Source organism: uncultured Amnibacterium sp., from assembly GCF_964244015.1.
In the GTDB taxonomy this organism is placed as follows: domain Bacteria; phylum Actinomycetota; class Actinomycetes; order Actinomycetales; family Microbacteriaceae; genus Amnibacterium.
Window position 1 is genome coordinate 1 of the sequence record NZ_CAXTHO010000010.1, and the last position, 40,837, is coordinate 40,837.

The window sequence follows — 40,837 nt, forward strand, 5'->3', positions numbered from 1 at the left end:
GCAGAACTCCAGCTTCCCAAGCTGGTAGTGCGGGTTCGATTCCCGTCGCCCGCTCGGTACCTATGGCCCCGCCTTCGGCGGGCGCTGTGCCGTACCGGCGCGCTGAACGCGCGCTCGGCTGACGGCGTGGGTCGCCATTTGTATATTGCCGCGTCGCCGCCGCTGCGGCGCGGCTGTGCCGTAGCGGGCCGCTGAACGCGGCCGTCGCCTCACGGCGCGTGGGATTCACGCGGTCGCCCCCACTCCGCTGATCGAGGTGCGAGCGCAGCGAGCCTCGAGCGATGTCCTGAGGCTCTCGAAGGGATCACTGCTCAGGGGTGAGGGAGCCATGCCTCCGGCGGCTCGGAGCGGCCGGTCTCCTCCAGCCACTGGTCCGCCTGCTGCTGCAGCGCCACGATGATCTGGAACACCTGCTCGGCGGGGATCCGGACCCGGGCGGCGACCCGAGCGGGCAGCACGGGCTCGCCGCCGGGGGCCACCTGCTGCTGGATCGCCGGCGAGGTGAGCGACAAGAAGTCGAGCACGAACGTGTTCGGGGTGTGCCAGATCCCGGCGAAATCGGCGAAGACGCCGACCTCGTGCTTCTCGGGCACCGTCACGGCGATCGCGGGCGCTCCGGCTTCGTCCGTCATGCCTCCACGCTAGAGCGCCGTACCCGATCGCCGCTGCGCACGTTTCTCGGCGGAGCGGTGGCGCGCCAGGGAATACTGGTCGGGTTCCACGGACGGAACCGGCAACGAGGAGGCGCACCAGCGTGCAGATCAATCAGATCAACCCCGGAACGGCCTTCCACCGCTCCCCGAACCGCATCATCGCGACCCTGTTCGGTGCCGCCTACGTCCTCGTCGGCCTGCTCGGCTTCTTCTGGGTCAACGACGTCCCCTTCGCGGGCCCGGGAGACGGCAGCAACGCGATCTTCGGCATCTTCGAGGTCAACCCGCTGCACAACATCGCGCATCTGCTGATCGGCGCGGCGCTGCTGATCGCCGGTGCGGGAACCGCCGCCTCGGCGAAGGCGGCGAACAGCACCGTCGGCGCCCTGTACCTGCTGCTCGGCGTCGTGGGGTTCTTCCTCACCGCGCCCGACGGCGGCCGGTCGCCCATCAACGTCCTGTCGCTGAACGTCCCCGACCACATCCTGCACGTGGCCTCTGCGCTGCTCCTGCTCGCTACCGGCCTCGGCGCCGACCCCGGAGCGACGCGCGCCCGCGAGCAGCCGGAGCCGGCGGCCGAGCACGTCTGACCCGGGCGCCCCGTGCGCACCTGGCCGGGACTCGCCGCGATCGGCGCCGGCCTGATCCACCTCGGCAGCGCTGCCGGCACCACGCTGCCCTTGCTGGTCCCGCTTGCCCTCATCGGCGTCGCCGAACTCGTCTGGGGCGTCCTGGCGCTGTCCCGGCCCGTGCCGCCGGCAGCGAAGGGCGCCGCGGTCGCGGTCGGCGGGGTCGTCCTGCTCACCGTCGTCGCCCTGCTGCTGCCGCCGTCGGCCGCGCGCCACGGGACGGAGGTCGCGCTGGGGGTGCCGGCCGCGGCATTCGGAGGGGCGGGCGCGCTGGACATCGTGGTCGCCGCCCTGCTCACCGTGCACCTCGGCGGATTCGGCCGGCCGACGGGGGAGTCCCGCCCGACGCGCTTCCTGATCGCAGCGGCCGGCGCGGCTGCCGTGGTCGCCGTCGTGACCACGCAGAGCCTCGCCGCGACGTCCGTCGGCGGCACGATGCAGATGCACTGACGAGCCGGCCCGATCAGACCCCGGCCGCGGCCTTCCTCCGGTCGTCGACCCAGCGCCGCACGTCGGGGTCGACGATCACGTCGCCGGGGATCAGCGGCCGCGCGAGGTACAGCCCCTCCAGAGTCGTGAGGCGGCTCAGCGCGACGTAGGTCTGCCCGGGGGAGAACGCCTTCCTGCCGAGGTCGATGGACGCGGCCTCGAGCGTCGCGCCCTGCGCCTTGTGGATCGTCACCGCCCACCCGAGCCGCACGGGCAGCTGCCGGAACTGCGCCACCACCACCCGCTGCAGCTCGTTCGAGTCGGCGGAGACCGTGTACCGGTGCCGCTCCCACGTCGCCGGCTCCACCTCGTGCCGCACGCCGTCGATCTCGACCGTCAGGTCCCCTCGGTGCAGCTTCGCGACCGTGCCCATCGATCCGTTGACCCAGCGGCCGTCCGCGTCGTTGCGCAGCATCATCACGTGCGCCCCGACCTTCAACCTGAGGTCCTCGTCGGCCGGGAAGGACCGGCCGCCGAAGTCGCCCTCCACCTCCGCCACCGCGGTCGCCTCCTCCCCGGGCAGCTGCGCGAGCGCACGGCGGTTGATCGTGGCGACCGCGGCGTTCGTGCTCGCGAGGGTCAGCGGCGGGTCGGCCGGCAGCGGACGGGCGCCGACCTCGTTCAGCCGCCGGGCCATCTCGCGGGTCACCGCACCGTGCCTGACCGCGGTCAGGAGGCGGCGGAACTCCTCGTCCTGCTGCCGGTGGATCAGGTCGAGGTGGAGGGTGCGCAGCGGGATCCCGTCCCAGACGTGCGCGTCGAAGAACCAGAGCGACCGGTACATCTCCGCATACCAGGTGCGCTCCTCGGCCCCACCGGGGACGGGCGCGAGCTGGAACGGGTCACCGAACAGCACCAGGCGGACGCCGCCGAACGGGTCCGGCCGGCCCCGCGCCTCCCGCAGCGCTCGATCGATGCCGTCCATCACATCGGCGCTGACCATCGAGATCTCGTCGATCACCAGCACGTCGAGCGCCATCAGCAGCCGGCGCAGGTCCCGGTCCTGGTACAGCCGGGAGTTGCCGATCAGGCCGACCGGCAGCCGCAGGAACGAGTGGATCGTCTGACCGCCCACGTTCAGCGCCGCGACCCCCGTCGGTGCGACCACGGCGATCTTGCGCCGTTCCACGGCCACGAGCCGGTGCAGCACCGTCGACTTGCCCGTTCCCGCCCGGCCGGTGACGAGGAGGGGGGCGGTGTCGTCGCCTGCGACCGCATCGATGACCGCCTGCTGCGCCGGGGTGAGCGCGACGTCGAGTGCGGCGTTCACGCGGGGACCTCCTCCTGGATCGGGGCGACGGGACGCGGGCGAGCCGCACCGCGGGGCGCCTTCCGGGCCGCGGCGAGCAGCAGCACCCCGGTCGAGACGAGCAGGATCACCCCGGCCGCCGACGCACCCGCCCGCTGGTCCGCGAGCGCGTCGGTACCCCAGCCCATCGCCCCGTACCAGGATGCGAGCAGCAACCCGGAGCCCAGAGCGAGCACCGCGGCGCCGGCCGCCTCCACGACCAGCAGGACGACCGCGACGGTGACCGCGACCCTCCGGCTCGCGTCGCCGGACACGCATGAGGCGACCACCAGTGCCCCTGCGACGAGGCACAGCGCGACGACCGCCTCCGCGCCCACCGGATCCGTCAGCGACCAGCGGAGCAGCCCCGTGCCGTCGACGGCCCCGACCACGACGACCGCGATCACCGCGGCCGGGACCGGCCGGGTAACCACGGCGACGAGCGGCGCCCGCGCGACTGCGAGGAGCCCGGCTCGGATCGACCCGACGCCGTCGCTGCCCGGCCCCACGCGACGCAGCAGCTGCAGGGGAGCGCCGCCTGCGAGCAGGAGGGGCACGGGCAGCAGCAGCGCGGCATGCTGGACGAGGCGGGTGCTCAGCAGCACCTCCTGGTAGACGGCGATCCCCCCGCTGGTCAGCCAGCCGAGCAGGACGAGACCGACGATCCAGGAGGCGACGCGACCGGTCGGCCAGGTCCCGCCTCGACGCCGCAGCACCACCACGCCGGCCACGTACGCGCCGAGCAGCGCGGCTCCGACGACGAGCCACACGGCGTCCGGCCGGAGGTCGAGCGCGAGCCGCCCGGGTGACATCGGCGCCGGCAGGGCCGACCCCGTGAGGATCTCGGCCGGGGTCGACCGCGCGGCCGGTTGGAGGGGAGCGCGTCGCCCGACCGCGGTTCCGGACGTGAATCCCGAGACCCCCGCCAGCAGGAGCAGTGCGACGCGCAGCAGGCCTCGCGAGGGGGTGCGGGACCCGGCGACGGCGACGCCGAGCGCGCAGACGAGTGCGATGACGGGCAGGAGCAGCGCCGCGGTGGGGACGCCGTCACCGGATTCGAGCGGGGCCCGCAGCACGGTGGCACCGACCACCGCGATGCCGATGACGACGGACAGCGCGCAGACCCGACGGCGCACGGCCGGGGGGGCGTCCAGTGCGACGGCGAGCACGGTCAGCCCGATCCACGCGCCCGTGCCGGTGAGCTGCACCAGATCCGCGCCGGCGATCGATCGTGCCGTCGCGAGCGGATCACCGGTCGACGGGCCCTGCAGCGCCTCCGGGATGACGGCGAGCACCGCTGCCGCCGCCAGCACCGCGATACCTGCGGGCGACCGCACGGCGAGCAGCGCCGCGGTCAGCACCGCGGCGCCCACGGCGGAGAGCAGCCAGGTGCGCCCGATCGCGACGTCGGCGACGAACGTGACGATGCCGGAGCCGAACGCCGGGTCGGAGACCGCCGGCGCAGCACCCAGGTAGAGCAGGAACATCGTGGTCGCAGCGGCGGCCGTCCAGATCGCGGCCGCCCCCGCCGCGACGTCCAGCAGCCGCTCCCGCCGTGCATCGTCCAGCGGGAGCACGAGCAGCACGGCGGCCAGGATGCCGAGGACCGCACCGGTCGCCAGATCGAGCACGATCAGGGCGGCGACCCGTGCGACCAGGAGCCCGTCGGCGCCGCCGGCGAGCGCCGTGGTGACGACGAGGGCCGAGACGATCGCCACGAGGAACGTCAGGGCCGGCCAGGCGACCCGCGCGGCGCGGTGCATCGACTTCAGGGTAGGGGCGGGAGGTGGGGTCGACGACCCACAGGCTCGTCGACCGCCGGGTCGCCCGCGTGGCGGTGCAGCTGTGACGGCCGCGGGCGTCCGGAAACGAGAACGGCGCCCGTCCCCCTGTGGAGGAGCGGGCGCCGTTCGCGCTGGTCGCGGTCGTTACTTGACTGCGGCCTTCAGCTTGCTGCCGGCGCTGATCTTGACCGACTTGCTCGCAGCGATCTCGATCGGCTCACCCGTCTGCGGGTTGCGACCCGTCCGGGCGGCGCGCGAGGTCTGCTCGACGGCGAGCCATCCCGGGATCGTCACCTTCGTGCCGCCCGCGACGGACTTCGCCACCGTCGAGAACAGCGCGTCGAGCACACCGTTGATGGTGGCCTGCGACTGGTTGGTCTCGCTGGCCACAGCGGCCACCAGCTCTGTGCGGTTCAGGGTCTCTGCCATAGGGGTTCGTCCTCCTCGAGTCGGACGGTCGGCCGCGCGTCGGCGGCGGGTCGGTAGGGAGCGCCGAGAATGCTCGCTTGCCCGAATGCGCTCCGGCGTGTCGGCCGGAACCACGCGGAAACCTACCAGCTTGACTTCGTGATGCCGGGGAGTTCGCCTCGATGCGCCATCTCGCGGAAGCGCACACGCGAGATGCCGAACTTCGAGAGGTTGCCGCGGGGCCGTCCGTCGACCGCGTCGCGGTTGCGGAGGCGGACCGGGGAGGCGTTGCGGGGCAGCTTCTGCAGGCCCACGCGCGCCTCCTCGCGGGACTCGTCGGTACCGGCCGGGTCCACGAGCTGCTTCTTCAGCTCGGCACGCTTGATGCGGTAGCGCTCGACCACCACGGCGCGCTGGTCGTTGCGCGCGATCTTGCTCTTCTTCGCCATTGCTGTTCCTTAACGCTCTTCGCGGAAGTCGACGTGCTTGCGGATCACGGGGTCGTACTTCTTCAGCACGATCCGGTCGGGGTTGTTGCGACGGTTCTTGCGGGTCACGTAGGTGTACCCGGTACCGGCGGTCGACTTCAGCTTGATGATCGGCCGGACGTCCTGCTGGCGGGCCATCAGATCTTCTCCCCGCGGGCGAGGATCGTCGCGACGACGCTCTCGATGCCTCGCGCGTCGATCGTCTTCATGCCCTTGGTCGAGACGGTGAGGGTGACGGTGCGCTTCAGCGAGGGCACGTAGTACTTCTTCTTCTGGATGTTGATGTCGAACCGCCGCTTATTGCGCCGGTGCGAGTGCGAGATGGTGTTCCCGAAGCCGGGTCCGGCTTGGGTCACCTGGCACACTGCTGCCACGATTCCTCCTCCTACCGTGCACGTGACGGATCACGCGCACCCAAGATCACTTGTCTGCGAGCACCCCGGGTGCGGGACGCCCACTGCCGCGACGCGGCCGGTCGAGAACACTACCAGAGCCGCTGGATCGGCCCTCTCCAGAGCCTCGTCCAGCCACGTGCAACGGTTTCGCACGTGAATCGCGACATTCGAACACGTGATTCGGAATCAGGGGGTGAACCGGCCTCCGGAGGCTCCGCGGGACCCGCGAGGTCCGAACACAGCGACGACGTGCGTCAGTCGAGGAGGAGGGCCGGCTCCTCCATCACGGCGGCGACGTCGGCGAGGAAGCGGCTCGCGACGTCGCCGTCGACGACTCGGTGGTCGAAGCTCGCGCCGATGGTGGTGACGTGGCGGGCGACGACCTCGCCGTCGACGACCCACGGCTTCTGCTTGATCGTGCCGAGCGCGACGATCGCGACCTCGCCGGAGTTGAGGATCGGCGTGCCCGTGTCCATCCCGAAGCTGCCGATGTTCGTGATCGTGATCGTGCCCGATGCCATGTCGGCGGGTGTCGTCCTGCCGTCCCTGGCCGTGATGACCAGGTGCTCGAGCCCTCCGGCGAGATCCCGCATCGACAGGGACTGGGCGTCCTTCACGTTCGGCACGATGAGGCCGCGCGGGGTCGCAGCCGCGATGCCGAGGTGCACGTAGTGGTGGACGACGATCTCGGTGTCGGTCCAGGTCGAGTTGACGGTCGGGTTGCGGCGCACCGCCCAGATGACCGCCTTCGCCATCACGAGCAGGGGGGAGATCTTGACGGTCGAGAAGTCGGGGGAGGCCTTCAGCCGCTTGATGTACTCCATCGTCCTGGTCGCGTCGACGTCGACGAACAGGCTCACGTGCGGGGCGGTGAACGCGCTGGTCACCATCGCGCTCGCGATCGCCTTGCGCACGCCCTTCACGGGGATGCGCTCCTCCCGGCTGTCGGGCCACGCTGGCGTCTCGACGTTGCGGAACACGCTCTCCTGCTGCTTCATCCGCAGCACGTCGTCCCGGGTCACCTCCCCGGAGGTGCCGGAGGGCGTGACCCGGGTGAGGTCGACCCCGAGGTCCTTCGCCAGCTTCCGGATCGGCGGCTTCACCGGCGCGGCGACCGGCGTCCGGGGCGGCGTCGGGCTCGCGACCGGGCCACGGCGCTGCCCCCGACGGCTCTTGACGTTGGAGTCGACCCCGTACCCGACCAGCACCGCACCGGAGGACTCCTCCTGCTGCGCCTCCGGCTCGCGCACCTGCAGCTCGACGGGGGAGGCGGCCTGGGCCGGTGTCTGCAGCGGCCCCGTGAGCTGATCGCCGGGTCCCGACGCGACCGCGACGATCGGTGTGCCGACGGCGACGGTGTCCCCCTCCGCGACCAGCAGCTCGGAGATCGTGCCGGCGTAGGGGGACGGCAGCTCGACGAGGGACTTCGCCGTCTCGATCTCCACGAGCACCTGGTTCACGGCGACCTCGTCGCCGGGCGCGACCTTCCACGAGACGATCTCCGCCTCCGTGAGCCCCTCGCCGACGTCGGGCAGGGCGAAGTGGGACGTGGTCACATCTCTCCTAGAACGCGGCTCTGCTAGTAGGCGAACAGGCGGTCGACGGCTTCGAGGACACGATCCGCGTCGGGCAGGTGGAGCTTCTCGAGTCTCGCAGGCGGGAACGGGATGTCGAAGCCCGTCACGCGCAGCACGGGCGCCTCCAGCGAGTAGAACGCCCGCTCGGTGACCTGCGCGGCGATCTCGGCCCCGAGGCCGAGGAATCCGGAGGCCTCGTGCGCCACGACGGCACGCCCGGTCTTCTCGACGCTCGCCACGATCGGCTCCCAGTCGACGGGCGAGAGCGAGCGCACGTCGACGACCTCGAGGCTCCTGCCCTCCTCCGCGGCGACCTCCGCGGCGGTGAGCAGCACGCTCACCATCGGGCCGTAGCCGATCAGCGTCGCATCGGTCCCCGTGCGCACGACCCGCGAGTCGTGCAGCTCGACCGCCGGGTGGTCCAGGTCGACCTCGCCTTTCGGCCAGTACCGGCCCTTCGGCTCGAAGAACATCACGGGATCGTTCGAGCGGATCGCCTGCTGGATCATCCAGTACGCGTCGTTCGGGGTGGAGGGGCTCACGACCCGGAGGCCCGCCGTGTGGGCGAACAGCGCCTCCGGGCTCTCCTGGTGGTGCTCGACCGCCCCGATGTGGCCCCCGAACGGGACGCGGATCACGATCGGCATCGACAGCGCGCCCTCGTACCGGTTCGTCATCTTCGAGAGCTGGGAGGTGATCTGGTCGAAGCCCGGGTAGATGAACCCGTCGAACTGGATCTCGCACACCGGTCGGTAGCCGCGCATCGCGAGGCCGATCGCGGTGCCGACGATGCCGGACTCGGCGAGGGGGGTGTCGAACACCCGGCGCTCCCCGAAGTCGGCCTGCAGGCCCTCGGTCACGCGGAAGACACCGCCGAGCGTGCCGATGTCCTCCCCCATCAGCAGCACCCGATCGTCGTCCTCGAGCGCTCTGCGCAGGCCGGCGTTCAGCGCCTTCACCATCGGCATCGCGGTCACGAGTCGCTCCCGAACGACGCCTCGTACTGCGTCAGCCAGCGGTGCTGCGCGTCGGTGACCGGGTGGGGCTCGCTGTACACGTGCTCGAACATCGTCGACGTCGGCGGCTCGGTCAGCTCGAGGGTCCGCCTGCGGACGTCCGCGGCGAGATCCGCGCCCTCCGCGTCGATCGCGTCGAAGACCTCGATGCCGACCCCCTCGGACTCGAGGTGGTGCCGGAGGCGCACGATCGGATCCCGTTCCTGCCAGCGCTCCAACTCGTCCTCCGACCGGTACTTGGTCGGATCGTCCGACGACGTATGGGCGCCGATCCGGTAGGTGAGCGCTTCGATCAGGGCCGGTCCCCTGCCCGCCCTCGCATCGTCCAGGAGCATGCCGGTGACGGCATACGTCGCCAGCACATCGTTGCCGTCGACCCGCACACCCGGCATGCCGAACCCGGAGGCGCGCTGCGCGAGCGGCACCCGGGACTGGCGCTCGACGGGCACCGAGATCGCCCAGTGGTTGTTCTGGATGAAGAACACCTGCGGTGTCGCGTAGCTCGCGGCGAAGACGAGCGCCTCGTTCGTGTCGCCCTGCGCGGTCGCGCCGTCGCCGAAGTAGACCATCACGGCCTCGTCGTGATCCGGGTCGCCGGTCGCGGTCGCGCCGTCGAGCTGGATCCCCATCGCATAGCCGGTCGCGTGCAGCGTCTGCGACCCGATGACGAGCGTGTACAGGCGGAAGTTGCCGTTCACGGCCGGATCCCACCCACCGTGCGTGATCCCTCGCAGCAGGCGGACGATCGCCATCGGGTCGAGCCCCCTGACCATGGCGACCGCGTGCTCGCGATAGGCGGGGAAGATCGTGTCCTGGCTGCGCGCCGCCCGGGCGGACCCGACCTGCGCGGCCTCCTGGCCGTAGCTCGGCACCCAGAGGGCGAGGTGGCCCTGCCGCTGCAGGTTCGCGGCGGCGACGTCGAACGCGCGCGTCGTCACCATGTCGCGGAGGAAGCCGACGCGCTGCTGCAGCGGGACCGCGAGCGCGCGGTCCGCGTAGGGCTCGGCGGCCGGTGTCGGACGGATGATGCCGTGCTGGTCCAGCACGCTGACCGTCTCGGAGCCTGACGCCACGTGGGCTCCTCACCGTCGCCGGTGCACGCAGCCCGTGCACGCAGGGCCGCTCGACCCCCGGATCACTGTATCCGTGGACGGTACCGACCCCGCGGTCCTGTGCTGCTGGAGAATTCCCACAACGCTTCGACCGATTTCCTGCCTGGTATCGACGAGTGCCGGGTCGCTCGGGCGGAGTCACTGGGGCGCGGTCCCGCACGTCGCTGCCATAGTGGTCCGATGCGCAGGTTCGTCGTACGGGCCGTCGTGAACGCCATCGCCCTCTGGCTCAGCACCGTCCTCTTCGGCGCCTTCGGACGCGGGGACGGCGTCCGCGTGGTCGCCTACCGCGCCGACGACACGGTCGCCACGGTGCTGACCTTCCTGCTGCTCGGGCTGATCTTCGGGATCGTCAACGGCGTGCTCGGTACCGCGATCCGGATCGTCGCGTTCCCCCTCTACCTGCTCACGCTCGGTCTGATCTCACTGGTCGTGAACGGGCTGCTGTTCCTCCTGGTGGCCTGGATCAGCGGCGTCATCGGTTTCGGTCTCGTCGTCGACGGCTTCTGGTGGGGCGTGCTCGGCGCGCTGGTCACCGGCGTCATCGGATGGGTCGTGGGCCTGGTCCTGCGCCCGCTGTCGGGGAGGGCACAGGACTGACGCGCCGGGCCTGCCACCTGGTCGACGTGCCCTGACGGCCGTCGAGGAACGGCGCGATGCTGCTCCTGAACGCCAGCACGCGATCGTCACCCGACGCCTCCGCCGCTGCGATCGTCCGGCGATACGCGCCCTGGTCGTGCGCGGGGAAGTCGGCCGTCGCAGGGGAGGTCGCGACGCCGAACCCGCCGTCGGGCAGGGACCGCCGCACGACGACGCGGCGCAGCCCGGCCGCACCGGACGCCGCGGTGCCGCCGAGCACCGGCACCAGGTCCTCGTTGTGCTCGACCGAGAGGACGGGCACGTCGTCGGGCAGGGCGATCTGACCGGTCGGCCCGCCGAACTGCACGACGCCGCCCACCCGGTAGCCGCCGTCCTGCGCGACCCGCACCGCGTTCAGCGCCCCTTGGGAATGCCCGACCAGCAGAACGGGCTCGTCGGGGCCGATGCCCGCCGACCGCATCGCCTCGAGCACGGCGCGCTCCGAGTCGCTGGAGCGGTGCGCGACGCCGAGCACGTCGGACGCGAGGTCGAACGGCTCGGCCCCGCTGTCCCGGTCGAAGGTGACGGTGCCCGCGATGTAGACGATCGACCTCGGTCCGTCCGCTCCCTCGTACCGCTCGATGCGGACCTGCCCCGCCGCCTCCTTGCCGTCGGGCAGCCGGTCGACGAGCGACGCGAGGCTCCGCGGCGACGTCACCTCCCGCCGGGCGGTGCGGGCGACGCTCAGGGGAGCGCCTGCGGGGTGCAGGAAGAGGGCGGCGAGCAGCGTCGCGGTGCTCTCCACGCCGTACGGCGCGGCGGGATCGTCGGTCAGCAGGTCCTCCGGCCGCTCCGTGAGCAGGGCCCCCCTGACACCGTCGTCGAGCGACGAGAGCACCAGCTGGAGCGCCCGGAGCAGCACCGGGTCGGCCTGGGGCGCGAACCGTCCCGTCTCGATCGCGCGCTGCAGGATCCTGATCGCCACGAGCGCCGCCGAGATGTCCAGCGCAGTGACCGCCACGAGCAGCATGCCGCCGAAGCCGATCTGCGAGACGAGCGCCCGCATCGTGCCTCCGGTCAGCGCGGCCAGGCCGGCGGCGATGCCGCGCTGACCGTCGAGGATCGTGTGCTCGACGCTGCCGTAGCGGGCCGAGGCGATCCGCAGGCCGTCCGCCGCCGCCGCCGCCTGCCCGTCCGCTCGACGGAGCAGTACGAGGGCCGCCTCGGCACGGCTCCGCCGCTCGGACGCGGCCATCCCCCCGACGCAGAGCGCCGTTCTGCTCGTCACGCCGGCGATCGCCTCCTGCGCCAGGGTGAGCCGGTGCGCCGCCCGGAGCATCTCGGCCGTCTCGACCGCGATGGTCCCGCCGCCGCTGACGCTCGGCCCGCTCATGCTGCCGACCTCGCCGCCGCGAGCGCCGACGCGACGGTGCCGAGCAGGGCGGCGAGTTCGTGCACGGCGCCCGCGTACTCCGTCGCGGTCAGCGACTGCCATCCGGGCAGGTCCGGCGAGGGCATCGGGACCTCGCGGACCAGTCGCTCGAGCGTCGCCAGCTCGAGCGCGTCGGCGTCGGTGGAGGTGGAGATCTGCGCGATGTCGGGGAGCACGCGGAGATCCTGCGGCGACGGCACCCGCGGCGGGCACGGATCGGTGGCTCCGCACGGCGAACCGGCCTGTGGAGGAGGCGTTCGAGGGCCGCGGCGGAGCGGGACCCCGCGCGCCCGGGGAGAATGGGGCTCTGAAGGAGGCCCGATGACCGACCTGGCCGACCAGCCGCTCTCCCCCCTCGACGGGCGGTACCGCATCGCGACGGCGCCGCTGGCCGTGCACCTCTCCGAGGCCGGTCTCAACCGCGCCAGGGTCCGCGTCGAGGTGGAATGGCTGCTGGCCCTCACCGACGCAGGCGTCGCCGGCACCTCGCCGCTCGACGACTCGCAGCGCGACGCGCTCCGGAGGATCGTCGACGGGTTCGGCGCCGCGGACGTCGCCGAGCTCGCCGGGCACGAGGCCGTGACCCGGCACGACGTCAAGGCGGTCGAGTACTACCTCCGCGACCGGCTCGCCGCGCTGGGGCTCGGCGACCTCGCCGAGCTGGTGCACTTCGCCTGCACGAGCGAGGACATCAACAACCTGGCGGTCGCGACGACCGTGCAGACGGCGGTTCGCGAGGTCTGGGTCCCTGCGCTCGACGGGGTGGTCGAGCGGCTGCGCGGCCTGGCGCTGCGGTGGGCCGAGGCCCCGATGCTCGCCCGCACGCACGGCCAGCCCGCGACGCCGACCACGATGGGCAAGGAGCTCGCGGTCTTCGTGCACCGCCTCGCGCGGCTCCGTGAACGCGTGCTCGCCGTCGAGATCACGGGCAAGGCGAACGGGGCGAGCGGTGACTTCGCCGCGCACGTCGTCGCCGCGCCCGAGATCGACTGGCAGGCGCTGACGAAGCGGTTCGTGGAGGGGCTCGGCCTCGCCTGGAACCCGCTGACGACACAGATCGAGTCGCACGACTGGCAGGTGGAGCTCTACGGCCGCCTCGAGCATGTCGGCGGCGTGCTGCACAACCTCTGCACGGACGTGTGGATGTACATCGCCGAGGGCTACCTGGTCCAGGTGCCGCAGGCGGGCGCGACGGGCAGCTCGACGATGCCGCACAAGGTCAACCCGATCCGGTTCGAGAACGCGGAGGCGAACCTCGAGCTCGCGGAGGGGGTCCTCGGCACGCTGCGCCGCACCCTGGTCACCTCCCGGTGGCAGCGCGACCTGACGGATTCGACGACGCAGCGCAACATCGGGGTCGGACTCGGGCACGGTCTCGTCGCACTCGACAACCTGACCCGCGGCCTCGGCGAGATCGAGCTCGATCGCGATCGGCTGCTCGCCGATCTCGACGCGAACCAGGAGGTGCTCGGTGAAGCGATCCAGACGGTCGTCAGGGCCGAGATCGTCGCGGGCCGCAGCGACACGGCGAACCCCTACGAGCTCGTCAAGGCGCTCACCCGCGGCCGGCGGGTCACGGCGGACCGGATGGCGGAGTTCGTCGCGGGACTCGGGCTCGAGGCCGAGGTCGCCGCACGGCTGGCTGCGCTGACCCCGGCCGGCTACACGGGCCTCGCGGCGGAACTGGTCGATCACATCCGGTGAGACCGGTCGATCCCGGTGAGTCGCTCACTTCCTGCGGCGTGGCGGCTTCTCGCGCTCGAGAACCGGTCGATCGTCGGTGCCGTCCCCCGGATCGCCGGCGGCCAGCGCGAGCATCGCCAGCACCAGCAGCGCCGCGATGAACGCGATGCCCGCGAGGATCACGGCGATCTCGATCGACCTGGTGCCGATGACGGCGATGACCCCGGCGAACACGCCGAGCACCGCGGCCATGCCGACCAGTTCGAGCGGCTTGAGCCGCTCGCGCCACGAGGGCCCCGTCATCCGCGCGCGCTCCGACGCCTGATGTTGGCGGCGGAGATGCCGAGGTACACGGCCACGATCGCGCCCCAGGCGGATAGCACCCCCGTGGCGAACAGCGGGTCGGGGTTCAGCACGATCAGCACGATCCCGACCAGCACCTGCAGCCCGCCGACCACCACGGCGTCGCCGCTCAGATCGGCTCGCTCGCCTCTCCGCAGTCCGCCCACGATCTCGAGGGCGCCGAGCAGCAGGAACACGAGCGCCTCGAGCGGGCGGAGGAGGGAGATGCCGGAATCGATGCCGGTCAGCGCCACCACGCCGCCGGCGAGCGACACGGCGGCGCGGAGGAGCACCAGACCGCGTCCTGCGCGAGTCCACGCGAGACCGGAGCTGCAGAGCACCAGCACGACCGCTTGCAGCAGCAGGTAGCCGCCGAGCACGATCAACCCGAACCGGGCGGGAGCACTGTGGTCGAGCGCGAAGGTGACCACGGCCGCCAGGGCTGCGGCGGCGACCGCTCTGACGGCGACGGCGAGAGCGGTGCCGACCGCGAGGGGGCTCGTCCTGCTCGTCGTACTCACGTGTCCCCCTCCGGCGCGCGCTCGACGACCGGGAGCCGAGTTTAGACGCCGCGACGCGGAGGACCGGCCCGGTCGCCGATCCGGGCCTGGTGGGCCCTGGCGTTCGCCCACAGCTCCTTCTCGATCCTGGCTGCGAGCACGTGCAGCTCGGAGAACCCGGACGGGTCCGCCTGCCTCGGCTGCCCGTCGGTGACGCAGAGGGCCCCGATCCGGTAGCCGTCCACCGAACGGATCGGCTCGCCGACGTAGAACGCGCTCGAATCACCCGCTACCACCGGGACCTCGCCGCCGAACCGGGGGTCGAGGTGGGAGTCGTTCACGAGGTGCAGCTCGTCGCTGCGGACGGTGTCGTCGCAGAAGGCCAGCTCGCGCGGCACCTCCACCAGGAGCGATCGGGACGAAGCCCGCTGCCAGACCCGGTCGCCGTCGACCACGCTGACGAAGGCGACGGAGCCCTTCACGGCCGTCCTCGCCTGTCGGGCGAGGCCGTCGAGCAGTCCGTTCCGCGCGAGGCCGCTCAGCCCCATCCCGTCCACGGCCCGCTGCCGCTCCGCCTCCTCCTGCTCCGCGAGGCGCACGGCCGCTGCGGACCCCGGCCCCGTCCGCTGCGCGCTGTCCTGCAGCACGGGCAGCAGGGTTCTGACGATCTGCGCCGACCACTCGCGGTAGGTCGCCGTCGAGAACTGGCGGCCCCAGCCGAGCGGGTTCGCGGGCGGGTTCAGCTCGGTGAACCCGGCGCCGCCCGGTCCGCAGAGGCCACGGGCGACCTCCGCGAGCCGACCGGCGTCCGCGACCCCGCGGAGGCGCTGGAAGCCGGTCCGGGAGACGGCGACCATCGATCTGCCGCAGTCCACGAGGAGCAGCGCCGAAGCGGGCGCCCGCTCGGTGTCGACCGCCGCGAGCAGCGCGCCGACCTCGTCCGCCCACGCGCCGCGTCGCAGGTGCTCGAGGCTCTGGCGCTCCCCGAGCAGCACGACGATCGCGTCGTAGCGCGCGATCCGCAACCGCTGCAGCGTCTGGCGACCGGCGGGCAGGGTCGGGTCCAGGTCGACGACGACATCGAGGTCGATCCCGCGCGCCGTCGCCTGCGCGAGGTGGTCGGCCAGCAGCCCCGGCAGCCCCCGCTCATGGTCGAGCAGCCCCCAGCCGGCGAGCACCCCGCCGCCGAACAGCAGAACGCGGGAGGGGGAACGACCCGCCCTCCGGATCGGCACGGCGTCGGCCGGGCGGACCTCCGCCGGCGCCGACGCGACCGAGCCGGCGCCGCCGGGGCGCGCGTGCGGGACCAGCACCGCAGTCATCCGCGCCCCTTCCGATCGGTGACACGAGCCTGCGGCCGGGCTGCGTCGACGGCGCGCCCCAGTCCGGGTGGCGATCATCCACAACCCGTCATCGGGGGGGCGCGGACCGCCACCCGCTTCCGGCATCCTCACCCGTATGAAGGCGATGCGGCGACGTGGCGGTCCGGTGCGACGCGCCGCCGTGCTGCGGTACGCGTTGATGCACTACGGACGTCGATCGCTGGTCCGCCCCCTCGACACGCCGTTCGTCCGCACCGGCGAGGGCGACGGCATCCGGGTCCTGCTGATCGGCAGCGGCCTGGTGCACGGCTGGGGGGTCGCGAGCCACCAGCTGGCACCCACCGGCGAGATCGCGCGGGGCGTGCGGACGATCACGGGTACCGACTGCGAGGTCGACTACGTCGGCGACGCGACGATGAGCGCGGAGACGGCGCTCGAGTGGGTCGCCGACCGTGCCGACCGCACGTTCCACGCCGCAGTCATCGCCATCGGATCGAACGACGCCCTGCGCCTGACGTCGGTCGCGGCGTGGACCAGCCAGCTCACCGAGCTCGTCGACGCCGTGCGGGACGGCCTTCCCGACGGCGCGTCCGTGATGCTGGCAGGCGTGCCCGAGGTCTTCATTCCCGGCAGGATCCGCCGCCTCGGTCCGGTCGCCCGGCGGCGTGCGCGGCTGTTCGACCGCGCCACCGCGCGCCTGGCCGAGGTGCGCGAGGACGTCCGGTTCGTTCCGGCGCCGCCGCTCGCCGATCTCGCGGGGGAGCACGACGTCACCGAGCTCTACGCGCGCTTCGCCGTACCGATCGCCGTCGCCGTGGCGGACGCGGTGCTCCGGAGCGAGGTCTCGGTCGTCACCGCCCAGGACGAGCACTTCGAGCGATCCGAGACGGCCGCGATCGTCGGCGCGGCGCGCTGGAACGAGCTCCCCGAGCTGCAGAAGATCGTCGAGCGGGCGAAGGCCGAGTTCGGCGTCTCCGAGTCCGCCGTCACCCTGCTCGACGGGGACCGCAACTGGCACGTCGCGCAGACCGGATCGGCACCGACTGCCGTGCCCCGCTCCCTCACGTACTGCGAGGCCGTCGTGTCCGGGGACGAGCCGCTGGTGGTGCCCGACGCGACCCGCCATCCGCTGTTCGCGGACAACCCGTTCCTCGGACTCATCCAGGCCAGGTTCTACGCGGGGGTGCCGATCCACGCCGCCGACGGGACCACGCTCGGAGCCTTCTGCATCCTGAACGGTGCCCCGAAGCAGGCGGGATCGGTGGATCTCGACCGCCTGCAGCAGTTCGCGGGAGAAGCCGAGGCGCTCATCCACCGCGCCACGACCGACTTCCTCGCCGAACGAGAGGACGTCCCCGCGCGCTGACGCTGGGCGCGGCTCAGCCCGCAGCCATGTCCGCGAACCGCGAGTAGCGGCCGTGGAACGCGACGGTGATCGTGTCGGTCGGGCCGGCACGGTGCTTCGCGACGATCAGATCGGCGTCGGGGTTCGGCTGCTCGCGGTCGTAGGCGCTCTCCCGGTGCAGCAGGATCACGATGTCCGCGTCCTGCTCGATGGAGCCCGACTCGCGCAGGTCCGACAGCGCGGGCCGCTTATCCGCCCGCTGCTCCGGTCCGCGGTTCAGCTGGGACAGCGCGATCACCGGCACCGCCAGCTCCTTCGCCAGCAGCTTGAGCGCCCGCGAGAACTCGCTGATCTCCTGCTGCCGGCTCTCGACCCGCTTGCCGCTCGACATCAGCTGCAGGTAGTCGATCACGATCAGCTTCAGGCCGATCTTCTGCTTCAGCCTGCGGCACTTCGCCCGGATCTCGACGAGCGTCATGTTCGGACTGTCGTCGATGTACAGAGGCGCGTCGTTGATCCGCCCCCGGGTCGCGGCGATCTTCGTCCAGTCCTCGGGGCTGAGGCGTCCCTTGCGCATGTCCTGCATCGAGATCGTCGCCTCGGCGGCCATCAGCCGCATCGCGATCTCGCTCTTGCCCATCTCGAGCGAGAAGAAGATGGTCGGCATGTTCGCTTTCACGCTCGCGCTCCTGGCGAAGTCGAGCGCGAGCGTCGACTTCCCCATCGCGGGTCGTGCGCCGACGATGATCATCTGACCCGCATGGAGGCCGTTCGTCAGCTCGTCGAGCCCCCGGAACCCGGTGGGGACACCGGTCAGCTCGCCGTCCCGGCCGCTCGCCGCCTCCATCTCGTCGATGGCGATCGTGACCGCCTCCGACAGGGGCGCGTAATCCTCTGAGGCGGACTCCCGCGCGATGCCGAAGACCTCCGCCTGGGCCTGGTTGAGCAGGTCCATGGCGTCGCCCTGCGCCTCGTACCCCATCTGGGCGATGTGCGTGCCGGTCTCGACGAGGCGCCGCAGCACGGCCTGCTCGGCGACGATCTGCGCGTAGTAGCCCGCGTTCGCGGCCGTCGGCACGATGTTCGTGAGCGTGTGGAGGTAGGCCTCGCCACCGGCCCGCTGCACGTCGCCGGTGCGGGCGAGCTCGTCGCCGACCGTGATCGCGTCCGTGGGCTCCCCGCGGGAGTACAGCGCCAGCACGGCCTGGAAGATCACCTCGTGCTTCGGCACGTAGAAGTCCGCCCCGACGACGACCTCGAGCACGTCCGCGACGGCATCGGTCGACAGCAGCATGCCGCCGATCGCGCTCTGCTCAGCCAGCAGGTTGTGCGGAGGGGTGCGCTCCTTCTTGCGGGTCTGCTGCTCGTCCCACGGGCCGGACTCGACCTCCCACTCGGTCATCGACATACCGATCCGGATCCCCTCCCGACACGCTGCGACTCGGCGGCAGCGCCGCCGTCCTCATCCCCCGAGGTGTAGCACCGGGCCCGGACATCCCGCCCGAGCACCGGGACAGCAGAACCTACGGGACGGCCTGTGCGCGGCCTTGTGGACGACGCGCGCGGGAACGGGTTGTACCCATGTGGAATCTCTGTGGAGAACCCCGCTGCTGCGAAGCTGCGAGTAGCCCGAAATCCAATGCTCACCAGGAGCTCAGCAGTCCACAGGTCGCCCTGGGGATAAGTAGCAGAAGGAAAATCTTGACCGTATCCGGTCGGCGTGTCGGCAAACGTGCGCAGGCCTGCGGGTGAACTCGCGAGGGCGATCACCACGCTGCCAGAGGCCTCCGACAGCGGCTGCACCGTCGCCGCCGGAGGCCGTGGGAACGACGAACGGCGCCGGTCCCGTAGGGGATCGGCGCCGTTCGTGTGCAGCGGTTCAGCGCTTGCCGACGACCTCCAGCGTGATCGACGCGGTGACGTCGTCACGGAGGCGGACGGTGGCCTCGTGCGTGCCCGTGGCGCGCACCGGGGAGGCGAACTCGACGGTGCGGCGGTCGATCGAGCCGAGTCCCGCCTCGGTCACGGCGTCCGCGACGTCGGCCGTCGAGACCGAGCCGAAGAGCCGGCCGGCCTGTCCGGTGCGGACGGCGATCCGGATCGGCTGCGCCTCGAGGCGGGCCTTGCTGGCCTGCGCCTCCTCGAGCGATGCGGCCGCGCGCGCCGTACGTGCCTTGGCGATCGCGTCGACCTGCTTCTGACCGCCGCGCGTCCACGCGGTGGCGAAGCCCTGCGGCACGAGGTAGTTGCGGGCGTACCCGCCCTTCACCTCGATGATGTCGCCTGCGCTGCCGAGGCCGGAGACCTCGTGCGTCAGGATCAGCTTGGTGGTTGCCATCTGTCCAGCCCCTTGTCTAGCGGCCGGAGCCGGAGTAGGGGAGCAGCGCCATCTCGCGTGCGTTCTTGACCGCACGGGCGATGAGCCGCTGCTCCTGCACCGAGACGCCGGTGATGCGTCGAGCACGGATCTTTCCCCGCTCGGAGATGAACTTGCGGAGGGTCGCGACGTCCTTGTAGTCGATCAGCCCGACCTTGATGCGCTTCGCGGGAGCGACGGGCTTGCCGCCCTTGGTCCGCGGCTTGCGGCTGTCGCCGCGCGACTTGCCTGCCATGAGGATTCCTTTACGTCAGAAGAACTGTTGAAGGTGAGAGACCTAAAAAGGGGTCTCGTCGTCGTAGGCGCCCGGAGCGCTCCAGCCGTCATTGCCGCCGCCGGACGAGCCGGAGGAGGAGCCACCCGAGGGGGCACCCCACGGGTCTGCCTGGGGCTGCGACTGCTGCGGACGACCTCCGCCGCCACCGCCGTTGCCGCCACCGACCTGGCCGCGTCCCCCGCCACCGCCGCTGGCGCGGGTGACCTGCGCGGTCGCGTAGCGCAGCGAGGGGCCGATCTCGTCGACCTCGAGCTCGATCGAGGTGCGCTTCTCGCCCTCTTTCGTCTCGTAGGAGCGCTGCTTCAGCCGACCCGTCGCCATGACGCGCGACCCCTTGGTCAACGATCCTGCGACGTGCTCGGCGAAGTCCCGCCACACGCTCGCGCGGAGGAACAGCGCTTCGCCGTCCTTCCACTCGTTGCTCGCGCGATCGAAGTTGCGCGGCGTCGAGGCGATCGTGAAGTTCGCGACCGCGAGCCCGTTCTGCGTGTAGCGCAGCTCGGGGTCGCTGGTCAGGTTGCCGACGACCGTGATGATGGTCTCGCCTGCCACGACCGACTACCTCGCGGAGGCGGGACGGGGCGTGCGGGGGCCGCGGGAGCCGCGCTCGGGACGCTCGCTGCGCTCGGGCCTGGGCTCGCCTGCGTTGTCGTTGGGCTTGCCGACCTGGGCGACCGCCTCGTCCGCGCGCAGCACCTTCGTGCGCAGCACGGCCTCGGACAGACCCAGCTGCCGGTTCAGCTCCTGCGCCGTGGCGCTCGTCGCGGTCAGCGCCACCACGGCGTAGATGCCCTCGGTGTGCTTGTCGATCTCGTACGCCAGCCGGCGACGGCCCCAGATGTCGACGTTGTCGACCGTGCCGCCGTCGTTGCGGACGACACCCAGGAACCGATCCAGACTGGGCGCGACGGTCCTCTCGTCGATGCTCGGGTCGAGGATGACCATGAGCTCGTATTTCTGCGTCACTACCCCACCTCCTCTGGTCTCAGCGGCCACGGGCTGTCCGTGGCAGGAGGGTGTGAACCGTTGCGTGGGCATGCTGACGCCGCCCGGGCAACCTTGAAAGGGTAGCCCATACGGGGCACGGCCCTCTCGCCTCCAGCTCGGGATCCAGCGTGGTTGCATTTCGCAGGTTTCATAAATCCGGGGATTCGGCCCGCGAACACGCGATCAGGTCCGAATCCCGTGGGCCGAATCCCCGGATTTATGCACACTCACGTGGATCGGGAAGCCCACCACTCGCGGAGGCGGCGCTTCGCCTCCTCCTCGCCGAGGGGGCCCTCGTCCATGCGGGTCTCGAGGAGGAAGCGGTAGGCGGCGCCGACCACTGGTCCGGGCTTCAGTCCCAGCTCGCGCATGATCGCCTCGCCGTCGAGGTCGGGGCGGATCGAGTCCAGCTCCTCCTGGTCAACCAGCTCGGCGATGCGCTGCTCGAGGTCGTCGTACGCGGAGGCGAGCCGCCGCGCCTTCCGCTCGTTCCTCGTCGTCACGTCGGCGCGGGTCAGCAGGTGCAGCTGCGGCAGCAGCTCGCCCGCGTCCCGGACGTAGCGGCGCACCGCGGAATCGGTCCATGCGCCCTCGCCGTAGCCGAAGAACCGCTGGTGCAGCTCGATCAGCGTCGCGATGCGATCGACCTCGATGTTCGGGAACCGCAGCGCCTTCAGCCGCTTGCGGGCGAGCTTCGCGCCGACGATGTCGTGGTGGTGGAACGTGACGAGGCCGCCCGCCTCGAAGCGCCTCGTCGCCGGCTTGCCGATGTCGTGCAGCAGCGCGGCGAATCGCAGGACCACGTCGGGAGCCTGCCCGGGGAACCGCTCGTGCTCGAGATCGATCGCCTGCTGCAGCACCTGGAGGCTGTGCTGGTACACGTCCTTGTGCCGGTGCTCGCCGTCCCTGGTCAGGCGCAGCGCGGGCACCTCGGGCAGCACCCGGTCCGCGAGACCGGTCGCCACGAGCAGCTCCAGCCCTGCGCCCGGCCGGTCCGCCGAGAGGAGCTTCACGAGCTCCTCCCTGACCCGCTCCTGCGAGACGACGTCGATGCGCTCCGCGAGCGCGGTCATCGCCCGCACGCCCTCGTCGTCGAGCACGAAGCCGAGCTGCGAGGTGAAGCGCGCGGCGCGCAGCATCCGGAGGGGGTCCTCGTCGAAGGACTCGACGGCGGGGGACGGCGTCGTCAGCCGGCGGTCGAGCACCGCGGCGATGCCGTCGGAGGGGTCGACGATGGTGAGGGACGGGAGACGCACCGCGATCGCGTTCATCGTGAAGTCGCGCCGGCGCAGGTCGCCGTCGAGCGTGTCACCGAAGACCACCTCGGGCTTCCGCGACGACGGGACGTAGGCGTCCTTCCGGTACGTCGTGACCTCCACCGCATCGCCGGAGACCCACACGGCGACCGTGCCGAAAGCCCGCCCGACGTCCCACATCGCGGACGCGATCGGCTTCAAGATCGCGGCGGACTCCTCGGGCCTCGCCGAAGTGGTCAGGTCGAGGTCGTGGACCTCCCGGTCCAGCAGCGCGTCGCGGACGGGCCCGCCGACCAGCGCGATCTCGTGTCCTGCGGCCTCGAAGGCGTCGACGACGCGCCGCACCGACTCCCGCTCGGCGAGCGCGGTCAGCCGCGGCATGGCAGCGGCGACCGGATGCATGCCGCCCAGCCTATGGACCCGGCAGGCCGTGGAGGCAGGCGCGGCGTCCCCCGCTCGGGGGAGCGCTTCCGTACACTCGCCCGCATGTCGGAGCCCCCCGCGCGCGCCACCGACATCGATCGATGAGCGTTCGCCGCCTTCTCGCGGCAGCACTCGTCGCGGCGATCGCGGTGGTGGGGCTGGTCGCGCAGCCGGCCGTGGCCGCGACCGCCTCCCCGACGTTGACGGTCGCTCCGAACGGCGGCGGGATCATCCGCGACGACCGCGGGCTGGGCGTCGGCGTCACGGTGTCGAACCCGGGCACGACAGCGCTGCCGAAGGGCCGGTTGACGTTCTCGCTGGACGACGCCCCGGTCGCGAACAGCGGCCTGCTGCTGAGCTCGATCGCGACGCCGCCCGAGCAGCTGCAGGGGAAGCTCGCCAGCGCGGCGGCCGATGTTCCCGTCCTCGACGCCGGCGCGAGCAGAGAGGTGCGGGTCACGCTGGGTGAGAAGGATCTGGCCCTGCTCACCGGCACCAGTGGTGCCAGGCGCATCTACGTCCAGTACCAGCCGACCGGCGGAGCGCGGAAAGTCGCCGTGTCCTCGATCGTGAAGATCGCGAAGGGGTCGACCGCGCAGGTCGGATTCGGCGCGGTGATCCCCGTGCTCGCGCCTGCTGGGACGACCGGCGTGGTCGACACCGCGACGCAGCTCGAGCTCACCGGACCCGAGGGGGCCTGGAGCCAGGCGCTGCGTGCGGCCGAGTCGTCGCCGTCCGCCACGATCGCGCTCGACCCCGCCGTGATCGCCTCGATCCGGCTGGCGGGCGACGCCGCGCCTCCGGAGGCGACCGGGTTCCTCGACGAGCTGAGCCGACTGCCCAACGAGACGATCCGCCTGCCGTACGCCGACGGCGACGTGACGCTCGAACGGGCCGCGGGCGTGCCGAAGACGATCGCGCCGTCGAGCTTCGCCGGCGTGCTGCTGCCGACGAGCGTCACGGACGGTTCGACCCCGGCGCCGACCGCGACGACCGGAACGGTCTCCACCTCGGTCGCCGATCTCACGGCGTGGAACTGGTCGGACCAGACCGTGGGATGGCCGGTGCCCCACACCGCCGGCGCCGCCGACCTGTCGATGCTCGGCACGGCGGGCGCGACGGTCCTCCTCCCCTCCGACGACATCGCCGACACCCCGGTCCGCAAGACGGTCGGCCCGTTCGCGACGGTCGGCGGCACGAAGGTGCTCGTCGCGGACGCGACCGCCTCCTCCCTGCTGGCCACAGCCGTCGCAGGCGGCGCCCGCGGTGATGCGGCGCTCGCGACGCTGACCGGTGTGCTCGCGACCGCAGCGGTCAGCGGCGAAGCGACGGCGATGCTGGCGACGATCGGTCGAACGACCGACCCCGCTCGCCTCGACCGGGTGCTGTCGATCATCGATCGGCAGTCGTGGGTCCGGGGCCGCTCGCTCGCGCAGCTCGCGACCGGCACGCCGACCGCCGTGCAGCTCCGCCCGCACGCCGTGTCCGCGTCCCGCGTCGGTGTCGCGCGGTCGCTCCTCGCCGGCGAGCGCCGCGTGCGGGAGCTGGGGAACGCGATCACGACCGGAGCGGACACGGTGACCGCACCCGAGCGCCTCGCGCTGCTCGGAGCGCTGTCCTCCTCCTGGCGGGGCGACGACACCGGGTGGCTGACGGCGACCAGCGCTGTGACCGGCGGATTCAGCGAGGTCCTCGACAAGGTGCAGCTCCCACCCCAGTCGCCGCCGAACTTCATCGGCAGCGACGGGACGCTCCGCGCCTACGTCACCAACGATCTGCCCGTCCCGGTCACGGTCGTGATCCATGCCAGCGCCAGCAACGGAGCCGTGCAGTTCACCGGCACCGCCGACGTCACGGTGACGGTGCCTGCGCGCTCGCAGGCGAGGGGCGAGCTCGGCGTCCGGACGATCCGCAACGGCAGCACCGACCTGACGCTGCGCCTCACGACCCCCGGCGGCGTCGCGATCGACACCCTGGTCGCCGAGGGGGCGACGGTGCGCGCGGGCTTCGACACGATCATCGCCATCGGGCTGCTGAGCGCGCTCGGCCTGCTGCTCGCCCTCGGCGTCTACCGGAACGTGAAGCGCCGCAGGCAGCCTCGCGCGGTCACCGCGTGAGCACCGGAGTCGGCCGGGCGAGCGCGCTGCTCGCCTCCGGCACGATCGTGTCCCGGATCCTCGGGTTCACGCGCACCCTGCTGCTCACCGTCGTGCTCACCGGGCAGAGCACCGTCATCGGCAACGCGCTGACCCTCTCCAACCAGATGCCGGTGAGCCTCTACGCGCTGATCGGCGGCGGACTGGTCAGCGCCGTGCTCGTCCCGCAGACGATCCGCGCGAGCCGCGGCGCCGACGGCGGCATCGCCTACATCAACAAGCTCGTCACCATCGCGATCGTCGCTATCGGCTCCCTGACCGTCGTGCTGACGATCGCGGCACCGCTGCTGATGCGCCTGACCGTGAGCGATGAGGCGACCTACGCCGTCGCTGTCCCGTTCGCCTACTGGTCGATGCCGCAGATCTTCTTCCTCGGCATGTACGCGGTGCTGGGCGAGGTGCTGAACGCCAGGAAGCGGTTCGGGGCGTACACCTGGGCGCCCGTGGCGAACAACGTCGTCGCGCTCGCCACGCTCGCCCTGTTCCTCGTGCTGTTCGGCACCGTCTCCCAGTACGCGGAGGGTCCGCTCCCTCCGGCTCAGACCGCGGTGCTCGCGGGCGGCGCCACGCTGGGTCTCGTCGTGCAGGCGCTCACGCTCGCACTCGTCTGGCGCCGCGCGGGACTGCACTTCCGGCCGGACTTCCGGTGGCGGGGCGTGGGCCTCAAGGCGACCGGGCTGGCCGCCGGGTGGACATTCGCGATGCTGGTCCTCACGCAGGCCGCGGGGTTCCTGCAGAGCTTCGTGGTGAGCGGCGCGAGCGGTCTCGGCAACGCGTCGAGCTTCGCGCTCTCCAACGCCTGGCTGCTGTTCATGCTGCCGCACTCGATCATCACCGTGTCGCTGGCGACCGCGTTCTACCCGCGGATGAGCGAGCACGCCGCGGAGGGGGACACCGCAGCGGTGCGGGACGACCTCAGCACCTCGCTGCGCACCGTGCTCTTCGCGATCGGGCTCGCCGTCGCCGTCCTGCTCGCGGCCGCCCTGCCGGTCAGCGCGATCTTCAGCCACTCGTCGGAGGAGGCCCGTGCCACGGCACCGGTGCTGATCGCCTACGTGCTCGGCCTGCTGCCGTTCACCGCGCTCTACCTGGTGCAGCGGACCTTCTACGCGCTGGCGGACACCCGCACACCGTTCCGGTTCACGATCGCCCAGCTGAGCGTCGTGGTGCCGGGCATCCTGCTCTGCTCGCTGCTGCCCGACCAGTGGAAGGCGACGGGGATCGCGGCCGTGATCTCCATCGGCGGGACCGTGCAGCTCGTCGTGGCCGTCGTGCTGCTGCGGCGCCGGCTCGGTCGCCTGCTGGACCCGCATCTGGCGGGCACCATCCGACGCGTCGCGACCGCCGCGCTGCCCGCGCTCGTCGTCGGCGTGCTCGCGCTCGCGGCCGTCGGCGGGTTCACCGGCAGCTGGGCGACGTCCGACCGGTGGGGTGCAGCGCTCGCCGCGGTGATCGTCGCGCTCGTCTGCACAGCCGTCTACGGCGGCCTGATGGCCGTGCTCCGAGCCCCGGAGATCGGCCTCGCGACCGGCCTCGTCCGTTCGCGGATCCGCCGATGAACGGCACTGCTTCAGGGGCGTTCCGCCCGCTGCCCGGCTGGAATAGCGTCATCGCGGTGGCCGTTCCACCTCCCGTGACCCAGAACGAGGAGCGAGACGTGCGTCAGGTGATCATCATCGGATCGGGTCCTGCCGGCTACACGGCCGGGATCTACGCGGGGCGCGCGCAGCTCGCGCCCCTGCTCATCGCGAGCTCGGTCGAGGCCGGCGGCGAGCTGATGAACACCACCGACGTCGAGAACTTCCCCGGCTTCCCCGACGGGATCATGGGTCCCGACCTCATGGACAACATGCTCGCGCAGGCGAAGCGGTTCGACACCGAGGTCGTGCTCGAGGACGTCACAGCGGTCGAGCTCGAGGGCGACGTCAAGCGCGTCCACGTCGGCGAGGGCAAGTCCCACAAGGTCTACGAGGCGCTGACGGTCATCCTGGCCAGCGGATCCGCCTACCGCCGTCTCGGCGTCGAGGGCGAGGACCGGCTGTCCGGCCACGGCGTCTCGTGGTGCGCGACCTGCGACGGGTTCTTCTTCCGCGGCAAGGAGATCGCCGTCGTGGGTGGCGGCGACTCGGCGATGGAGGAGGCGACCTTCCTCACGAGGTTCGCCGACAAGGTCACCGTAATCCACCGCGGCGACTCCCTGCGCGCCTCGAAGATCATGCAGGAGCGGGCCCTGAACGACCCGAAGATCGAGATCGCCTGGAATTCGAAGATCGACGAGATCGTCGGCGACGACCTGGTGAACGGCGTGCAGCTCACCTCCACGAACGGAGGCGAGGACCGGCGCCTGGATGTCGACGGCGTGTTCATCGCGATCGGCAACGACCCGAGGACCGAGCTGGTCGAGGACATCCTCGAGCTGACGCCCGAGGGCACGATCAAGGTCGACGGGCGGTCCTCCCGCACCTCGATCCCCGGTGTCTTCGCCGCGGGCGACGTGATCGACCCGACCTACCGCCAGGCGGTCACCGCCGCCGCATCCGGCACGATCGCGGCGCTCGACGCCGAGCACTACCTCGCCGCCCTCCCCGCCGAGCTGCTCGACCGTGCGAAAGGCGACGCGAAGCCCGGCGAGGCACCCGCTGCCGGCGCCTCGTTCGACCCGGCCGGCCAGCTGGTCGGCCGGGCGTAGAGTTCGACCTCGTCCACCTGTCTATTGGAGTGATGGCGCGATGCGCGAAGTGACCGATGCGACGTTCGAGCAGGACGTCCTCAAGTCCGAGAAGCCGGTCCTGGTCGACTTCTGGGCGGCCTGGTGCGGACCCTGTCGCCGGGTCGGACCCGTGCTGGCGGAGATCGCCGAGGAGCACGCCGATAAGATCGAGATCGTGAAGCTCAACGTCGACGAGAACCCCGAGACGGCGCTGAAGTACCAGATCACCTCCATCCCGGCGATGAAGCTGTACCAGAACGGCGAGGTCGTGAAGACGGTGATCGGCGCGAAGCCGAAGCCCGCCATCGAAGCCGATCTCGCCTCCGTTCTGGCCTGACAGCCCCCACCTCTGCGCTGATGCGTGCGTGCCGGCACTGAGCCGGGACGGCGGGTGGGGGCCGGCACCCGGCAGGACGAATCGCCTTCAGCAGGACGAATCGTGTCTTGGATCCCTCCTGCTCCTGTGCATTCGTCCTGCTGAAACGATGCACCGAGGACTGCGATGAGCGACCTGCGCCCGATCGGCACCGATCTCGACCCGTGGCATGCCACCTACGCCGAGCGGGCATCCGGCCTGGCCGCCAGCGAGGTGCGCGCCCTGTTCGCCGTCGCCTCTCGCCCCGAGGTCGTCTCCCTCGCAGGAGGCATGCCGTACGTCAAGGCGATCCCGCGCGATCTCGTCGCCGGCGCGATCGATCGGATGCTGCTGACGAGCGCTCCGCAGGCCCTGCAGTACGGCTCGGGTCAGGGCCTCCCGCGCCTCCGCGAGCACATCGTCGAGGTGATGGCGGAGGAGGGCATCCGCGCCTCCCCCGACGACATCGTGACCACGACCGGCTCGCAGCAGGCGATCGACCTCGTGACGAAGCTGTTCATCGACCCGGGCGACGTGATCCTGGCCGAGGGGCCCAGCTACGTCGGTGCGCTCGGCGTCTTCACGTCGTACCAGGCCAAGGTCGTCCACCTGCCGATGGACGCCGACGGCCTCGTGCCGGAGGTGCTCGAGGCGGCGATCCTCGAACAGCGCGCTGCCGGTCGCACCGTGAAGTTCCTCTACACGATCCCGAACTTCCACAACCCTGCGGGCATCACGCTGTCGGCCGAGCGCCGACCGAGGGTGGTCGAGATCTGCAGCCGGCTCGGGGTGCTGATCGTGGAGGACAACCCCTACGGGCTGCTCTGGTTCGACGAGCCGGCGCCGCCCCCGCTGCAGACCCTGAACCCTGACGGGGTCGTCTATCTCGGCTCCTTCTCCAAGACCTTCGCGCCCGGGTTCCGCGTCGGCTGGGCGGTCTCGCCGCATGCCATCCGCGAGAAGCTGGTGCTCGCGGCCGAGTCCGCGATCCTGTCGCCGTCGAGCTTCAACCACTACCTGATCGCCGAGTACCTGGAGACGGTGGACTGGCGGGCGCAGATCGCCCGCTTCCGTGACGTGTACCGCGAGCGGCGCGACGCGATGCTCGCGGCGCTGCACACGTACCTCCCGAACCTGACCTGGAACGAGCCGAACGGCGGCTTCTACATCTGGGTCGGGCTGCCGGAGGAGCTGCACTCGAAGCAAATGCTGCCCCGAGCCGTCCGCGAGCTCGTCGCCTACACCCCCGGTACCGGCTTCTACGCGGACGGCTCGGGAGGCCGCGAGATGCGGCTCTCCTTCTGCTACCCGACGCCGGCGGACATCACCGTCGGCATCCAGCGGCTCGCGACCGTGGTGAACGGGGAGCTCGAACTGGTGCGCGCCTTCGCGGGAACCGGGTCGCTGGCGCCGCGCCGGGACGACCGGTCGGTCGGCGCCCCGCCGCCCGACCTGCAGTGACCCACCCGAGGAGGATCCCGTGACTTCAACGACGACCGTCGTGGTGCTGTCGGGCGGCATCTCGCACGAGCGGGATGTCTCGCTGCGCTCCGGGCGACGGGTCGTCGACGCGCTGTCCCGCCTCGGGTGGCACGTGACGACCGCGGAGCCGGACGCGAAGCTGCTGCCCGCGCTCCTCGAGCAGCGACCCGATGTCGTCTGGCCCGCGCTGCACGGGGCGAGCGGCGAGGACGGCTCGCTCCGAGCGCTGCTGGACGTGTCCGGGCTCACCTACATCGGCAGCACGGGCCCCTCCGCGCGACTCGCCTGGGACAAGCCGACGTCGAAGCGCGTGGTGGGGACGGCCGGCGGCGACACGCCTGCCTCCGTCACCCTGACCCGTGACGTGTTCCGCGAGATCGGAGCCCGCAGCGCGATCGACACCATCCTCGGCTCGATGCCGGAGGGACTCGTCGTCAAACCCGCCAGGGGCGGCTCCGCGCAGGGCGTCACGGTGGTGGAGAGCGCGGACCAGCTGCCCCGCGCGCTGATGGACGCGTTCACCTACGCCGACGAGGCGCTCATCGAGCAGCGCATCGTCGGGACCGAGATCGCGGTCGGCGTGATCGATGCGGACGGCGGTCCGGAGGCGCTGCCTGCGGTCGAGATCGTGCCGCGCAGCGGGTTCTACGGCTTCGAGGAGCGGTACACCGCGGGTGAGACGCGGTTCTACACCCCGGCGAGGATCGACCCCGCGGCTGCAGCGTCAGCCGGCGAGCTGGCCCTGCTCGCGCACCGGTCGATGGGCCTCCGGCACCTCTCCCGCGCCGACCTCATCGTCGACCCGGACGGCCGCCCCTGGTTCCTCGAGTCGAACGTGATGCCGGGCCTCACCGAGACGAGTCTGCTTCCGCAGGCCCTCCTCTCGACCGGCCGCGACCTCTCCAGCGCCTACGCCGCGATCACCGAGCGAGCCCTCGCCGACGCCTGATCCTCCGTTTTGTAGGCAGAACCTGCCTACAAAACGGAGAATGAGCCAGCGCTCGGACGGGGTTATCTGCGGCGGAGGGCCGCCGTGCGCTGGGCGAGCATGCGCTCGCGCGCCTCGCCCTCCTCCCACTTCTCCTCGCCGATCTCCTCGAGGATCCGGTTCAGGTCGGTGACCGAGCCGAAGTCGATGACGATCCGGCCGCTCTTCGCGTTCAGGTCGACCCGGACGCGGGTGTCGAAGCGGGAGCCGAGCCGGTCGGCGATGTGGTCGAGCCCCTCGTTGCGGCGGCCGGTGGCCTTCTTCGGCTTCGATGGTCCGGCCAGCCGGATCGCAGCGGCCTCGGACTGCCGGACGTTCAGGTCCTCCACCACGATCTTGTCCACGAGCCGGTCCATCAGCTCGGGATCGACGACGGACAGCACCGCTCGGGCATGCCCGGGGGTGATGACCCCCGCGGCGACCTTGCGCTGGATGTGGTCGGGCAGCTTCAGGAGCCGGATCGCGTTCGTGATCGTGGTGCGGTTGCGCCCGATCCGCATGCCGAGCTCGTCGTGCGTGATGCCGAAGTCGTCGATCAGCTGCTGGTACGCGCTCGCCTCCTCGAGGGGGGTGAGCTGCATCCGGTGCAGGTTCTCGAGCAGCGCCTCCTGCAGCATCTGATCATCGGCGGTGTCCTTGATGACGGCCGGGATGAACCGCAGCCCTGCGGTCTTCGCCGCACGCAACCGCCGCTCGCCCATGACCAGCTCGAACTTCGCGCCGTCACCTGAGGCCAGCGGCCGGACCACGATCGGCTGCAGCACGCCGTTCTCGACGACGGACTGCACCATCTCCGCCATGCCCTGCTCGTCGAAGTCGCGACGGGGCTGCTGCGGGTTCGGGCGGATGTCGTCGGGGGACAGCGCGACGAGCCGGAGGCCGGGGACCGCCTGCAGCTCGTCCACCGGCTCGGCAGCGCGGCCGAAGTAGACGTCGGAGGGGCGCGTCTGATCGAGCGGACGGTCGTCGTCGGGCATCAGCAGCGCGCCGATCCCGCGGCCGAGCCGCTGCTGACGGGCCGGCGCGGCTTGTCCTGAGGCTCTCGAAGTGGTCATGCCGCGGTTCCGCGACGAGCGATCTCGCCCGCTGCCTCGAGGTACGACAGCGCACCGGGGGAGTTCGGGTCGTACGTGATCACGCTCTGCCCATGGCTCGGCGCCTCCGAGATCCGCACCGCGCGCGGGATGACGCTGGCGAGCACCTGCTCGGGGAAGTGCTTGCGCACGTCGTCGGCCACGTCGTTCGCGAGGCGGGTGCGCCCGTCGAACATGGTGAGCAGGATCGTCGACACGGTGAGGCTCGGGTTCAGGTGCTTCTCGATCAGATCGACGTTCCTGAGCAGCTGCGAGAGCCCCTCCAGGGCGTAGTACTCGCACTGGATCGGGATCAGCACCTCGGTCGCCGCGACGAACGCGTTGATCGTCAGCAACCCGATCGACGGCGGGCAGTCGATGAACACGTAGTCGAACGGGTCCTCCGCGCTCTGGAGGTAGGCGTTCAGCGCGGTGCGGAGGCGCTGCTCCCGGGCGACGAGCGAGACGAGCTCGATCTCGGCCCCGGCGAGGTGGATGGTGGCCGGCGCGCACCAGAGGGTGTCGAACTCGGGGCTCTTCTGCACCACGTCCGACAGCGGCGCCTCACCGACGACCACGTCGTAGACGCTGATGGTGTCGTGGCGGTGCTCGACGCCCAGCGCGGTGGAGGCGTTGCCCTGCGGGTCGAGGTCGATGGCGAGCACGCGCATCCCCGACTTCGCGAGCGCTGCAGCGAGGTTGACGGTCGTCGTGGTCTTGCCGACGCCGCCCTTCTGATTCGCCACCGTGAAGATGCGGGTGGTTCGCGGCCTCGGCAGCGCGTTGCCGCGCAGGCGAGCCCGTCGCGCGGTCAGGTCCGCGAGCTCCCGCGCGAGCGGTGTCGACTCGTCGAATCCCGACCCTCGCGAGTCGAGCGCTGAGCTGGGTGTCACATCGATCCTCGGGTCTGCAGCGGGCGTCCCCCGAACGGGGGTCAATTCGGCACAGTAGCCACCAGCACGCGCGTTTCGAGGGACGCCATGCCGCGTCCCGCGATCTCGACGCGCACGTCGGCGAGCCGGAGGCGCCGGATCACCCTGTCCGCCTTCGCGAGCTCCGCCTCCACGGCGGCGCCCTTCATCAGCGCGAGGCGGCCCCCGGGTCTCACCAGCGGCACGGTGATCGGCAGCAGGCCGGTCAGGGCGCCGACCGCCCGGGCCGTGACCACGTCGAACCGGCCGGGTGCGGCGTCCTCCGCCCGGGCGCGCTCGACCACGACGTTGTCGAGCCCGAGCCGCGCCGACTCCTCCTCGAGCCATGCCACCCTGCGCTCCATGGGCTCGATGAGCGTCACCTTCAGATCCGGACGGGCGGCTGCGATCACCAGTCCGGGCAGCCCCGCGCCGCTGCCGACGTCGGCGACCACGGCGCCCCAGGGCAGGAACGGCGCCAGCAGGCCGCTGTTCAGCACGTGCCTCGACCACAGCCGAGGGGGTTCGAGCGGGCCGATCAGGCCGAGGACGATCCCGTGCTCCGCGAGGTCGGCGGTGTACCGGCGGACGACGGGGAGCCGATCACCGAAGACGGTGCGGGCTTCGGCCGGCTCCTGCTCGAGGGCGCTGGCGCCGTCCTGAGGCTCTCGGAGGGTCACGCGGGGGTGAGCACGATGTGGCGCTCGGCGCCCTCTCCCTCGGAGTGGGACTGGAGGCCGCGCTCGGAGGCGAGGTCGTGCACGAGCTTCCGCTCGTAGGAGGACATCGGGGCGAGCGGCACGCCCGCCGCCCCGTCGGCGATGGCGGCGACCGCCGAGTCGACGAGTACGGCGAGCTCGCGCGACCGCTGGTCCCTGCTGCCGCCGATGTCGAGCGTCAGACGGGCGAATCCTCCGGTGCGCGTCTGCACCGCGAGCCGGGTCAGCTCCTGCAGCGCGCCGACCGTCTCCGGATCCGAGAGCAGCCGCAGGTCGCCGCCGGTGACCTTCACGGTCGTGCGTCCGCCGTCGTCCTCGATCTCGATGTCGCCGTCGAGGTCGCTGATGTCGAGCAGTTCCTCGATGTAGTCGGCCGCGATGTCCCCGACATCGCCGGCGGCACCGACACCGGCCTCCGCATCGAGGGCTGCCTGCAGGCCGTGCACGTCGTCCTCGGTGGGCGTCGTCGCGTCGGCGCCGTCCTGAGGCCCTCGAAGGGTCATGCTCGTCGTTCTCCCGTGCGCTTGGAGCGGTTGCGACCGATCGGCTGCGTCCGCTGGGTGTTCACCCTCGGTGCGGGCGGCGCGACTTCGGAGGCCTCCAGGACCTCGCCACGACGCTCCCGCTTGCGCTCCGCCTTCTTCGCCAGCCGCGCCTCGCGCGTCTTGGCTGCCTCGCTGCCGGGGGTCGGGGAGTTGCGGATGACGACGAACTGCTGCCCCATCGTCCACAGGTTCGAGAAGACCCAGTAGAACATCACGCCGAGCGGGAAGGTGATGCCCGAGAAGATGAACACGAGCGGCAGGACGTAGAGCAGCATCTTCTGCTGCCGGAACATCGGGCTGGCCATCGTCTCGGGGGAGACGTTCTTCGACATGATCTGCAGCTGGGTGATGAACTGCGTGGCCGTCATGATCACGACCATGATGATGCCGATCACGGACACCAGCGCGACGTTCTCGTTCGCGGTGATCGTCGCGTGCAGCGGGGCACCGAACAGCGAGGACTTGCCGAACGAGGTCGCGAGGGGGACCGAGAGCAGGCCGACGCCGCCCTTCTCCGGGGTCCGCTGCGCGGTCTCCAGCACCTGGAACAGGCTGAAGAAGATCGGCATCTGCGCGATGAGCGGCAGGCAGGAGGAGAAGGGGCTGGTCCCGTTGTGGCGGTAGAGCTCCATCGTCTCCCGGCTCATGGCCTCGCGGGAGAACTGGTCTCGCTTGCCCTTGTACTTCTCCTGGATCTTCTTCAGCTGCGGCGCCAGCTCCAGCATCTTCCGCTGGCTCTTGATCTGTCGCACGAACAGCGGGATCAGGGCGGACCGCACCACGATCACCAGACCGAGGATCGACAGGATCCAGGTCAGGCCGTCGGCACCGTCGAACCCGATCGCGGTCCAGAACGCGTGGAAGCCGACGAGCAGGGCCTCGATCGCCCACTTGAAGGGCCAGAGGACGTAGCCGAAGATGTCAGCGATGCCCATGAGGATCAGCCTCCTGGCTGCTTACCGGCCGAACGAAGCCGTGCGTGGTGATGCGGTACGAGGCGGGCAGTCGCGCGGGCGGATCGTCGACCCCACCGCGTGACCAGGGGTTGCAGCGAAGCACTCGCCAGCCGGCCTGCGCGGTTCCGACGACGACCCCCGACTGCTGCACGGCCTCCATGGCGTAGCGGGAGCAGGAGGGATGGTACCTGCACACATCGCCGTAGAGGGGCGAGACCACGGCGCGGTACAGCCGCAGCAGCGCGATCTCGGCGTTGCGCGGCAGGAGCACGAGGTGATTCATGCGCGTTCCCGCAGCACGCCGACGAGTCGGCGCACCTCTCCATCGATCTGGGTGAAGTCCGCCGCAGCGGCGGACGGCAGCGCCCGCAGCACCACGTCGAGCCCCTCGACGTCCTGCGCGAGCGCCCAGCCGACCGCTTTGATGCGACGACGGACGCGGTTGCGGACGACCGCGTTCCCGACGTTGCGAGCGACGATCACGCCCATCCGCAGCGGCGCGCCAGGCGCGGACCGGTGTCCGTACGCCAGCGTCAGCGACCCGCGAGCCCTGCGGCCCGAACGGACGAGACGCCGGTAGTCGGTCGCCGAGACGATGCGGTTCGCTTTCGCGAGCACGGGGGAGTGGTCGGGCCCCTACGCCGAGAGCTCGGTGCGACCCTTGCCGCGGCGAGCGGAGAGGATCGCCCGGCCGGCGCGGGTGCGCATACGCAGGCGGAAGCCGTGCACCTTGGCCCTGCGGCGGTTGTTCGGCTGGAACGTGCGCTTCGTCACTGCGGTCACCTCGTACGTCTCGGGCGCGCCTCGAACGCCGGAGCCGGCGGGCGCGAAGTCGTCGGGTGCGCACAGACGCGCACCGCGGAACCGAAGCAGCGTACATCATGCCGTCGCGGCCCCCAGGACGGGGTACGAATTCCACAGGTGTGATTCCGGAGTTGTCCCCAGCCCTGGGCTGGTCGTTCCGCGGAGTCGACCGGCGTTTCTCCACACACCGGCAGCCTCGCCTGTGGAGACTTGCCCGACGAAACGAGCGGGCGTTACGGTTGGCCCTCGTCCCTCCGGATCCCCGACCGGAGCAGAGGTCTTGTCTGGCGTTCCGCCGCGCCCGTCTTGCGTTCCGCATGCGACCACAGAGTGGGGAGGACCTGCCGATGACCGATGCCGCCGTGGATGCGTGGAGCAGGATCCGCGCCGCCCTCGCCACCGATACCCGGGTGGGGCCGCAGCTGCACGGGTTCATCAGCCTGGTGGAGCCGAAGGGCGTCATGGCCGGCGTGCTCTACCTCGAGGTGCCGAACGACTTCTCCCGCTCGATGCTCGAGCAGCGAGGCCGGGTACCCCTCGCGGAGGCGATCGGCGGCCTCCAGGACGAGTTCCACATCCACACGTTCGCCGTGACCGTGAACCCCGACATCGTCCCCGACTACGACTCCACGCCCCAGCCCGCACCCGCACCCGCGCCGGTCCCGCCGCCCGCGACGAACCGCGTGACGCCCGCCGCCGCACCGGAGACGCCGGTGATCACCCCCGGCACCGAGTCCCGGCTGAACGAGCGGTACACGTTCGACACCTTCGTGATCGGATCCTCCAACCGGTTCGCGCACGCCGCCGCGTTCGCGGTGGCCGAATCGCCGGCGAAGGCCTACAACCCGCTCTTCATCTACGGCGGCTCCGGGCTCGGCAAGACGCACCTCCTGCACTCCATCGGGCACTACTCGATGGGTCTCTACCCGGGGATCCGGGTGCGGTACGTCTCCAGCGAGGAGTTCACCAACGACTTCATCAACTCGATCGCGACGAACAGGACGCAGCAGTTCCAGGGGCGGTACCGCGACGTCGACGTGCTGCTGATCGACGACATCCAGTTCCTCTCGGGGAAGGACTCGACGCAGGAGGCCTTCTTCCACACGTTCAACACCCTGCACGACCACAACAAGCAGGTGGTCATCACCTCCGACCTCGCGCCGCGGCAGCTGACCGGGTTCGAGGACCGGATGCGGTCGCGGTTCGAGCAGGGCCTCATCACCGATGTGCAGATCCCGGACCTCGAGACCCGGATCGCGATCCTCAGGAAGCGCGCGCAGAACGACCAGCTGCAGGTGCCCGACGACATCCTCGAGTTCATGGCGTCGAAGGTGTCGAGCAACATCCGGGAGCTGGAGGGCACGCTGATCCGCGTCACCGCCTTCGCGAGCCTGACCCGCGCGCCGGTCGACATGGCGCTCGTGCAGACGGTGCTGAAGGACCTGATCACCCTCGACGAGGACAACGTGATCGCCCCCGGCGACATCATCGAGGCCGTCGCCGCCTACTTCAAGCTCTCCACCGACGACCTGTTCGGGTCGAGCCGATCGCAGCAGATCGCCGGCGCCCGGCAGATCGCGATGTACCTGTGCCGCGAGCTGACGAGCCTGTCGCTGCCGAAGATCGGTCAGCTCTTCGGCGGCCGCGACCACACGACCGTGATGTACGCGAACAAGAAGATCAGCGAGCTGATGAAGGAGCGCCGCTCGATCTACAACCAGGTCACCGAGCTGACGAGCCGCATCAAGCAGGAGCAGCGCTACCGCCGCTGACCCCGACCTCGCTAGCGGGGCCCTCCGCTGCAAACGCAACGGTGCGCGCCGTCGTTTTAGCAACAGTGGGCCCCGCTAGCGAGTACCGGTCCGACCGAAGCGGGCGAGGAGGTGCCAGACGCGCTTGGCCGTCTGCGCGTCGACGACCTCCTCGCGAACTGCAGTGCCGAGCACCGCCGGCGTCAGCGTCCGACCATCCGCGACACGGATCGCCGCCGCCGAGATCGCCTCGCCCCTGTACTCGGCGTGCGCGGCGATGTCCTCCGGCGCGAGCGCGCAGCCCGATGCCATTCGACCTTCAGACCGCTCCGCGCGGCGGTCTCCGCGATCGCGCCTCCGCGGAAGCTCGGATCCAGCACGATCGCCTCGAGGTCCTCCGTCAGTCGGACGCCGCCGTGGACGTGGGCCTCGACGTACCGGTCCAACGGGTCGTCCGGCTTCACGGCGTCCAGCGCGGCGATAACTGCGCCTGCGGCATCGACAGTCCCAACCGCCTCCGGTTCGAACACGCTGTCTGGGACGCAGAGTGTTGTCCGGTTGAGCATCGTCGGGCCGAGTCGCAGCACCGCGGATCCGAATCTCGGGGAGGACCCGTACCGATCTCCGGTGCGCCGCAGCGCTCCATACGCCGGCCGGTCCGTGGCGGGCGAACGGTCATACGCACCGTCGAAGAGCCGCGACTCCCACCGCCAGCGATCGCCGCCGCTGAACGCGGTCAGCCCGCCGTTACTCGTCGCCGTCTCGAACTGCGTCCGCCACCGGCCGTCGGACATCAGCGCGTCCAGTACGGAGCGGCCGTCAACGGTCGGGGCGTCTGGCTGAAAGTGGACGTCGACCCCGTAACCAAGGAGCACGCCGACTGTCGACCGCTCCGCCCGGTTCGTCCCTGCCGGGAAGAGATCCACCCCCATGTGAGGGACGTGTGGATAACTCCCCTCCAGCGCCCCGTCCGGGGGCCCCTCGCCCTGGGGCGATGTGGAGGCGACCTCGGCACGTCAACATGGTGGAGCAGGGGACGCGGTCGTCCGTCCGCACGGTTTCGACATCTGACAGGCGTGTAGTTCCCGCCGACCAGGCCGGTGCGCCCGAGTTATCCACAGTGTGCACACCTGTTAAGAGTGTGATTGTCCTTCCCTCTCTCATCCGGCTTCCACTCGATTCCGCGCTGTGGAGGACGACCCCGTGCGGGCGTCATCATCGGCGGGAGCACGCCTGACGGCACCCGCTAGCATGCTCAGCGACGTGATCGAAGGCGTTCCCCGGCACGACTCCAGGGACCTACGGAACAGGGAGTGCGACGGTGCGATTCCACGCGAACAGGGACGTCTTCAGCGACGCCGTCTCGTTCGCCGTCCGTCTGCTGCCGCAGCGCACCACCCTGCCGATCCTCTCGGGCATCCTGATCGAGACGACCGACGACGGCCTGTCCCTCTCGTCGTTCGACTACGAGGTCAGCGCCCGCGTCCGCATCGACGCGCAGGTGGAGGAACCCGGCCGGGTGCTCGTGTCGGGCAAGCTGCTCGCCGACATCGCGAACCGGTTGCCCGGCGTCCCGGTCGAGGTCTCGACGCACGAGAACCGGGTGCTGGTCAGCGCCGGCAGCGCGAAGTTCACGCTGCTGTCCATGCCGGTCGCGGAGTACCCCAGCCTGCCGGCGATCGGCGAGTCCACCGGCGTCGTGCCCGCGGGGACCTTCTCCGGCGCGATCGCCCAAGTCGTGGTCGCCGCCTCCCGGGACGACGTCACGCCGGTCATCACCGGTGTCCAGCTCGAAGCGACCGCCGGCGCGATCTCGCTCACCGCCACGGATCGCTACCGCGTCGCCGTGCGGGAGCTGCCGTGGGGCAGCGACACCGAGGAGACCGTCAACGCACTCGTCCCCGCTCGCACGCTGCAGGAGGTCGGCCGCACGTTCGCCGGCAGCGGCGACGTGAGCATCGGCATCACCCGCGGCGGTGACCGCGAGCTGATCGCCTTCGCCTCCGATCGGCGCACCGTCACCTCGCTGCTGATCAAGGGCAACTTCCCTCCGGTCAAGCGGCTCTTCCCCGACACGACGGAGCACTACGCCGTGATCGGCACGGCCGAGCTGGTCGAGGCCACCCGGCGCGTGCAGCTGGTGCTCGAGCGCGAAGCCGCGCTGCGGTACTCGTTCTCGGCCGAGGGCGTGACGCTCGAGGCCGCCGGCTCCGAGCAGGCGCAGGCGTCGGAGCAGCTCGACGCGGTCGTCGTCGGCGATGACATCGTCGTCTCGCTGAAGCCCCAGTTCCTCCTCGATGGACTCTCGGGCGTGCACGCGGACTTCGTGCGGATCTCGTTCACGAAGACGGAGAATCCGAACAAGCCCGGTCCTGTGCTGATCACCGGCCAGAAGTCGCGGGAGGACCTGGGCAGCGAGGAGTTCCGCTACCTGCTCCAGCCGAACCTGCTGCTGCGCTGATCCCGGCGCACCGCGGGCCCCGAAGTCGAACGAAGAGGACACCAGCATGGAGATCGGTCTCGTCGGTCTGGGCAAGATGGGCAACAACATGCGCGCCCGCCTGAAGAAGGGCGGGATCGACGTCGTCGGCTACGACACCAACCCGGCCGTGAGCGACGTGGCGGATTACGCCGCGCTCGCCGCCGCGCTGCCCACGCCGCGCGTCGTCTGGGTCATGGTGCCCGCGGGGAAGATCACCGACTCGGTCATCGACGCGCTCGCGGACGTGCTGGAGCCGGGCGACACGATCGTCGACGGCGGCAACACGAAGTTCACCGACGACGAGGTGCACGGCAAGCAGCTCGACGCCAAGGGCATCGGCTTCATGGACGTCGGCGTCTCCGGCGGCGTGTGGGGCCTCGAGAACGGGTACGGCCTGATGGTCGGCGGCAGCGACGAGCAGGTCCAGCACCTCATGCCGGTGTTCGACGCGCTGCGCCCCGAGGGGCCCCGTGAGGAGGGCTTCGTGCACGCCGGCCCCGTCGGCGCCGGTCACTACACGAAGATGGTGCACAACGGCATCGAGTACGCGATCATGCAGGCGTACGCCGAGGGCTACGAGCTGCTGGCCGCCTCCGACCGCGGCATCGACGTGCCCGGCACCTTCAAGGCCTGGCAGCGCGGCACGGTCGTCCGGTCCTGGCTGCTCGAGCTGATGGTGAAGGCGCTGGACGCCGACCCCGCCTTCGAGGACATCGACGGCTACGTCGACGACTCCGGTGAGGGCCGGTGGACCCTCGAGGAGGCGATCGACCACGCGGTGCCGATGCCGGCCATCAGCGCCTCGATCTTCGCCCGCTTCGTCTCGCGCCAGGAGCAGTCGCCCGCGATGAAGGCCGTCGCCGCGCTGCGCAACCAGTTCGGCGGCCACGCGGTGAAGGCCGCCGAGGTCGAGAGCGCGCAGCAGCAGCACCCGACCAAGCGATAGCAGTCCGGGTTCACGGATACGGGGATCTCCGCCGGCGCGAGCAGGTCGACGCCGCCCGGATCCGCGGATCCGTGAACAGGACATCCCGCCCATGCGCATCACCTCTCTGAAGCTGACGGACTGGCGCAACTACGAGACCGCCGAGGTCGGATTCGGCCCGGGGGCGAACGTGCTCGCCGGCAGCAACGGCCAGGGCAAGACGAATCTCGTCGAGGCGATCGGGTTCCTGACGACCCTGGGTTCGCATCGGGTCTCGGGTGATGCCGCCCTGGTCCGCGCCGGTGCCGAGTCCGCCGTCATCCGAGCGACCGTGGTCGCGGCCGACCGCGAGGTGCTCGCGGAGGTGCTGATCAACAAGGTGGGGGCGAACCGCGCGCAGCTGAACCGCTCGGCCGTGCGGCCGCGCGAGATCACCCGAAACGTCTCGAGCGTGCTGTTCGCGCCGGAGGACCTGGCGATCGTGCGGGGGGAGCCCTCCGCACGTCGCCGCTTCGTCGATGAGCTGATGGTGCAGCGCACGCCTCGGTTGGCCGGGGTGGTGAGCGACTACGAGAAGGCGCTCCGCCAGCGCAACGGCCTGCTGCGCGGCAGCCGCGG

45 protein-coding genes and 1 pseudogene are annotated in these 40,837 nt (G+C 71.1%); 15 read left to right on the forward strand and 31 right to left on the reverse strand.

Features of this window, described 5'->3' with window-relative positions:
* Positions 1-311: 311 nt before the first annotated feature.
* A complete protein-coding gene (locus ACFE67_RS02280; RefSeq protein WP_375405254.1) occupies positions 312-632 on the reverse strand; it encodes a DUF3467 domain-containing protein in 321 nt (106 codons plus the stop codon).
* Positions 633-754: 122 nt separating this feature from the next.
* Here ACFE67_RS02280 and ACFE67_RS02285 point away from each other — a divergent pair, with 122 nt between their 5' ends.
* Together ACFE67_RS02285 and ACFE67_RS02290 are read left to right on the forward strand one after the other, a co-directional pair.
* Positions 755-1,243, forward strand: coding sequence for a DUF4383 domain-containing protein (locus tag ACFE67_RS02285; RefSeq protein ID WP_375405255.1), 489 nt, complete (start codon positions 755-757; stop codon positions 1,241-1,243).
* A gap of 12 nt (positions 1,244-1,255) precedes the next feature.
* Positions 1,256-1,732: a hypothetical protein gene (locus tag ACFE67_RS02290; RefSeq protein WP_375405256.1), complete on the forward strand. Its 477-nt coding sequence runs from the start codon at positions 1,256-1,258 to the stop codon at positions 1,730-1,732.
* A 13-nt stretch (positions 1,733-1,745) separates the two neighbouring features.
* On the opposite strand, the gene ACFE67_RS02295 is transcribed toward ACFE67_RS02290, so the two are convergent.
* The 9 genes from ACFE67_RS02295 to ACFE67_RS02335 all read right to left on the reverse strand — a co-directional run bounded on the left by ACFE67_RS02295 (position 1,746) and on the right by ACFE67_RS02335 (position 9,800).
* Positions 1,746-3,041 (reverse strand): ATP-dependent RecD-like DNA helicase, encoded by a 1,296-nt coding sequence (locus tag ACFE67_RS02295; RefSeq protein WP_375405257.1) that lies wholly within the window; start codon positions 3,039-3,041, stop codon positions 1,746-1,748.
* A complete protein-coding gene (locus ACFE67_RS02300; protein WP_375405258.1) occupies positions 3,038-4,822 on the reverse strand; it encodes a cytochrome c oxidase assembly protein in 1,785 nt (594 codons plus the stop codon). Before ACFE67_RS02300 ends, ACFE67_RS02295 begins: the two co-directional genes overlap by 4 nt.
* Positions 4,823-4,987: 165 nt before the next feature.
* Entirely contained in the window at positions 4,988-5,272 is a 285-nt protein-coding gene (locus ACFE67_RS02305) for an HU family DNA-binding protein (protein WP_375405259.1), read from the reverse strand.
* Positions 5,273-5,394: 122 nt separating this feature from the next.
* Positions 5,395-5,700 carry a 30S ribosomal protein S14 gene (gene rpsN / locus ACFE67_RS02310; protein ID WP_375405260.1) on the reverse strand — a complete coding sequence of 102 codons (306 nt, stop codon included), beginning with the start codon at positions 5,698-5,700 and terminating at the stop codon, positions 5,395-5,397.
* Positions 5,701-5,709: 9 nt separating this feature from the next.
* A complete protein-coding gene (gene rpmG / locus ACFE67_RS02315) occupies positions 5,710-5,877 on the reverse strand; it encodes a 50S ribosomal protein L33 (protein ID WP_375387415.1) in 168 nt (55 codons plus the stop codon).
* Positions 5,877-6,113, reverse strand: coding sequence for a 50S ribosomal protein L28 (gene rpmB / locus ACFE67_RS02320; protein WP_375405261.1), 237 nt, complete (start codon positions 6,111-6,113; stop codon positions 5,877-5,879). Before rpmB ends, rpmG begins: the two co-directional genes overlap by 1 nt.
* A 275-nt stretch (positions 6,114-6,388) precedes the next feature.
* Positions 6,389-7,690, reverse strand: coding sequence for a dihydrolipoamide acetyltransferase family protein (locus tag ACFE67_RS02325; RefSeq protein ID WP_375405262.1), 1,302 nt, complete (start codon positions 7,688-7,690; stop codon positions 6,389-6,391).
* 23 nt (positions 7,691-7,713) lie between these two features.
* Positions 7,714-8,679, reverse strand: a complete 966-nt coding sequence (locus ACFE67_RS02330) for an alpha-ketoacid dehydrogenase subunit beta (RefSeq protein WP_375405295.1) — start codon at positions 8,677-8,679, stop codon at positions 7,714-7,716.
* A 5-nt stretch (positions 8,680-8,684) separates the two neighbouring features.
* Positions 8,685-9,800 (reverse strand): thiamine pyrophosphate-dependent enzyme, encoded by a 1,116-nt coding sequence (locus tag ACFE67_RS02335; RefSeq protein WP_375405263.1) that lies wholly within the window; start codon positions 9,798-9,800, stop codon positions 8,685-8,687.
* 219 nt (positions 9,801-10,019) lie between these two features.
* Between ACFE67_RS02335 and ACFE67_RS02340 the strand changes: the two genes are divergently transcribed.
* The gene (locus ACFE67_RS02340; protein WP_375405264.1) at positions 10,020-10,439 is read left to right on the forward strand and encodes a phage holin family protein; all 420 of its coding nucleotides are present in this window, start codon (positions 10,020-10,022) and stop codon (positions 10,437-10,439) included.
* Here ACFE67_RS02340 and ACFE67_RS02345 read toward each other — a convergent pair.
* Both ACFE67_RS02345 and ACFE67_RS02350 read right to left on the reverse strand, forming a co-directional pair.
* Positions 10,381-11,811 carry a hypothetical protein gene (locus tag ACFE67_RS02345; protein WP_375405265.1) on the reverse strand — a complete coding sequence of 477 codons (1,431 nt, stop codon included), beginning with the start codon at positions 11,809-11,811 and terminating at the stop codon, positions 10,381-10,383. The two genes, ACFE67_RS02340 and ACFE67_RS02345, sit on opposite strands and share 59 nt — an antisense overlap.
* Positions 11,808-12,026, reverse strand: coding sequence for a hypothetical protein (locus ACFE67_RS02350; RefSeq protein ID WP_375405266.1), 219 nt, complete (start codon positions 12,024-12,026; stop codon positions 11,808-11,810). Before ACFE67_RS02350 ends, ACFE67_RS02345 begins: the two co-directional genes overlap by 4 nt.
* A 145-nt stretch (positions 12,027-12,171) precedes the next feature.
* Between ACFE67_RS02350 and purB the strand changes: the two genes are divergently transcribed.
* A complete protein-coding gene (gene purB, locus ACFE67_RS02355) occupies positions 12,172-13,554 on the forward strand; it encodes an adenylosuccinate lyase (RefSeq protein ID WP_375405267.1) in 1,383 nt (460 codons plus the stop codon).
* A 24-nt stretch (positions 13,555-13,578) separates the two neighbouring features.
* On the opposite strand, the gene ACFE67_RS02360 is transcribed toward purB, so the two are convergent.
* From ACFE67_RS02360 to ACFE67_RS02370, 3 genes are read right to left on the reverse strand one after another with little or no spacing between them, the layout of a single operon-like run.
* On the reverse strand, positions 13,579-13,836 hold the full coding sequence (locus ACFE67_RS02360; protein ID WP_375405268.1) for a hypothetical protein: 258 nt from the start codon (positions 13,834-13,836) through the stop codon (positions 13,579-13,581).
* A complete protein-coding gene (locus tag ACFE67_RS02365; RefSeq protein WP_375405269.1) occupies positions 13,833-14,396 on the reverse strand; it encodes a hypothetical protein in 564 nt (187 codons plus the stop codon). Before ACFE67_RS02365 ends, ACFE67_RS02360 begins: the two co-directional genes overlap by 4 nt.
* A gap of 41 nt (positions 14,397-14,437) precedes the next feature.
* Complete coding sequence (locus ACFE67_RS02370; RefSeq protein ID WP_375405270.1) at positions 14,438-15,697, reverse strand: hypothetical protein; 1,260 nt, start codon at positions 15,695-15,697, stop codon at positions 14,438-14,440.
* Positions 15,698-15,863: 166 nt separating this feature from the next.
* On the opposite strand from ACFE67_RS02370, the gene ACFE67_RS02375 reads away from it, so the two are divergent.
* Positions 15,864-17,063 (forward strand): GAF domain-containing protein, encoded by a 1,200-nt coding sequence (locus tag ACFE67_RS02375; protein WP_375405271.1) that lies wholly within the window; start codon positions 15,864-15,866, stop codon positions 17,061-17,063.
* Between the two features lie 13 nt (positions 17,064-17,076).
* Here the strand turns inward: ACFE67_RS02375 and dnaB are convergent, their stop codons facing one another.
* From dnaB to ACFE67_RS02405, 6 genes are all read right to left on the reverse strand, one after another.
* Positions 17,077-18,444, reverse strand: a complete 1,368-nt coding sequence (dnaB, locus tag ACFE67_RS02380) for a replicative DNA helicase (RefSeq protein ID WP_375405272.1) — start codon at positions 18,442-18,444, stop codon at positions 17,077-17,079.
* A gap of 477 nt (positions 18,445-18,921) precedes the next feature.
* On the reverse strand, positions 18,922-19,380 hold the full coding sequence (rplI, locus tag ACFE67_RS02385) for a 50S ribosomal protein L9 (protein ID WP_375405273.1): 459 nt from the start codon (positions 19,378-19,380) through the stop codon (positions 18,922-18,924).
* A 16-nt stretch (positions 19,381-19,396) separates the two neighbouring features.
* A complete protein-coding gene (rpsR, locus tag ACFE67_RS02390) occupies positions 19,397-19,654 on the reverse strand; it encodes a 30S ribosomal protein S18 (protein WP_375405274.1) in 258 nt (85 codons plus the stop codon).
* A gap of 42 nt (positions 19,655-19,696) precedes the next feature.
* Positions 19,697-20,248 (reverse strand): single-stranded DNA-binding protein, encoded by a 552-nt coding sequence (locus ACFE67_RS02395; protein WP_375405275.1) that lies wholly within the window; start codon positions 20,246-20,248, stop codon positions 19,697-19,699.
* A gap of 6 nt (positions 20,249-20,254) precedes the next feature.
* Positions 20,255-20,662: a 30S ribosomal protein S6 gene (rpsF, locus tag ACFE67_RS02400; RefSeq protein ID WP_375405276.1), complete on the reverse strand. Its 408-nt coding sequence runs from the start codon at positions 20,660-20,662 to the stop codon at positions 20,255-20,257.
* A gap of 248 nt (positions 20,663-20,910) precedes the next feature.
* Positions 20,911-22,341 (reverse strand): CCA tRNA nucleotidyltransferase, encoded by a 1,431-nt coding sequence (locus tag ACFE67_RS02405; RefSeq protein WP_375405277.1) that lies wholly within the window; start codon positions 22,339-22,341, stop codon positions 20,911-20,913.
* A gap of 122 nt (positions 22,342-22,463) precedes the next feature.
* On the opposite strand from ACFE67_RS02405, the gene ACFE67_RS02410 reads away from it, so the two are divergent.
* The 6 genes from ACFE67_RS02410 to ACFE67_RS02435 all read left to right on the forward strand — a co-directional run bounded on the left by ACFE67_RS02410 (position 22,464) and on the right by ACFE67_RS02435 (position 30,014).
* Positions 22,464-24,479 carry a DUF6049 family protein gene (locus tag ACFE67_RS02410; RefSeq protein ID WP_375405278.1) on the forward strand — a complete coding sequence of 672 codons (2,016 nt, stop codon included), beginning with the start codon at positions 22,464-22,466 and terminating at the stop codon, positions 24,477-24,479.
* Positions 24,476-26,077, forward strand: coding sequence for a murein biosynthesis integral membrane protein MurJ (gene murJ, locus ACFE67_RS02415; RefSeq protein WP_375405279.1), 1,602 nt, complete (start codon positions 24,476-24,478; stop codon positions 26,075-26,077). The genes ACFE67_RS02410 and murJ overlap by 4 nt, the downstream gene beginning before the upstream one ends.
* A 98-nt stretch (positions 26,078-26,175) precedes the next feature.
* Positions 26,176-27,207 (forward strand): thioredoxin-disulfide reductase, encoded by a 1,032-nt coding sequence (trxB, locus tag ACFE67_RS02420; protein ID WP_375405280.1) that lies wholly within the window; start codon positions 26,176-26,178, stop codon positions 27,205-27,207.
* Positions 27,208-27,247: 40 nt separating this feature from the next.
* Complete coding sequence (gene trxA / locus ACFE67_RS02425; protein WP_375405281.1) at positions 27,248-27,565, forward strand: thioredoxin; 318 nt, start codon at positions 27,248-27,250, stop codon at positions 27,563-27,565.
* A gap of 165 nt (positions 27,566-27,730) precedes the next feature.
* Positions 27,731-29,044 (forward strand): PLP-dependent aminotransferase family protein, encoded by a 1,314-nt coding sequence (locus ACFE67_RS02430; protein ID WP_375405282.1) that lies wholly within the window; start codon positions 27,731-27,733, stop codon positions 29,042-29,044.
* A 19-nt stretch (positions 29,045-29,063) separates the two neighbouring features.
* Positions 29,064-30,014: a D-alanine--D-alanine ligase gene (locus ACFE67_RS02435; RefSeq protein WP_375405283.1), complete on the forward strand. Its 951-nt coding sequence runs from the start codon at positions 29,064-29,066 to the stop codon at positions 30,012-30,014.
* Between the two features lie 62 nt (positions 30,015-30,076).
* Here ACFE67_RS02435 and ACFE67_RS02440 read toward each other — a convergent pair whose 3' ends face one another.
* The 8 genes from ACFE67_RS02440 to rpmH are packed head-to-tail and all read right to left on the reverse strand — an operon-like array spanning position 30,077 to position 35,031.
* Positions 30,077-31,108, reverse strand: a complete 1,032-nt coding sequence (locus ACFE67_RS02440; protein ID WP_375405284.1) for a ParB/RepB/Spo0J family partition protein — start codon at positions 31,106-31,108, stop codon at positions 30,077-30,079.
* The gene (locus tag ACFE67_RS02445) at positions 31,105-32,019 is read right to left on the reverse strand and encodes a ParA family protein (RefSeq protein WP_375405285.1); all 915 of its coding nucleotides are present in this window, start codon (positions 32,017-32,019) and stop codon (positions 31,105-31,107) included. The genes ACFE67_RS02440 and ACFE67_RS02445 overlap by 4 nt, the downstream gene beginning before the upstream one ends.
* Positions 32,020-32,060: 41 nt before the next feature.
* Positions 32,061-32,717, reverse strand: a complete 657-nt coding sequence (rsmG, locus tag ACFE67_RS02450; protein ID WP_375405286.1) for a 16S rRNA (guanine(527)-N(7))-methyltransferase RsmG — start codon at positions 32,715-32,717, stop codon at positions 32,061-32,063.
* The gene (locus ACFE67_RS02455; RefSeq protein WP_375405287.1) at positions 32,714-33,259 is read right to left on the reverse strand and encodes a protein jag; all 546 of its coding nucleotides are present in this window, start codon (positions 33,257-33,259) and stop codon (positions 32,714-32,716) included. Before ACFE67_RS02455 ends, rsmG begins: the two co-directional genes overlap by 4 nt.
* Positions 33,256-34,236, reverse strand: coding sequence for a membrane protein insertase YidC (gene yidC, locus ACFE67_RS02460; protein ID WP_375405288.1), 981 nt, complete (start codon positions 34,234-34,236; stop codon positions 33,256-33,258). Before yidC ends, ACFE67_RS02455 begins: the two co-directional genes overlap by 4 nt.
* Positions 34,223-34,540 (reverse strand): membrane protein insertion efficiency factor YidD, encoded by a 318-nt coding sequence (yidD, locus tag ACFE67_RS02465; protein WP_375405289.1) that lies wholly within the window; start codon positions 34,538-34,540, stop codon positions 34,223-34,225. Before yidD ends, yidC begins: the two co-directional genes overlap by 14 nt.
* Positions 34,537-34,875: a ribonuclease P protein component gene (gene rnpA / locus ACFE67_RS02470; RefSeq protein ID WP_375405290.1), complete on the reverse strand. Its 339-nt coding sequence runs from the start codon at positions 34,873-34,875 to the stop codon at positions 34,537-34,539. Before rnpA ends, yidD begins: the two co-directional genes overlap by 4 nt.
* A gap of 18 nt (positions 34,876-34,893) precedes the next feature.
* Entirely contained in the window at positions 34,894-35,031 is a 138-nt protein-coding gene (rpmH, locus tag ACFE67_RS02475) for a 50S ribosomal protein L34 (protein ID WP_375405296.1), read from the reverse strand.
* A 377-nt stretch (positions 35,032-35,408) separates the two neighbouring features.
* On the opposite strand from rpmH, the gene dnaA reads away from it, so the two are divergent.
* Positions 35,409-36,833 carry a chromosomal replication initiator protein DnaA gene (gene dnaA, locus ACFE67_RS02480; RefSeq protein ID WP_375405291.1) on the forward strand — a complete coding sequence of 475 codons (1,425 nt, stop codon included), beginning with the start codon at positions 35,409-35,411 and terminating at the stop codon, positions 36,831-36,833.
* 75 nt (positions 36,834-36,908) lie between these two features.
* On the opposite strand, the gene ACFE67_RS02485 is transcribed toward dnaA, so the two are convergent.
* The gene (locus ACFE67_RS02485; RefSeq protein ID WP_375405297.1) at positions 36,909-37,124 is read right to left on the reverse strand and encodes a hypothetical protein; all 216 of its coding nucleotides are present in this window, start codon (positions 37,122-37,124) and stop codon (positions 36,909-36,911) included.
* 50 nt (positions 37,125-37,174) lie between these two features.
* Positions 37,175-37,744, reverse strand: a pseudogene (locus ACFE67_RS02490) (DUF3626 domain-containing protein); the annotation flags it as partial.
* A 389-nt stretch (positions 37,745-38,133) separates the two neighbouring features.
* Here ACFE67_RS02490 and dnaN point away from each other — a divergent pair.
* The 3 genes from dnaN to ACFE67_RS02505 all read left to right on the forward strand — a co-directional run.
* On the forward strand, positions 38,134-39,273 hold the full coding sequence (gene dnaN, locus ACFE67_RS02495; protein ID WP_375405292.1) for a DNA polymerase III subunit beta: 1,140 nt from the start codon (positions 38,134-38,136) through the stop codon (positions 39,271-39,273).
* Between the two features lie 46 nt (positions 39,274-39,319).
* On the forward strand, positions 39,320-40,240 hold the full coding sequence (gene gnd, locus ACFE67_RS02500) for a phosphogluconate dehydrogenase (NAD(+)-dependent, decarboxylating) (protein WP_375405293.1): 921 nt from the start codon (positions 39,320-39,322) through the stop codon (positions 40,238-40,240).
* A 91-nt stretch (positions 40,241-40,331) separates the two neighbouring features.
* A partial coding sequence (locus ACFE67_RS02505; protein ID WP_375405294.1) for an AAA family ATPase occupies positions 40,332-40,837 on the forward strand: 506 nt, incomplete at its 3' end.

Excerpts from the sequence above, each read along its gene's own strand:
- ACFE67_RS02280 (WP_375405254.1), bottom strand. The coding sequence starts at position 632 with ATGACGGACGAAGCCGGAGCGCCCGCGATCGCCGTGACGGTGCCCGAG.
- ACFE67_RS02300 (WP_375405258.1), bottom strand. The coding sequence starts at position 4,822 with ATGCACCGCGCCGCGCGGGTCGCCTGGCCGGCCCTGACGTTCCTCGTG.
- ACFE67_RS02305 (WP_375405259.1), bottom strand. The coding sequence starts at position 5,272 with ATGGCAGAGACCCTGAACCGCACAGAGCTGGTGGCCGCTGTGGCCAGC.
- rpsN (WP_375405260.1), bottom strand. The coding sequence starts at position 5,700 with ATGGCGAAGAAGAGCAAGATCGCGCGCAACGACCAGCGCGCCGTGGTG.
- rpmG (WP_375387415.1), bottom strand. The coding sequence starts at position 5,877 with ATGGCCCGCCAGCAGGACGTCCGGCCGATCATCAAGCTGAAGTCGACC.
- ACFE67_RS02330 (WP_375405295.1), bottom strand. The coding sequence starts at position 8,679 with ATGCCGATGGTGAAGGCGCTGAACGCCGGCCTGCGCAGAGCGCTCGAG.
- ACFE67_RS02340 (WP_375405264.1), top strand. The coding sequence starts at position 10,020 with ATGCGCAGGTTCGTCGTACGGGCCGTCGTGAACGCCATCGCCCTCTGG.
- ACFE67_RS02345 (WP_375405265.1), bottom strand. The coding sequence starts at position 11,811 with ATGAGCGGGCCGAGCGTCAGCGGCGGCGGGACCATCGCGGTCGAGACG.
- purB (WP_375405267.1), top strand. The coding sequence starts at position 12,172 with ATGACCGACCTGGCCGACCAGCCGCTCTCCCCCCTCGACGGGCGGTAC.
- ACFE67_RS02360 (WP_375405268.1), bottom strand. The coding sequence starts at position 13,836 with ATGACGGGGCCCTCGTGGCGCGAGCGGCTCAAGCCGCTCGAACTGGTC.
- ACFE67_RS02370 (WP_375405270.1), bottom strand. The coding sequence starts at position 15,697 with ATGACTGCGGTGCTGGTCCCGCACGCGCGCCCCGGCGGCGCCGGCTCG.
- dnaB (WP_375405272.1), bottom strand. The coding sequence starts at position 18,444 with ATGACCGAGTGGGAGGTCGAGTCCGGCCCGTGGGACGAGCAGCAGACC.
- rplI (WP_375405273.1), bottom strand. The coding sequence starts at position 19,380 with ATGGCAACCACCAAGCTGATCCTGACGCACGAGGTCTCCGGCCTCGGC.
- rpsR (WP_375405274.1), bottom strand. The coding sequence starts at position 19,654 with ATGGCAGGCAAGTCGCGCGGCGACAGCCGCAAGCCGCGGACCAAGGGC.
- ACFE67_RS02405 (WP_375405277.1), bottom strand. The coding sequence starts at position 22,341 with ATGCATCCGGTCGCCGCTGCCATGCCGCGGCTGACCGCGCTCGCCGAG.
- ACFE67_RS02410 (WP_375405278.1), top strand. The coding sequence starts at position 22,464 with ATGAGCGTTCGCCGCCTTCTCGCGGCAGCACTCGTCGCGGCGATCGCG.
- trxA (WP_375405281.1), top strand. The coding sequence starts at position 27,248 with ATGCGCGAAGTGACCGATGCGACGTTCGAGCAGGACGTCCTCAAGTCC.
- ACFE67_RS02430 (WP_375405282.1), top strand. The coding sequence starts at position 27,731 with ATGAGCGACCTGCGCCCGATCGGCACCGATCTCGACCCGTGGCATGCC.
- ACFE67_RS02440 (WP_375405284.1), bottom strand. The coding sequence starts at position 31,108 with ATGACCACTTCGAGAGCCTCAGGACAAGCCGCGCCGGCCCGTCAGCAG.
- ACFE67_RS02455 (WP_375405287.1), bottom strand. The coding sequence starts at position 33,259 with ATGACCCTTCGAGGGCCTCAGGACGGCGCCGACGCGACGACGCCCACC.
- yidC (WP_375405288.1), bottom strand. The coding sequence starts at position 34,236 with ATGGGCATCGCTGACATCTTCGGCTACGTCCTCTGGCCCTTCAAGTGG.
- yidD (WP_375405289.1), bottom strand. The coding sequence starts at position 34,540 with ATGAATCACCTCGTGCTCCTGCCGCGCAACGCCGAGATCGCGCTGCTG.
- dnaA (WP_375405291.1), top strand. The coding sequence starts at position 35,409 with ATGACCGATGCCGCCGTGGATGCGTGGAGCAGGATCCGCGCCGCCCTC.
- ACFE67_RS02485 (WP_375405297.1), bottom strand. The coding sequence starts at position 37,124 with ATGGCATCGGGCTGCGCGCTCGCGCCGGAGGACATCGCCGCGCACGCC.
- gnd (WP_375405293.1), top strand. The coding sequence starts at position 39,320 with ATGGAGATCGGTCTCGTCGGTCTGGGCAAGATGGGCAACAACATGCGC.